At 47.1% G+C, this 57,432-nt stretch carries 45 protein-coding genes and 1 tRNA gene (1 of these 46 cut by a window edge); 15 read left to right on the top strand and 31 right to left on the bottom strand.

The features are described from left to right. Positions 1 to 5,588, bottom strand: a 5,588-nt coding sequence (locus tag Q1A08_RS14365) for a retention module-containing protein (RefSeq protein ID WP_299774095.1), incomplete at its 3' end; no start/stop codon positions are given. A gap of 708 nt (positions 5,589 to 6,296) precedes the next feature. Here Q1A08_RS14365 and Q1A08_RS14360 point away from each other — a divergent pair. After that, positions 6,297 to 7,463, top strand: a complete 1,167-nt coding sequence (locus Q1A08_RS14360; protein ID WP_299774093.1) for a MerR family transcriptional regulator — start codon at positions 6,297 to 6,299, stop codon at positions 7,461 to 7,463. Positions 7,464 to 7,580: 117 nt separating this feature from the next. Here Q1A08_RS14360 and Q1A08_RS14355 read toward each other — a convergent pair. From Q1A08_RS14355 to rlmE, 7 genes are all read right to left on the bottom strand, one after another. Continuing rightward, positions 7,581 to 7,667, bottom strand: a tRNA-Leu gene (locus Q1A08_RS14355). 7 nt (positions 7,668 to 7,674) lie between these two features. Then, positions 7,675 to 8,199: a preprotein translocase subunit SecG gene (secG, locus tag Q1A08_RS14350; protein WP_363323537.1), complete on the bottom strand. Its 525-nt coding sequence runs from the start codon at positions 8,197 to 8,199 to the stop codon at positions 7,675 to 7,677. Between the two features lie 32 nt (positions 8,200 to 8,231). Next, positions 8,232 to 8,969 (bottom strand): triose-phosphate isomerase, encoded by a 738-nt coding sequence (gene tpiA, locus Q1A08_RS14345; RefSeq protein WP_299774092.1) that lies wholly within the window; start codon positions 8,967 to 8,969, stop codon positions 8,232 to 8,234. A gap of 215 nt (positions 8,970 to 9,184) precedes the next feature. Beyond that, positions 9,185 to 10,534: a phosphoglucosamine mutase gene (gene glmM, locus Q1A08_RS14340; RefSeq protein WP_299774090.1), complete on the bottom strand. Its 1,350-nt coding sequence runs from the start codon at positions 10,532 to 10,534 to the stop codon at positions 9,185 to 9,187. Between the two features lie 112 nt (positions 10,535 to 10,646). Next, complete coding sequence (gene folP, locus Q1A08_RS14335; protein ID WP_299774088.1) at positions 10,647 to 11,507, bottom strand: dihydropteroate synthase; 861 nt, start codon at positions 11,505 to 11,507, stop codon at positions 10,647 to 10,649. A 92-nt stretch (positions 11,508 to 11,599) separates the two neighbouring features. Further along, positions 11,600 to 13,519 carry an ATP-dependent zinc metalloprotease FtsH gene (gene ftsH / locus Q1A08_RS14330; RefSeq protein WP_299774101.1) on the bottom strand — a complete coding sequence of 640 codons (1,920 nt, stop codon included), beginning with the start codon at positions 13,517 to 13,519 and terminating at the stop codon, positions 11,600 to 11,602. Positions 13,520 to 13,855: 336 nt separating this feature from the next. Continuing rightward, on the bottom strand, positions 13,856 to 14,488 hold the full coding sequence (gene rlmE, locus Q1A08_RS14325; protein WP_299774086.1) for a 23S rRNA (uridine(2552)-2'-O)-methyltransferase RlmE: 633 nt from the start codon (positions 14,486 to 14,488) through the stop codon (positions 13,856 to 13,858). A 247-nt stretch (positions 14,489 to 14,735) separates the two neighbouring features. Between rlmE and yhbY the strand changes: the two genes are divergently transcribed. Together yhbY and Q1A08_RS14315 are read left to right on the top strand one after the other, a co-directional pair. Beyond that, positions 14,736 to 15,041, top strand: coding sequence for a ribosome assembly RNA-binding protein YhbY (gene yhbY / locus Q1A08_RS14320; protein ID WP_299774084.1), 306 nt, complete (start codon positions 14,736 to 14,738; stop codon positions 15,039 to 15,041). A 385-nt stretch (positions 15,042 to 15,426) separates the two neighbouring features. Beyond that, positions 15,427 to 16,710 carry an MFS transporter gene (locus Q1A08_RS14315; protein ID WP_299774081.1) on the top strand — a complete coding sequence of 428 codons (1,284 nt, stop codon included), beginning with the start codon at positions 15,427 to 15,429 and terminating at the stop codon, positions 16,708 to 16,710. A gap of 60 nt (positions 16,711 to 16,770) precedes the next feature. On the opposite strand, the gene greA is transcribed toward Q1A08_RS14315, so the two are convergent. The 4 genes from greA to Q1A08_RS14295 form a co-directional block, all read right to left on the bottom strand. Further along, a complete protein-coding gene (greA, locus tag Q1A08_RS14310; protein WP_299774079.1) occupies positions 16,771 to 17,250 on the bottom strand; it encodes a transcription elongation factor GreA in 480 nt (159 codons plus the stop codon). 216 nt (positions 17,251 to 17,466) lie between these two features. After that, positions 17,467 to 20,688, bottom strand: a complete 3,222-nt coding sequence (gene carB, locus Q1A08_RS14305; RefSeq protein WP_299774077.1) for a carbamoyl-phosphate synthase large subunit — start codon at positions 20,686 to 20,688, stop codon at positions 17,467 to 17,469. 45 nt (positions 20,689 to 20,733) lie between these two features. Beyond that, positions 20,734 to 21,879 (bottom strand): glutamine-hydrolyzing carbamoyl-phosphate synthase small subunit, encoded by a 1,146-nt coding sequence (gene carA, locus Q1A08_RS14300; protein ID WP_299774075.1) that lies wholly within the window; start codon positions 21,877 to 21,879, stop codon positions 20,734 to 20,736. A gap of 374 nt (positions 21,880 to 22,253) precedes the next feature. Further along, a complete protein-coding gene (locus Q1A08_RS14295; RefSeq protein ID WP_299774073.1) occupies positions 22,254 to 23,804 on the bottom strand; it encodes a methyl-accepting chemotaxis protein in 1,551 nt (516 codons plus the stop codon). Positions 23,805 to 24,149: 345 nt separating this feature from the next. Here Q1A08_RS14295 and Q1A08_RS14290 point away from each other — a divergent pair, with 345 nt between their 5' ends. Both Q1A08_RS14290 and Q1A08_RS14285 read left to right on the top strand, forming a co-directional pair. Then, positions 24,150 to 27,002 (top strand): autotransporter domain-containing protein, encoded by a 2,853-nt coding sequence (locus tag Q1A08_RS14290; protein WP_299774071.1) that lies wholly within the window; start codon positions 24,150 to 24,152, stop codon positions 27,000 to 27,002. Between the two features lie 106 nt (positions 27,003 to 27,108). Continuing rightward, on the top strand, positions 27,109 to 27,684 hold the full coding sequence (locus Q1A08_RS14285) for a Crp/Fnr family transcriptional regulator (RefSeq protein WP_299774069.1): 576 nt from the start codon (positions 27,109 to 27,111) through the stop codon (positions 27,682 to 27,684). Positions 27,685 to 27,846: 162 nt separating this feature from the next. Here the strand turns inward: Q1A08_RS14285 and Q1A08_RS14280 are convergent, their stop codons facing one another. Beyond that, positions 27,847 to 29,565, bottom strand: a complete 1,719-nt coding sequence (locus tag Q1A08_RS14280) for an AMP-binding protein (protein WP_299774067.1) — start codon at positions 29,563 to 29,565, stop codon at positions 27,847 to 27,849. Between the two features lie 191 nt (positions 29,566 to 29,756). Then, positions 29,757 to 30,563 (bottom strand): 4-hydroxy-tetrahydrodipicolinate reductase, encoded by an 807-nt coding sequence (gene dapB / locus Q1A08_RS14275; protein ID WP_299774065.1) that lies wholly within the window; start codon positions 30,561 to 30,563, stop codon positions 29,757 to 29,759. Positions 30,564 to 30,978: 415 nt separating this feature from the next. Here dapB and Q1A08_RS14270 point away from each other — a divergent pair, with 415 nt between their 5' ends. From Q1A08_RS14270 to Q1A08_RS14260, 3 genes are read left to right on the top strand one after another with little or no spacing between them, the layout of a single operon-like run. Next, on the top strand, positions 30,979 to 32,598 hold the full coding sequence (locus Q1A08_RS14270; RefSeq protein ID WP_299774063.1) for a methyl-accepting chemotaxis protein: 1,620 nt from the start codon (positions 30,979 to 30,981) through the stop codon (positions 32,596 to 32,598). A 35-nt stretch (positions 32,599 to 32,633) separates the two neighbouring features. After that, complete coding sequence (locus Q1A08_RS14265) at positions 32,634 to 33,917, top strand: hypothetical protein (protein ID WP_299774061.1); 1,284 nt, start codon at positions 32,634 to 32,636, stop codon at positions 33,915 to 33,917. Between the two features lie 30 nt (positions 33,918 to 33,947). Further along, entirely contained in the window at positions 33,948 to 34,367 is a 420-nt protein-coding gene (locus tag Q1A08_RS14260; RefSeq protein ID WP_299774059.1) for a phosphate ABC transporter substrate-binding protein, read from the top strand. 70 nt (positions 34,368 to 34,437) lie between these two features. Here Q1A08_RS14260 and dnaJ read toward each other — a convergent pair whose 3' ends face one another. From dnaJ to grpE, 3 genes are all read right to left on the bottom strand, one after another. Continuing rightward, positions 34,438 to 35,559: a molecular chaperone DnaJ gene (gene dnaJ, locus Q1A08_RS14255; protein ID WP_299774057.1), complete on the bottom strand. Its 1,122-nt coding sequence runs from the start codon at positions 35,557 to 35,559 to the stop codon at positions 34,438 to 34,440. 148 nt (positions 35,560 to 35,707) lie between these two features. Beyond that, a complete protein-coding gene (dnaK, locus tag Q1A08_RS14250) occupies positions 35,708 to 37,639 on the bottom strand; it encodes a molecular chaperone DnaK (RefSeq protein ID WP_299774055.1) in 1,932 nt (643 codons plus the stop codon). A gap of 168 nt (positions 37,640 to 37,807) precedes the next feature. Beyond that, positions 37,808 to 38,401 carry a nucleotide exchange factor GrpE gene (gene grpE / locus Q1A08_RS14245; RefSeq protein ID WP_299774053.1) on the bottom strand — a complete coding sequence of 198 codons (594 nt, stop codon included), beginning with the start codon at positions 38,399 to 38,401 and terminating at the stop codon, positions 37,808 to 37,810. A 248-nt stretch (positions 38,402 to 38,649) separates the two neighbouring features. On the opposite strand from grpE, the gene recN reads away from it, so the two are divergent. Beyond that, entirely contained in the window at positions 38,650 to 40,317 is a 1,668-nt protein-coding gene (recN, locus tag Q1A08_RS14240; protein WP_299774051.1) for a DNA repair protein RecN, read from the top strand. Between the two features lie 86 nt (positions 40,318 to 40,403). On the opposite strand, the gene Q1A08_RS14235 is transcribed toward recN, so the two are convergent. Both Q1A08_RS14235 and fur read right to left on the bottom strand, forming a co-directional pair. Continuing rightward, positions 40,404 to 40,976, bottom strand: coding sequence for a hypothetical protein (locus Q1A08_RS14235; RefSeq protein ID WP_299774049.1), 573 nt, complete (start codon positions 40,974 to 40,976; stop codon positions 40,404 to 40,406). 125 nt (positions 40,977 to 41,101) lie between these two features. Then, positions 41,102 to 41,509, bottom strand: a complete 408-nt coding sequence (gene fur, locus Q1A08_RS14230; protein WP_299774047.1) for a ferric iron uptake transcriptional regulator — start codon at positions 41,507 to 41,509, stop codon at positions 41,102 to 41,104. A 78-nt stretch (positions 41,510 to 41,587) separates the two neighbouring features. On the opposite strand from fur, the gene bamE reads away from it, so the two are divergent. Further along, positions 41,588 to 41,935, top strand: a complete 348-nt coding sequence (bamE, locus tag Q1A08_RS14225) for an outer membrane protein assembly factor BamE (RefSeq protein ID WP_299774045.1) — start codon at positions 41,588 to 41,590, stop codon at positions 41,933 to 41,935. Positions 41,936 to 42,078: 143 nt separating this feature from the next. Here bamE and Q1A08_RS14220 read toward each other — a convergent pair whose 3' ends face one another. The 3 genes from Q1A08_RS14220 to Q1A08_RS14210 form a co-directional block, all read right to left on the bottom strand. Continuing rightward, a complete protein-coding gene (locus tag Q1A08_RS14220) occupies positions 42,079 to 42,393 on the bottom strand; it encodes an RnfH family protein (protein WP_299774043.1) in 315 nt (104 codons plus the stop codon). 105 nt (positions 42,394 to 42,498) lie between these two features. Beyond that, positions 42,499 to 42,945, bottom strand: coding sequence for a type II toxin-antitoxin system RatA family toxin (locus Q1A08_RS14215; RefSeq protein ID WP_299774041.1), 447 nt, complete (start codon positions 42,943 to 42,945; stop codon positions 42,499 to 42,501). 96 nt (positions 42,946 to 43,041) lie between these two features. After that, on the bottom strand, positions 43,042 to 44,448 hold the full coding sequence (locus tag Q1A08_RS14210) for a sodium-dependent transporter (RefSeq protein WP_299774039.1): 1,407 nt from the start codon (positions 44,446 to 44,448) through the stop codon (positions 43,042 to 43,044). A 92-nt stretch (positions 44,449 to 44,540) separates the two neighbouring features. Between Q1A08_RS14210 and smpB the strand changes: the two genes are divergently transcribed. The 4 genes from smpB (at position 44,541) to Q1A08_RS14190 (ending at position 49,039) form a co-directional block, all read left to right on the top strand. Beyond that, a complete protein-coding gene (gene smpB / locus Q1A08_RS14205; RefSeq protein WP_299774037.1) occupies positions 44,541 to 45,014 on the top strand; it encodes an SsrA-binding protein SmpB in 474 nt (157 codons plus the stop codon). Positions 45,015 to 45,173: 159 nt separating this feature from the next. Further along, positions 45,174 to 46,520, top strand: coding sequence for a sodium-dependent transporter (locus Q1A08_RS14200; protein WP_299774035.1), 1,347 nt, complete (start codon positions 45,174 to 45,176; stop codon positions 46,518 to 46,520). A gap of 57 nt (positions 46,521 to 46,577) precedes the next feature. Beyond that, positions 46,578 to 47,336, top strand: a complete 759-nt coding sequence (locus tag Q1A08_RS14195) for a TatD family hydrolase (RefSeq protein WP_299774033.1) — start codon at positions 46,578 to 46,580, stop codon at positions 47,334 to 47,336. Between the two features lie 68 nt (positions 47,337 to 47,404). Continuing rightward, entirely contained in the window at positions 47,405 to 49,039 is a 1,635-nt protein-coding gene (locus Q1A08_RS14190) for an aminotransferase class V-fold PLP-dependent enzyme (RefSeq protein ID WP_299774031.1), read from the top strand. Between the two features lie 11 nt (positions 49,040 to 49,050). On the opposite strand, the gene tcdA is transcribed toward Q1A08_RS14190, so the two are convergent. Next, a complete protein-coding gene (gene tcdA, locus Q1A08_RS14185; protein WP_299774029.1) occupies positions 49,051 to 49,839 on the bottom strand; it encodes a tRNA cyclic N6-threonylcarbamoyladenosine(37) synthase TcdA in 789 nt (262 codons plus the stop codon). Positions 49,840 to 50,430: 591 nt separating this feature from the next. Between tcdA and Q1A08_RS14180 the strand changes: the two genes are divergently transcribed. Beyond that, positions 50,431 to 50,784 carry a hypothetical protein gene (locus Q1A08_RS14180; protein WP_299774027.1) on the top strand — a complete coding sequence of 118 codons (354 nt, stop codon included), beginning with the start codon at positions 50,431 to 50,433 and terminating at the stop codon, positions 50,782 to 50,784. Between the two features lie 83 nt (positions 50,785 to 50,867). Here the strand turns inward: Q1A08_RS14180 and arsJ are convergent, their stop codons facing one another. The 8 genes from arsJ to rpe all read right to left on the bottom strand — a co-directional run. Then, complete coding sequence (gene arsJ / locus Q1A08_RS14175; protein WP_299774025.1) at positions 50,868 to 52,055, bottom strand: organoarsenical effux MFS transporter ArsJ; 1,188 nt, start codon at positions 52,053 to 52,055, stop codon at positions 50,868 to 50,870. Positions 52,056 to 52,102: 47 nt separating this feature from the next. Continuing rightward, complete coding sequence (locus Q1A08_RS14170) at positions 52,103 to 53,107, bottom strand: ArsJ-associated glyceraldehyde-3-phosphate dehydrogenase (RefSeq protein WP_299774023.1); 1,005 nt, start codon at positions 53,105 to 53,107, stop codon at positions 52,103 to 52,105. A gap of 301 nt (positions 53,108 to 53,408) precedes the next feature. Then, positions 53,409 to 53,708 carry a hypothetical protein gene (locus Q1A08_RS14165; RefSeq protein ID WP_299774021.1) on the bottom strand — a complete coding sequence of 100 codons (300 nt, stop codon included), beginning with the start codon at positions 53,706 to 53,708 and terminating at the stop codon, positions 53,409 to 53,411. Between the two features lie 103 nt (positions 53,709 to 53,811). Then, positions 53,812 to 54,159 carry a DUF6164 family protein gene (locus Q1A08_RS14160; protein ID WP_299774019.1) on the bottom strand — a complete coding sequence of 116 codons (348 nt, stop codon included), beginning with the start codon at positions 54,157 to 54,159 and terminating at the stop codon, positions 53,812 to 53,814. 79 nt (positions 54,160 to 54,238) lie between these two features. Then, complete coding sequence (locus Q1A08_RS14155; RefSeq protein WP_299774017.1) at positions 54,239 to 54,520, bottom strand: DUF3144 domain-containing protein; 282 nt, start codon at positions 54,518 to 54,520, stop codon at positions 54,239 to 54,241. Between the two features lie 75 nt (positions 54,521 to 54,595). Continuing rightward, positions 54,596 to 54,853: a YkgJ family cysteine cluster protein gene (locus Q1A08_RS14150; RefSeq protein ID WP_299774015.1), complete on the bottom strand. Its 258-nt coding sequence runs from the start codon at positions 54,851 to 54,853 to the stop codon at positions 54,596 to 54,598. Positions 54,854 to 54,930: 77 nt separating this feature from the next. Next, entirely contained in the window at positions 54,931 to 56,619 is a 1,689-nt protein-coding gene (gene ggt, locus Q1A08_RS14145; RefSeq protein WP_299774014.1) for a gamma-glutamyltransferase, read from the bottom strand. Positions 56,620 to 56,885: 266 nt separating this feature from the next. After that, positions 56,886 to 57,432, bottom strand: partial view of a ribulose-phosphate 3-epimerase gene (gene rpe, locus Q1A08_RS14140; RefSeq protein ID WP_299774012.1) — the 3' portion only. It continues 134 nt past the right edge of the window; the window shows 547 of its 681 coding nt (coding positions 135–681); its start codon lies beyond the right edge, outside the window; its stop codon occupies positions 56,886 to 56,888.

Here is a 57,432-nt window from a genome sequence, read left to right as displayed (position 1 = left end):
TCAACAGTCACATCACCTGTGCCGATATTCGGTTGCCCTACATTTACCGTCGGCTCATTGGTGTCGTTAATAGTGCCCGTAGCGTTATCACTAACATCCGTGCCGTTGCTATTTAAATCTGCAGTGAGCGTAAAGGTTTCGGAATTCTCATCTAGATCATCAACAAGCGTATTAGTACGAACATCAAGAGTTTGATTACCACCATTGGTTAACGTGATTTCACCATTAGCCGGAACATCAATCCAAGTAGTCGTACCCGCTTCACGATATTGGAAATCACCACTGTTGTAATCCAGCGGGCTGTTCGCGCTGCCATCGGCAAGTGAAAGCGTTAAAGTCGAACCTGCAGCGGCATTACCAACTACCACACCAAAGACAGTATCTTGGCCTTCGTCAACAGTCACATCACCAGTGCCGATATTCGGCTGCCCTACATTTACCGTCGGCTCATTGGTATCGTTAATCGTGCCGGTAGCCGTATCGCTAACATCCGTGCCGTTACTGTTTAAATCTGCTGTAAGGGTAAAGGTTTCGGAATTCTCGTCGAGATCATCAACAAGTGTGTTAGTGCGAACATCGAGTGTTTGATTCCCACCATTGGTTAACGTGATCCCGCCATTAGCCGGAACATCAATCCAAGTAGTCGAGCCCGCTTCACGATATTGGAAATCACCACTGTTGTAATCCAGCGGACTGTTCGCACTGCCATCGGTAAGTGAAAGCGTTAAGGTCGCACCTGCCGCGGCATTCCCAACTACCACACCAAAGACCGTATCTTGGCCTTCATCAACAGTCACATCACCTGTGCCGATATTCGGCTGCCCTACATTTACCGTCGGCTCATTGGTATCGTTAATCGTGCCGGTAGCCGTATCGCTAACATCCGTGCCGTTACTGTATAAATCGGCTGTAAGGGTAAAGGTTTCGAAATTCTCGTCGAGATCATCAACAAGTGTGTTAGTGCGAACATCGAGTGTTTGATTCCCACCGTTGGTTAAAGTGATCTCGCCATTGGCGGGAACATCAATCCAAGTGGTAGATCCTGCTTCACGATACTGGAAGTCACCACTGTTGTAATCCAGCGGACTGTTCGCACTGCCATCGGTAAGTGAAAGCGTTAAAGTCGAACCTGCCGCGGCATTCCCAACTACCACACCAAAGACCGTATCTTGGCCTTCATCAACAGTCACATCACCTGTGCCGATATTCGGCTGCCCTACATTTACCGTCGGCTCATTGGTGTCGTTAATAGTGCCGGTAGCGTTATCACTAACATCAGTACCGTTACTATTCAGATCCGCAGTTAAGGTAAATGTCTCGGAGTTTTCATCAAGATCATCGACCAATGTATTCGTGCGAACATCTAAGGTTTGATTACCACCATTGGTTAACGTGATTTCACCATTAGCCGGAACATCAATCCAAGTAGTCGTACCCGCTTCACGATATTGGAAATCACCACTGTTGTAATCCAGCGGGCTGTTCGCGCTGCCATCGGCAAGTGAAAGCGTTAAAGTCGAACCTGCAGCGGCATTACCAACTACCACACCAAAGACAGTATCTTGGCCTTCGTCAACAGTCACATCACCAGTGCCGGTATTGGGCTGGCCGACATTAACCGAAGGTGCGTTAGTATCGCGAATAAATCCGTTTCCAGCATCGCTAACATCGGTGCCGTTACTATTTAAGTCAGCGTTTAAAATAAATTGCTCTGTAGGCTCATCAAAAGTGTCCGTTAAAGTATTGGTGCGAACATCAAGAGTTTGATTACCTCCATTGCTCAAGGTGATCTCACCGTTAGCTGGGACGTCTATCCAAGTCGTAGTTCCTGCTTCGCGATATTGGAAATCACCACTATTGTAATCCAGCGGACTGTTCGCGCTACCATCTATAAGAGATAAGGTCAGCGTAGAGCCTGCTGCAGCATTGCCAACCACGACACCGAAAACCGCATCTTGCCCTTCATCAACGGTAACATCCCCCGTACCCGTATTGGGTTGCCCTACATTTACGGTCGGCTCATTTTGATCAAGGATAAAACCATTACCACTATCACTGACATTACTTGTATTACTGCTGAGATCAGCAGTCAGCGTAAACTGCTCTGTAACTTCATCCAAAGAATCGGCCACAGTATTAGTACGAACATCTAAAGTTTGATTACCGCCGTTGCTTAAAGTGATCAGACCGTTGGCCGGAACGTCAATCCAAGTTGTAGTGCCCGCCTCACGATATTGAAAATCACCTGTGTTGTAATCCAAAGGACTGTTTGCACTACCATCGCTGAGACTTAGCGTAACCGTTGCACCGATAGCCGCATTCCCAATAAGCACACCAAAGATCGCATCCTCACCCTCGTTTACAGTGACGTCACCTGTGCCAGTATTGATTTGGCCGACATTAATTGTCGGCGTATTGGTATCAACAATAAACCCCTGCGCTGAGTCATTGCTCAGGGCTCCATTGCTATTGAGCTCAGCCGAAAAACTGAGATTTTCTAAATTTTCGTCGAGGCTATCAACTACCGTATTGGTTTGAACAAATACAGTTTGGTTGCCGCCAGCAGCCAAGGTAATCACGCCATTTGCAGGAACATCTTGCCAAGGATCACTTATAGATAAGCGATACTGATACAAGCCAGTATTAAAATCGATACCTTGCACAGCGGCATCAGGGCCACTGCCATCGCTCAACTGCAAAGTTACGCTGCTATTGACCGCTGAATTTTGCACATTGACTTGAAACTGTAGGTTAGTTCCTTCGTTTACGGTTTGCCCTGAAACTGCAATATTAGCCTGATCGCCATCAAGAATAGTTGCCTGCGCGCTACGATCAACAACATCACCGCCGCTGCTTAAGCTCACATTTAAATCAAACAGCTCGTTGTTTTCATCTAGATTGTCTATGACCGTATCAGTGCGCAACAAAATGAGTGGACTACCACCGGAGGGCAGATCAACATCACCACTTGCCGGTAACGCCGTCCAGTTAAGTCCGTTATCTAAACTGTACTCAATCAATCCAGCTTGATAATCAAAAGGGGCGTTTGCTCCATCCGGACCAGCTCCATCTTGCAAGCCTAAGTTGATAACACTGCCGGGTTCAGCATTACTTACCTGAATAGAAAATACCGCATCATCGCCTTCATTGACGAAAATATCCTCAACAGTAACGTTAACTTGATAATTCACACTGACTTGAGCACTGGCTGACAAGCCATCATCATCATTTACCGTATAAGTAATTGGATCTGGGTTATCGATGAACCCTACTTCTGGTGTAAAGCTTATTTCTCCAGCTGGAGTTACTTGCCAAGTACCTTGACCGGTCACACCCAGAGTTTTCCCATCACCCGGCGCACCATTAATCACTACCGTAGAAGGAATTAAAGTTCCATCAGGGTCGCTGTCATTTGATAAAACCGACACCACAACAGTACTACCCGGCACGGCACTGCTGACGATATCTGAATTTGCAATAGGAGGTACAAGAGGGTCAATTACCGTGAGATTTAAAGTCGAGTCGACTTCATTTAAACCGTCACTCACGGTATAACTAATAGGTGGAACGGCTCCGTCAAATGTTGGTACGGGCGTAAATATATAAGCGCCATCTGCGGCTATCGTAATGGCGCCAATTCCCGCGATGGTAGCCGTGTCGCCCGCGGCATATTCTGTGGTATCACCTGGAATAGTAAAGCCTTGCACGATCGCATCTTCTGGGCCATCAGGGTTTGCACTATTATCTAAAACATTGCCTGCTATGGTTGCACCCTGCAGACCACTCACGGTTTCATCAGCGTCAGCCAAAGTATTCGCCGCATCAACATTGATCGTTAGCGTCGCGCTATTGGCGCTGCCATCAGCATCACTCAACAGGTAAGTAAAGACATCCTCACCAAAAACTCCTGGGTTTGCCGTATAAGTGTAACTCCCGTCGGCCTGTAAAATCAGAGTGCCTTTATCACTAACTAAGGGTACGGCTACCCCGCCGCTTTCGACTGCTTGATCACCGACAGCCACTGACTGAATAAAACCCGGATCATCAGCACCAACAATATCAGCCACACCATCAGTATCGTTGGCATCCCCTGCAGGGATATCAACAGCACTTAGAACATTACCTGTTGCTTGCAAGGTTTCATCAATACTGTCTTCTTGAGAATTTGCGATTGGTTCATCGTCAATAATTCGAATGATTAAATCATCCGTGACATCATCAAGAGCGTTACCATCAGCATCGCTTACAACAACAGAAAACACTTCCGAAACCGGACCTGCGCTGTGATCTACGGCATCACTTAAAGTGTAGCTGTAATTAATTTCTGTACTGCTAACACTGTTAATTTGCAGCACACCAAAACTACCAGTAATTGTGGTGGCCTGTTGCACACCATCAAGCGCCACAGCTACACCAGCGATAGTAACCGTAGCTTGGCCGTCACCTTCAAAATAGCTGATGACACCACTGGCCTGCTCACGCCCATCGCTATTATTTGTGCCGTCGCCATCAGCTAACTCACCGGTACCATCGCTTAGGCCAGCTTCAAAAACTGCTGTGCCTTGCGCATTTGCCAACGCGTTACCTTCTGGGGTATCTGGATTATCGGAGGGCGGAAGTTGCAAATCTGGAGTAGCATCGATTTGGATGGTCAAGGTGGCACTGGAAAGATCATCATCATTATCGACGATTGTATAAGTGAATACGTCTTCACCTGTTGCGGTGCGATTAGGCGTGTAACTATAACTGCCGTCACTATTTAATAGCAGAACACCTTTATCGGAGCTGACACTGACACCAACACCAAAGCCACCACTTAGATCCGTTTGCGTATCACCGCTTGCAACACCGACAACAATAATGTCGGCAAAGCCATTTGCACCAGAATCATCGATGACACCGTCAAGCGTATTCGCATCACCGCCTGTATCTATTCCGGTAACGACATTACCCGTTGCGATAGTTAAGCTACTAACTTGATCTATATCGTCCTGCGCTTCAGGTGCGGTATCCGTAATATCATTTTCGGGCTGCTGGTTATCAAGTCCATTTCCAAAGGTACCCGTTTCAAAACCTGCATTGGGAAGAGTCTCGTCACCGGTTAAGGTAAAACGCACACCGGTTCCCGCCGAGCTACCATTTCCGCCTCCACCGGCGCCTGGAGCACCACCTGCAGCTGTAGCTGGTAGAAGCTCCTCTAGATTAAGGCCTTGCTCTAAGCCTTCTTCCAGTTTTGCAAAATCTATATCTTCTTCTGTTTCTTCCGCGACTTGCTGTACATTATCGCTTTGCAGCATTCGTAGCATTGCCGCATCGATTTTGGCACTCTGCTCATGCCCAAGCGTCAATAAGGAACCGTTTGCGAAGCGAATAACAACCGCGGCATCCATACCGGTTTGAATGCTGTCACCGAGAGAAATGGCATCGCCATTATTGAGTAGCGCCGATGGCCCTTCTCCACCTCGCTGAATAGAAACTTCACCTTTTACACCTATAACTACGGCATCTTCAGATGCAGTGTAATTGCTGTCGGTGCTATTGGTAGACGCACCCCAAAGGTTTGTGTTGTTACTATCATTACCAGCCATGTCCAAGTCCTGTAGTCCTGGGAGCAATATCCATCGCTCAAGTCATAATTCGCCAAAGCGTTTAATCGCCTTGGATGAATAAACTCATGGTCTCTAAGCAGGGTTTCCCTGCCGTGTTGGGATACAACAAGCACCTATTCAATATTCGATATCCATGGCCACTCAAAATGAAAGGCTAAAACAGACTCAAATAACGCATTGATATATCTACGGGCTGATTCTCAACATTCCCCTTAATATTTTTATTAATTAATTATTTAGTTAGATCTTTCTATTGATTTTAGGCCAAAAGATGCAACCCTTCTCATTCTTTGTTTTGAGAATAATCTCACAAGGAATACCACTATTTTGATAACGGCATCACAAAATTTATTTGACGCCAATACCTTTGATATGGAAGCAAGTTTTAAATATTTATTGGCTAATCACCTAAATTTTTTAAAAACACCTTTAAAATCAACATAGCCATGAGTTATATGGCGTCCTAAATATCGCAGCAATAGAGCTTTAAGCGACTTTAATTGACAAGTCCTCTATCGATAAAGCAAAGGCAAATGTGAAGTGGTTTCCCGTAAAAAGGTGATCAGGGCTTTGAAACAAAGCGACGAATGGTATGACACCAAACCTATGAGATCTTCAATTGCGCGACTTGACCTGTCTATAGCTATACAGTTTAAGATGGTTTCTTTTCTTATTAGGGGCATGGGAATGCATCAAATATCCGATGTTGCAAAACGCCTTGGAGTCTCTCGAAGCACTCTACTCTATTACGAAAAAATAGGGCTTATTAGCGCCAAGCGGCTCGACAATAATTACCGAAGCTATAGCGAACACGATATAGAAAAGCTCATCTTTATACTGCAATTGAAAAATTCGGGATTATCACTACAAGAGTCGCTAGATACATTTGAACAAAAGCTGAGACCTGATCTATTGCAAGAAAAACTCGATCAACTGGATGAAGACATTGCTAAAAAACAGCAGGCGCGAGAGCTACTCGCAGCGTTAATCGGCCAACAAAGCTTACGGGATTTTCACATCCAATCTGAAACCAAATCCCCAAGGGCACACCAAGAATGGCTGCAATCACAGGGTTTAAACAGCAAAGACAGCCAAAGGCTGCGCTGGTTATCGAAAGACATAAATCAACATGAGAGCTATATGAGCGAATTTAATGACATTTTTAACTCACTAGAACGCTGGGCCCCGGGTTCAAAAAATGAAACCTTAGCCGCATTAAAATTAGTTTCAGACAATATTAAATCCATATTGGAAATAGGCTGCGGCCACGGTGTTGCCACACTTCCATTGGCCCAACATAGTAACGCCTCCATTACCGCCATCGACAATGAAGCAAGTGCGCTAGACTATTTAGCATCAAAAATTGCCGATAAAAAACAGCAAGACAAAATTCAACTTCTAAATGCCGATATGTCGGAGCTACCATTTAAGGAAGAACGCTTCGATCTTATCTGGTCCGAAGGAAGCGCTTATATCATGGGTTTCGAGAACGCCCTTCGTTACTGGAAAGGTTTTTTAAATCCAGGAGCATTTATTGTAATTAGCGAATTAATTTGGAGCACAGACACAGCCTCAGACAAAGCGAGAGAATACTGGGGCTGCAATTATCCAGACATGCAGGATAGAGCCTCAAGACTAGTGCAAGCCGACAAATTAGGACTAAAACTTATCGACGATTTTTCTTTAAGCGATCAAGCTTGGGATAATTATTATAAGCCATTAAAAGCGGCTATCGATAAAAGCCGAAGCAAGCTTGGTCAATCTGAAGTTTTAAATGATATTGACGATGAGATCGCTATTGCAGAAATGCGTGATAGCGAATTTGATTATCAGTTTTTTATTTTTCAGCTGTAAGAACTGTAACGATAAAGCGACCTCAGTTTCTTTACTCAGGCGACAAAAAGCAGGCACAAAAAAGCCCCGACTAGCGGGGCTTTTTTATTAAGTTCGCGAGGATATCGAACTTTGATTTGGTGCCTAAGGCGGGACTTGAACCCGCACGAGCGTTAGCTCACCACCCCCTCAAGATGGCGTGTCTACCAATTCCACCACTTAGGCTAAAAACTTATTGAGGCTTGTTTTCCTCAACTTTTTGCTCAGCAGCTTCTACAGCCTCCGCAGCATTCTCTTGTAAGTCTTGAGCGGCGGCTTCGGCAGATTCAGCAGCTTGATCTAATACAGCATTTGCGGCATCGCTAATGTCGTTGGCTGCAGCTTCAGTAGTAGCGGCAGCCTCATCAGCAACATCTTGCAAGCTAGGCAAATCGGAATCAGAGATTTCGTCGCTAGCGGCTGCAGGAACATCAGACTCTGGCTCAATCTGTAAAGTAGGAATACCTTCATCAACGCTTACACCAGCATTTTGCTTAGCAACAATAGCCAAACCAAAGCTGGTTACGAAAAATACAGTAGCCAAAATAGCCGTGGCGCGGGTAAAGAAGTTACCGCCACCAGAACTACCAAATACGGTTTGTGAAGCACCGCCACCAAAGGAAGCACCAGCTTCAGCACCTTTACCTTGCTGCAGCAAGATAAGGCCAATAATGCCTAGTGCTGTCAGCATGTGTACGATCAGAATAATCTTATCCATATTACGCTCTTGCGTTTCTTGTTTGTGAGTTTCTAGCGAACTGCTGCTTTAGCAATCGCTAAAAAGTCGTCAGCCTTGAGTGAGGCACCGCCTACCAAAGCACCGTCGATATCGGGCTTGGTAAATAATTCGCCGGCATTATCGGGTTTGACACTGCCGCCGTATAAAATCTGTACTGTCTGCGCCACATCGCCCAACTGAGAGCGAATAAAGGCGTGAACTTCTTGCGCTTGCTCTGGGCTAGCACTTAAACCGGTACCAATCGCCCAAACGGGCTCATAGGCCACTACGGTATTGCTCATAGCCTCTAGGCCTAAATGGTTTATCACGGTCGTTAATTGACGTTCGATAACCGCTAGAGTTTCGCCAGCCTCACGCTCTGCCTGGCTTTCGCCAATGCACAATACCGGCACTAGGCCAGCCTTTAAGGCGGCAGCACATTTACGCGCTACAAGCTCATCGCTTTCGGTATGATATTGGCGACGTTCAGAGTGTCCCAAAATCACATATTGGCAACCTAGCTCACGCAACATTGCAGGAGCAATCTCGCCGGTGTAGGCACCACTTTCATGTTCACTCATATCTTGGCCACCCCAAGCGACATCACTACCGTTTAGCACCACTTGGCACTGGGGTAGGTAAATAGCGGGAGGGCAAACACCTAAAGAGACTTTACTGGCATCCCAGTTGCGCAAACCTTTCAGCAATTCGGCATTGGCGGGAATTGACCCGTTCATTTTCCAATTACCTAGCACTAGGGGTTTTGCCATAGCGTCTTCTTAGCCTGATTCCATGATTAAAAGTGATCGATTTTATGCAGCGAAAGCCATAGCTTTGCCATGCTGCCCAAAAGCGGGCGCCAATGGTATATGAGTGCAGCGAAACTTGCAAACAAAACAAGGGCTTAATGGTATTATTTGAGCAGCCTCCAGGAGGCTGCCAAATGACAGTACGAAGCCTTGTATTAAGGCTTAAAAAGCCGGGCTTAGGCGACTTCTTTTTCTACCACCTGAGCTAATTCTTGCGCCAATTCAGAAACCAACTGGCTATCTTCACCTTCAGCCATCACCCGAATCACAGGCTCAGTGCCCGAAGGGCGCAATAAAACACGGCCACGGCCATCCATTGCAGTCTCAGCGGCGGCAATAGCTTTTTGAATCGGTTGGTTTTCGGCCAAATCAATCTGGCGGTTACGGCGCACATTGATCATGGTTTGCGGAAGCTTTTTCATGCCGTTTTTAAGTTCATGCAAGGTTTTACCCTGCTCCACCACGGCAAGTAAAACTTGCAAGGCCGCTACAATACCGTCACCGGTTGTGGTGACATCACTGCATACGATATGACCGGAGGACTCTCCGCCAAGCAGCCATTGATTCTTCTTCATGGCTTCGATCACATAGCGATCACCCACCTTGGCACGCACAAAGGGAACGCCCATATCTTTTAGGGCCAGCTCAAAACCAAAGTTACTCATCAAGGTGCCTACAACACCATTGCAACCGTGCTCACCGGCCGCACGGTGGGCCGCAATAATATAAAGCAGCTCATCGCCATCAATAACATCACCATGGCCATCAACAAACAGTACCCGATCACCATCACCATCAAAGGCAATGCCCAAATCTGCACCGGTCTCGACTACTTTATCGCGTAGCATTTCAGGGTGAGTAGAACCGCAACCACGGTTAATGTTTAAACCATCAGGTTCAACGGCAATGCTAATGACTTTTGCGCCGAGCTCTTGGAATACTGCTGGCGCAACATGGTAGGTAGCTCCATTGGCGCAATCCAATACGATGGTCATGCCCTGCAAGCTAAAGCCCCAAGGCATAGTGCCTTTACAGAATTCCACATAGCGACCGGCCGCATCTGAAATACGTATTGCCTTGCCCAGTTTGCCATCGGTGGTCACCATAGGCTTATCAATTTCAGCCTCAATCGCTAGCTCAATTTCATCACTAAGCTTAGTGCCCTGACGGCTGAAAAACTTAATGCCGTTATCATAGTAAGGGTTATGAGAAGCACTGATCACAATACCTGCAGTGGCCTGAAAAGTACGGGTTAGATAAGCAATGGCCGGCGTCGGCATTGGTCCCAACAAACCCACATCGATACCCGCGTTAATCAGACCAGCCTCTAAGGCTGATTCAAACATATAGCCAGAGATACGGGTGTCTTTACCAATTAAGATTTGATTACGTCCGCCAGAAGCCTTGATGCTTTCCGCCAAGGCGCGTCCAGCCGCCCAACCTAATTTTAAAACAAAGTCTGGAGTGATTGGCTGCTCACCAACCTTGCCACGAATACCATCGGTACCAAAATACTGTCTACTCATAATTCACCCCCATCCTGGTTTTTATTTTCCCTGTTCTCTTTGAACGCTAATTGAATTTATAAAAGTCTTGTTAACTTACAAAATCTAATCATCTAGAAAGCCACATCTCGGCCTATTGCATATGGCCGGCATCAATCTGCCAATACAGTTCCAAGATATCTCGACTAGCTGCCACATCGTGCACCCGTAAAATAGCCGCCCCCTGCTGCAAGGCCAGCATGGCGACACCAAGGCTTCCCGCCAGACGCTGACCAACAGAGCGACCCAATAAACCCTGCAACATAGACTTGCGTGACAGCCCAGCCAACACTGGGTGGCCCATCGCCTTAAATGCCGACATCTGGCGCAATAGCTCTACATTATGCTCTAGGGTCTTACCAAAGCCAAAGCCTGGATCGAGAATGATTTGAGCTCTATCAACACCCGCTGCAACACAGGCATCGATGCGCGCAGATAAAAAGGCTTTTACTTCGCTAAGTACATTGTCATATTGCGGCTTATCTTGCATAGAATCGGGCTGCCCCTGCATATGCATTAAACACACAGGTAATTTTAACTCCGCCGCCATCTCGGCTGCGCCCTCGCGCTTTAAAGCGCGAACATCGTTGATCAAACCTGCGCCTACGGCCGCAGCTTCTTTCATTAAAGCTGCACTACTGCTATCGACAGAAATAATGACATCGAGCTCTTTAGCGATGCGCTCAACAACGGGCACAACACGATCCATTTCTTCTTGCGCACTCACCTTGGCCGCACCAGGGCGGGTCGACTCTCCACCCACATCGATAATGCTAGCGCCGTCTTTTTGCATTTGTCCTGCACGCTGCAAGGCTAGATCCAAATCGAGGTTGCCCTGCTGATAGCTATTGCCACCATCAGAAAAGGAATCAGGAGTGGTATTTAAAATACCCATGATTTTAGGTTTTTGCAGATCCAGCAATTTGCCGGCGCAGTTAAGGACAGGGTGAGACATGGCAGAGTCACTCAAATGTGATGAGCTTTAAAACAAAAATGGCCGCAGTGTCAGACAACTCTGTCACTGCGGCCATAAATACTACAAAACGATTAGCTTTCGTTTGCTGGACCACCAATCGGGCCGGCTGGCTTATCGTCTTTTTCGTCGCTAGCTTTCGAATCAGAGTCGTCTGATTTGATATGACTATTAAAATCGCTATCATCCCAATCACGAGGCGGGCGTACTTTGCGACGATTCATCAGGTCTTCTACCTGCTCGGAATCAATGGTCTCGTATTCCATCAAGGCATCTTTCATAGCCTCTAGAATATCGCGATTATCATCCAGTAGTTCTTCAGCTACCTTATAACGATCGTCAATAATGCTACGCACTTCTTCGTCGATCACTTTTGAGGTGGCGCCAGAATAGTTCGGTGCTGACATACCAGGGTACTGACCTTCGTCTTCTCCATAAGCTAGCGGCCCCAGCTTTTCAGACAAACCCCACTTCATCACCATACCGCGAGCAATCTTGGTTGCACGATCGATATCACTAGAAGCACCTGTGGAAACCGCATCCGCACCACCGGTCATTTCTTCAGCAATACGACCACCGTACAAGGTGGAAATCTGACCCAATAAATAACGACGGCTGTGACTGTACTTATCATCTTCTGGCAAGAACTGGGTAACACCCAGGGCGCCACCACGAGGAATAATCGTCACCTTATGCACAGGGTCGTGCTCTGGCATTAAGTAACCGACAATCGCGTGACCCGCTTCGTGATAAGCTGTCATAATCTTATCGTCTTCGCTCATCACCATGGACTTACGCTCAGCGCCCATCATGATTTTATCGCGCGCTTTTTCAAAATCTTCCATGCTCACCGTACGCTTATTCGCACGAGCAGCAAACAATGCGGCTTCGTTGACCAAGTTCATCAAGTCAGCACCGGAAAAGCCAGGAGTACCACGGGCAATCACCGAAGCTTTTACCGCATCGTCCATAGGCACTTTACGCATATGCACTTTAAGGATTTGCTCACGACCACGAATATCTGGCAAACCAACGTGTACCTGACGGTCGAAACGACCAGGACGCATTAAGGCTTTATCCAACACATCGGCTCGGTTGGTAGCGGCCATAACGATCACGCCTTCATTACCTTCGAAGCCGTCCATCTCAACCAACAACTGGTTTAGAGTTTGCTCGCGCTCATCGTGACCACCGCCATGACCGCCGCCACGATGACGACCTACCGCATCAATCTCATCAATAAAGATAATGCATGGCGCCTGCTTCTTAGCCTGATCGAACATATCACGGACACGGCTAGCACCCACACCGACAAACATTTCTACGAAGTCGGAACCAGAGATGGAAAAGAATGGCACCTTGGCTTCACCGGCAATGGCTTTCGCCAATAGGGTTTTACCTGTACCTGGAGGGCCCGCCATCAAAACACCGCGAGGGATTTGACCACCTAAGCGCTGGAATTTAGAAGGATCGCGTAGATACTCAACCAGCTCTTGTACTTCTTCTTTAGCTTCATCAACACCTGCAACATCGGCGAAGGTGGTTTTAACCTGATCTTCACCCAGTAGGCGCGCCTTGCTCTTACCGAAGCTCATTGGGCCACCACGGCCACCAGCGCCACCTTGCATCTGGCGCATAAAGAACATGAAGATCACGAGAATAATAAGAATCGGGAAGCTGGCAACCAGCAGCTGCTGCCAAATACTTGGCTTTTCAGGCAGCTTGCCTTCAACCTGTACCTTATGATTGTACAGATCATCCATTAACTTGCCGTCTTGAACTTGCGGACGAACCACTTGGAAGGTAGAGCCATCTCGGCGCTCACCCATAATGATAAGGCCGTCGACCACAACTTTTTGAACCTGTCCCGAGCGAACCTCGGCAATAAAGTCAGAGTAAACCAGTGGCTTTTGCTTGGTCTGACCATTGATGTTTTGGAACACGGCAAACAACACTGCTGCTATGACCAACCACAATACTAGGTTTTTCGACATATCGTTCAAAGCGATTTCCTCTTGGCGCCAGCTGATCTAAAAGCCGGCCTACTACGTTGACCTGAATAGGGTAAAACCTAGCCCATATACAGGTTGGGTGAGCCATTGTAGCCCTATTTTTGCCTTACAGCGCACATAGATAGCACGCTTTAGCGGTTCTTTACAGTCTAATTAGACAAGGCTGCGCAATTTTCAGACGCCTTGTTTGCAACGCCTTATCTATTGCCATCAAACCATAATATGTATGACAACAGTTTCGCCTATTTTGTTTAAAGGGTGATATCTTTGCCTAGGTCTGCGCATTCAAACAAACAATAGCAAAGCGACCTATTAAATTTAGCCCTTAAACTGCTTTGCGACCAGATAAACTTCTCTTGAGCGCGCTCTAGAGGCATCTGGCTTTCGGGTCAGAACCTTCTTAAAGCTACTGCGACTATCGGCCAGCAGCTCGTCAAAACCTTCCCCTTGAAATACCTTAGCGACAAATACCCCGCCTGGCTTTAATACTTGGCGGGCCATGTCCAACGCCAACTCCACTAAATACATGGATCTGGGCTGATCTACGTCGGCCATACCAGACATATTGGGGGCCATATCTGAAATTACAAGGTCTGCTTGGGCGCCGCCCATAAGATCCATCAACTCGTTGAATACCGATTCTTCGGTAAAGTCGCCTTGTATGAATTCGACACCCGCCATGCCATCCATCGGCAAGATATCTGATGCAAATACCCTTCCCTTGCTATCGCCACTGGCATTTACGCGTTCTGCGGCCACCTGACTCCACCCACCAGGAGCTGCCCCCAGATCGACAACCGTCATTCCTGTGCGAAACAATTTATCCTTTTCATCCAACTCAATCAGCTTATAGCTAGCGCGCGAACGATAGCCATCCTGCTGAGATTGCTTAACATATTGATCGTTAAAGTGTTCTTGCAGCCAGCGGCCACTACTTTTGGAACGAGCCAAGGGAATTACCTCAGTGTTGGCCTATCGCCAGATATCGACAGAGCCCTAAAATTAAAGACATCAGCGCGCATGGCGGGTAGAATACGCCACCTTTTTAAGGCTTTGGCGAATTATTAACCAAGGCTGATGTGTAACAAGCACCCTATTTGCGTAAGCCCAAATCTTTGGGCCCATACTCATTTTACGCCGCTTTTTGACCCTATTAGCCAAGCGGATCACGCAAAGGGAAAAACCTAGAGACTATTGTATGACGTTAAGTGCAGATCGCAAAAAACAATATCGCAGTTTAGGCCATAGTCTAAAGCCTGTAGTGACCGTTGCCGGTAACGGCCTCAGTGAAAACGTAATGATGGAGCTGGACCGCGCATTGGAAGATCACGAATTGATCAAGGTAAAACTGGTTGTGGCCGATCGTGACCTACGTAAGCAAGTGATCGAAGAAGTATGCCAGCAATCGCGCAGCGAGCTAGTTCAAGAGATTGGTAAAGTGGCGCTAATTTATCGCGCTGCAAAGAAGCCTAATGCCAAGCTGTCTAATATTTCTCGCGTGTAAACCTGTACAAACTGGGTCAGAGCCCTATCGGCTCTGACCCACTCGAAGTCGTGAGCTTTAATTCCTAGTTAAGATATCGGGGCACAAATAAGCAAACGCCTGCGTAGCACCCGCCCCCAAACTTCTTTAGGTTTATTGCCGACTTAAACATCTCGGCTTCGAGAGGGGTCAGAACCCTTGGGTTCTGACCCCGGCTTTCGCCAGCTCTACAAATACTCCATTCACCGCATCTATAAACCAGCATCACCTATTAAAAGTGTAAAGCCGTTTCAAATATGCGGGATAACCCTTACACTCGATGAAAATATAATAACGAGTGGCACAGAACTGAGTACTTTTCCAAGCTAACTCAGCGAATCTTTGCTGCGGTGACCAAGGTATATTTATGTCGAACCCTACTGCGTCCAACCCCGCTGCGAGCTCTGGCCGCTGGCCCCACTACACTTTAGTACTACTCAGTATTGTCTACGTTTTTAACTTTATCGATCGACAGATCTTGGTGATTTTGCAAGAATCGATTAAGGCCGACATGGGCTTGTCGGATTCCCAGCTGGGTTTAATGACTGGCTTCACCTTTGCCATCTTCTATGTATCTGCAGGCATCCCCATCGCTCGCTGGGCTGATCGCTCCAACCGCCGCAATATTGTTTCTTGGGCGATTGCCATATGGAGCGGCATGACCGCACTTTCTGGTTTAGCGCAAAACTTCTGGCAAATGCTGCTCGCCAGAATTGGCGTAGGTATCGGCGAAGCGGGTGGCAGTCCCCCGGCACATTCAATGATTTCCGATATTTATCCTGCTCATCAACGTGGTACAGCGTTAGCATTTTATACTGCAGCAATCTATGTTGGGATCATGGTGGGTTATTTGGTAGGCGGCTGGGTCGATCAAAACTACGGCTGGCGTATAGCCTTCTTTGTCGTAGGAATTCCTGGAATATTCGTTGCCCTATTGGTTCGCTATAGCATCAAAGAGCCGCCACGCGGGCAACACGACAATGCGCCAGTGGGTGATAGCGTTAGTCTTAAAGAAACGCTGAAGACGCTCAAATCCATGCGTTCTTTTGTTTTTCTTGCCGTTGGCTCAGGACTAGCCTCCTTCTCAAGTTACGGCTCAGGCAACTTTATGCCAAGCTTTCTATTCCGCTCACACGGCATGGAGCCAGCCGACATCGGCATACTGCTAGCATTCGGTGCAGGCATCGGTGGTGGTATCGGTGCATTTTTCGCCGGCTGGTTCGCCGACAGAATCGGCAAAGAAAATAAACGTTGGTATGCCTGGATCGCCTGCATCGGTCAGATTTTTGCGATACCGCTGGGCCTACTTGCGCTGTACTCGGACAACATGACCCTTATTGCTCTTGGCATTGGCGGCTCAACATTCTTCGGCATCTGGTATCTCGGGCCTGTATTAGCGATGGCTCAAACCCTAGTTGCACCCAATATGCGCGCCATGACTTCGGCCATTTTGTTTTTTATTTTGAACCTGATTGGCCTAGGTGGCGGACCATTAGTTGCCGGCATTATGAGTGATATGCTCGCTAGCACGTATGGCACAGAATCACTGCGCTACTCTTTAACGGTCATGGCCTTTAGTAGTGTCTTCGCAGCTCTCTTCTTTTGGATGGGGGCTAAGTATTTGATGGAAGATCTGAAAAAGCAAAGCTAAAAATTAGCAACAAAAAAGCCGGCAATTATGCCGGCTTTTTTGTTGCTAACGCAGAATCGATTAAATGTGTTTCACCACATCAATTTCAAACTCTATTTCACCGCCAGGTGTTTGGACGACAACCTCATCGCCTTCTGACTTACCAACCAACGCTCTAGCAATTGGTGAGTTAACAGAGATTTTATTGGCTTTGACATCTGACTCATCATCACCAACGATTTGATAAGTCACGGTATCGTCGGTATCAAGATTAATCAGATCAACTGTCGTGCCAAAAATAACCTTGCCAGAATGAGGAATCTTCGTTACGTCGATAATTTGTGCGTTAGAAAGCTTGCCTTCGATATCCTGAATACGCCCTTCACAAAAACCCTGCTGCTCTCGTGCGGCATGATATTCTGCGTTTTCCTTCAAGTCACCATGCTCTCGTGCTTCAGCGATGGCCTGGACAATACGTGGGCGATCTACCTTTTTAAGGCGCTCCAACTCATCACGCAGTGCATCGGCGCCAGCTTGGGTCATAGGTACTTTATCTAACATAGTAAAATCCATTCTCTCGCGATAATCTTGCGAGGCCTTTTGTCTTTTTTCTAATTCCCTTGGCAACCCCAAAGTAGTCACCAAGACTTTCTCAAATAACGGCCTAAAATATTTATGAGGCCTAAAACGAAAAATGTAAGATTAAGCTGCAAGGCCACTAGCCTCGCAACTTACATCTTACATTATTCAAGGGTGTTGCCTTAAAAAGAGTCCGTATTAACCAGTAATTCGAGCATGCAGTTCTTGTACAGAACGCACTTTGTGCTCATCGGCGAATTCAAGCGCTACCGCCACCGCTTCGGCTGAAGCCAAAGTAGTAGTGTAGTACACGCCGTGCTGCTCAGCACTACGGCGAATCGAAGCTGAATCCTTAATCGCCTGCTTGCCTTCAGTAGTATTCACTACCATGGCAATTTCATCGTTCTTAATAGCATCAACGATGTGCGGACGACCTTCCTCAACTTTATTCACTAATTCAACGCTGATACCAGCATCTTCCAGTACTTTCGCTGTGCCACGAGTCGCAACCAATTCGAAGCCTAGCTTCTGCAGATCACGACCAACAGATACCACACCACCTTTATCGAAATCGCGTACACTGATAAACACCTTTCCAGAAGTCGGGATGGCATCACCAGCGCCCATTTGAGACTTACTATAAGCCTCGGCAAAGGTATCAGCAACACCCATGACTTCGCCGGTAGACTTCATCTCTGGGCCTAGAATCGGATCAACCGTAGGGAATTTGTTAAATGGGAATACCGCTTCTTTCACACTGTAGTAATCTGGAACGATTTCTTCGGTGAAACCCTGCTCCTCTAGGGTCATGCCTGCCTGACAGCGAGCAGCAACTTTGGCCAAAGAAGTACCAATACACTTAGAAACAAATGGCACAGTTCGTGACGCGCGAGGGTTAACCTCGATCACATAGATTTTGCCATCTTGGTAGGCCAGCTGAGTATTCATCAATCCGATAACACCCAATTCCAAGGCCATTTTCTTAACTTGCTCGCGCATGAGATCTTGTACATCTGCTGGCAAATTATACGGCGGCAATGAACAAGCCGAGTCACCAGAGTGAACACCACACTGTTCGATGTGCTGCATGATTGCACCGATGACTACTTGCTTACCATCACTCACAGCATCGATATCAACTTCGATAGCGGAGTTTAAGAAGTGATCTAGCAATACAGGTGCATCTTCAGAAACCTGTACGGCCTCACGCATATAAGTGCGCAATTCATTTTCGTTATAAACGATTTCCATAGCGCGACCACCCAATACATAAGATGGACGAACAACTAGCGGATAACCAACATTTTCGGCTTCACGTACTGCTTCTTCAGTAGAGCGAACAATGGCGTTAGAAGGCTGCAATAAGCCCAAGCGCTCGATCATTTGCTGGAAGCGCTCACGGTCTTCAGCACGGTCAATCGCTTCTGGGGCGGTACCAATAATTGGCACGCCGGCCGACTCTAGAGCGCGTGCTAATTTCAACGGCGTCTGCCCACCGAACTGAACAATCACACCTTCAGGCTGCTCTTTATGAACAATTTCTAATACATCTTCTAAAGTTACCGGCTCAAAATACAAGCGATCAGAAGTATCGTAATCGGTGGATACAGTTTCAGGGTTACAATTCACCATAATGGTTTCGTAGCCATCTTCGCGCATAGCTAAGGCGGCATGCACACAACAGTAATCGAACTCAATACCTTGACCAATACGGTTCGGACCACCGCCCAACACCATTATTTTACGCTTATCGCTTGGCTGAGACTCACACTCTTCTTCATAAGTAGAGTACATATAAGCGGTAGAAGTAGAAAATTCTGCAGCGCAGGTATCAACACGCTTGTAAACTGGGTGGATACCTAAGCTGTGGCGATGCGCTCTAACTTTACGCTGACTCACACCGAGCAAGTCAGATAAACGCAAATCGGAGAAGCCTTTGCGCTTTAAGCGGAACATTAAATCAGCATCGATATCGGAAAAGGGCATCGACTGTAAGGCTATTTCGGTATCGATAATGTCTTTAATCTGTACCAAGAACCACGGATCAATCGCTGATACTTCATAAACTTCATCCACGGACATACCTGCACGGAAAGCATCACCCACAAACCAAATGCGCTCAGCGCCTGGTGTAGATAGATCACGGCGAATTTTGCTCATGGCATCTTCCGCACTTAGATCAACTTTCGCTTCAAAACCTGCAGAATCTACTTCTAAGCCACGCAGTGCTTTTTGCATGGACTCCTGAAAAGTACGACCAATTGCCATCACCTCACCCACCGATTTCATCTGGGTGGTTAGGCGCGCATCGGCATCACCGAACTTTTCAAAAGTGAAGCGAGGTATTTTAGTAACTACATAATCAATCGATGGCTCGAAAGATGCTGGCGTTGCACCACCGGTAATATCGTTTTGCAGCTCATCTAGGGTGTAGCCAACCGCTAATTTAGCGGCCACTTTCGCAATTGGGAAACCAGTGGCTTTTGAAGCCAAGGCAGAAGAGCGAGATACACGCGGGTTCATTTCGATAACCACTAAACGGCCATCTTCGGGGTTTACCGCAAACTGTACGTTAGAACCGCCGGTTTCAACACCAATCTCGCGCAATACCGCAACCGATGCATTACGCATGATTTGCAGTTCTTTATCGGTTAGGGTCTGAGCCGGAGCAACAGTAATGGAGTCACCCGTGTGAACACCCATTGGATCGAAGTTTTCGATGGAGCAAATGATAATACAGTTATCATTTTTATCGCGTACCACTTCCATCTCATACTCTTTCCAGCCGAGTAGAGACTCGTCGATCAACAACTCATTGGTTGGTGAAAGATCTAAGCCGCGCGCACAAATTTCTTCGAACTCTTCCCAGTTGTAAGCAATACCACCACCGGAGCCACCCATCGTAAATGACGGGCGAATAATCACGGGGAATCCAAACATCTCTGGAACTTTTTTGGCTTCATCCATTGAGTGAACAATTTCAGCGCGCGCACATTCAAGGCCGATTTTTTTCATCGCCTTGTCGAAAAGGTCGCGATCTTCAGCTTTATGAATGGCCTCTTGCTTCGCGCCGATTAACTCAACGCCGTATTTTTCCAATACGCCATTATCGTGCAGCGCTAGAGCACAGTTCAGTGCGGTCTGACCACCCATGGTGGGCAGTACTGCATCGGGGCGCTCTTTCTCAATAATTTTGGCAACCGTTTCCCAAGTAATTGGCTCGATATAGGTGGCATCAGCCATAGCCGGATCGGTCATAATGGTAGCCGGGTTCGAGTTTACCAAGATAACTCGATAACCCTCTTCACGCAGGGCTTTACAAGCCTGGGCGCCAGAGTAGTCAAATTCACAGGCCTGACCAATAACGATGGGGCCAGCACCAATAATCAGAATACTTTCAATGTCGGTTCTTTTTGGCATCTTTCTTCTTACCTAAGTAATAGCGTTCTAGCTTAAGCAGACCCTTTATTGGGCGGCTTCCATCAATTCAATAAAGTGGTCAAACAATGGCGCTGCATCGTGCGGGCCAGGGCTCGCCTCAGGGTGACCCTGGAAGCTGAATGCCGGCTTATCGGTGCGGTGAATGCCCTGTAAGGTGCCATCAAACAATGATTTGTGAGTCGCACGAAGATTTGCAGGCAAGCTGTCTTCGTCAACGGCGAAACCGTGGTTTTGACTGGTAATTAATACCGTCTGATCATCGATGTTTTGTACAGGGTGGTTACCGCCGTGATGGCCATGGCCCATTTTCACCGTCTTAGCACCAGAGGCCAAAGCCAGTAGCTGATGACCTAAGCAGATGCCAAATACTGGAACTTCAGTCTGTAGAATTTCCTGGATGGCTTCGATGGCATAATCACATGGCTCTGGATCACCTGGGCCATTAGAAAGGAACACACCATCTGGATTCATCGCCAAAACGTCGCTAGCTGGCGTTTTAGCCGGTACCACGGTTAGATCACAACCGCGATCAGCCAGCATACGGAGAATATTGCGTTTCACACCGTAATCATAAGCCACAACTTTAAAGCGCTTCTCAGTCTGCTCAACATGGCCTTTACCCAACTGCCAGCTGCCTTCATTCCAAGCATAGCTTTCAACTGTGGTCACCTCTTTGGCGAGATCCAAGCCCTTCAAACCAGAGAAGTCTTTGGCGGCGGCTAAGGCAGCTTCTTCATTAAGCTCGCCCGCCATAATGCAGCCTTTCAAGGAACCCTTGTCGCGCAACAAGCGAGTCAAGCGACGAGTATCGATATCGGCAATACCTAGAATATTGTGGCGTTCAAGGTAAGCATCCAAATCTTCTTCTTTACGGAAATTAGAGGCCAGCAAAGGTAGGTCGCGAATCACTAGGCCAGTCGCCCAAATTTTGTCGCACTCTTCGTCTTCTTTAGTTACACCTACACTACCAATATGAGGGTAAGTTAAAGTAACGATTTGCTTAGCGTAGGAAGGATCGGTAAGGATCTCTTGGTAGCCCGTGATAGCAGTGTTAAACACCACCTCACCGACTGCTTGTCCATCAGCGCCAATGGCACTGCCGCGAAAGATACTGCCATCTTCTAAAACAAGAATGGCGGGCCGAGAATTATTGCGCAATAAAGGGCTCATTAAACAGGCAGCCTCCAGTAGGGGGTAATCACATAGCTCAGCAATCAACCAAGAGCGCAGCAACCTTCACTGAGTACCACTAATCGCCAATTTGTTAGTAATCACTAGACCGAGGGCTAGCGCTGCGCATCCTTGGGTGCACAGTGAGTGGCGCGAGCCACTGTCTTACAAACATGACGTGAAATGTGGTTTTTTGCCTGGCGTAAGTCGCAAAAAAGCGAGATGAAACAGTTGGTCTCATCTCGCTTTTTATTAAAATTCGCCATCGCTTTTCCAGCGGGTTGTGGGCCAATGGCCTATTGCAATCTAACTGCGCATTCTACGGCAAAGCCCCCCTATTTGTCCATCCCATTAACAGCGAATTAACAAGCTTTTTAGATTTTAAACTGTCCGAGCGTAGACTTCATGGCAGCCGCCATATCAGCCAGCTCATCAATACTGGATGAGATAGCCGCTGAGCCCGAGGCCGCCTGTCTAGAGACCACGGCAATATTCTCCATATTACGTTCGATCTCGTTATTGGCGGCACCCTGCTCTTCTGTGGCGCTCGCGATCTGATCGGTTTTGGAGCGGATAGAGGCTACGCCACCGGTGATCGATACCAGAGACTCGCTGGCCGCTTCTGAATGCTTAACAGCTTCTGCAGCCTGCTTTCGCCCCTGCTCCATCCGCTGTACCGCTTCACGCGCACCACCTTGCAGCCGCTCAATCATATCTTGAATTTCTTCAGTAGATGACTGGGTTCTGGAGGCCAAAGTACGAACCTCATCAGCAACTACAGCAAATCCACGACCTTGCTCGCCAGCTCGCGCTGCCTCAATGGCCGCATTTAGCGCCAACAGATTGGTTTGCTCAGCAATACCACGAATCACATCCAATACCGTACCGATGTCTTCCGTGCCTTGACGCAGCTGGTCAATAACCTCAGCCGCACCATGAATATCTTGAGCTAAGCGCTCAATTTGGACTCTAGTATCGCCAACGACTTCACGACCGCTAGTCGACTCTTGGTCTGCTGAATGGGCATTCTCGGCAGCCTCGGTAACATTACGAGCCACATCGTCTACTACAGAGGACATTTCTCGCACCGCGTCAACCACCTGATTGATATCCGATTGCTGATTGGCAACACCCCGTTCAGTCTCTCGAGCCAACTGAGATACCTGATTCGCATGGCGATCCAGCTCCATGGCGTTATTTGAGAATCCCGAAATGGTGCCATGCAAGCGCTCAATAAAGGTATTGAAGTTAGTACAAAGAGTGGCGATCTCATCACGCCCATCATCAGGTAGACGCAACGTCAAGTCGCCATTACCTTCTGCCATATCTTGCAGCGCATCTGAAACACCTACTACAGGGCGTACAATGGCCCTTGATATAAACAGGGAAACGATTGCCGCTAAAACCGAGATTATTAGCACAGAAAACCCTGCGCTTTGCACGGCCTCATCTTTGGCGATCGTCACCTCATCGCGACTAACGGCAATATAGATATAGCCAAGCTTTTCACCGTCCGCCTCGATCGGTTCAGCCATGCGAAACTCATGGGCCGTCTCGTGATCGACAAAGGACGTATTCAAAGATGTCGGCGCCCCACTGGGAATAGCCTTACCTTTACTGCCTTTGCCCTTTTCAAACCAAGCAAATGGCATCCCATTGCCACCATAAATTACTGAGGAGTTGATCCGGTCACTCTTGCTGAGATTATCCAAAATCTCACGGGTGGTGGCCTTATCATCAAATGCCAGGGCACCTGAGGCACTGCCCCCCACCACCATCTCAATCGTCTCTGCAAAACGTTCTAATTCTTCTTCAATATGAGCAATCTGAGTGATCACCGACACAGCACTCACCACAATCACTGCAGCCATGCTGGTTAATGTCACACCCAGAAGTACCTTCCATTTGAGCGATAAACTTTTCATTCTAGACTCCATCAATAGGCTCAGGCCCACCTGGCTACCCTCAGGTATCACCGATTACGCATAAGCAACTGCTTACTTAACTACGCCTAAGCCATAAATTGCCAAGGCAAATTTTGCGTGTGCAAGTATTAATATCTACAGACCGAAGGAAAACTTTAGTAGTAATTAGCAATTGAGGGCTAAATCTGCCCAATGGCTATCAAAGAACGAAAAGATGAATGAGGCGCAATAACTAGATTTTCTTCTTAGCATTTATATCGTACACACGGCATAATATTAGCGCCACATGCAGCAGCTAGTAGCTTAGCTGATACTAATAAATCAACCTCGATGGCCTGATCTCAGATGAAGTTATACCAAGTTGTAACAGCATTCCTATTGCTTATATTAGGGTCCTTTTCTCACGCTCAAGTTGTTATTAATTCTGCGACCCTCTCTAATCCGATAGTAGCCGGTCAGCCTGTGCAGCTAACCGTAATACTTGAGAATGAAGATCTCAGTCAGCATCCCGCGGAAGTCGGCTTTATTCACCTCAGCGGCCCCAGCGTCCCAGATTGGCAAACAAGCGACCCTAGCTGTACATTCATCCCCTTCGAAGAGGGGCAACCGGGAGAGGATTTTGGGGATGAACAACCACCTGGAACCCCAACAGGTAGCTATGACTGCGGCTCGCTTGATGGCAATACCGGCTCACCACTAAAAAAACGTGGTAGCTCAAAAAGAAATAGCCCTGGTATCGACTTCACGGCATCTCAAGCTTCCGTTCCCGGTGGCAGCAGTAATCAATCACAATTTGTGTTTAGCTTCATCCCCGAGGCGGGTAGCTATGAAATGGTGGTAAGTTCGGTGTTCTGCCTCAGCTCACCAAATTGTGATGTCATACTGAACTTTACCGCTGATCAACTAGACCCTGAAATCAACGCCAACCTACAAACTTCCGTAGATGAAAACGCCGGTCAAGCTACCCTGAGCTTTTCATTAAGCCAGCCAGGCAATAGTGACATTGCACTTGAGGTAAACACACTAGACGGCAGCGCCAAATCAGGCGAAGACTATCAAGCCGTAAGCCAAACTGTACTTTGGCCAGCGGGTGACAGCAGCCAAAAGACTGTCATTATTCCTATTATTGACGATCAGAAATTTGAAGGCGATGAAACTTTCCAAGTTGAACTCACTCAACTTGATGTCGACATCCCTGTAAACTCACCCCTGAGCTTTCAAATCACTATTAACGAAGATGACCCAGAGCCCCCGGGAACTATTCAATGGACACAATCTCAACTTGACCTCAACGAGGATAGCGGAACCATTACCCTAACCGCCCAACGCATTGAAGGGGCAGCTGGAAACATCAGTGTCAGCTATCAAACTGTAGCGGATACCGCAACGGCAGACTTGGACTTTCAGACTAGCCAAGGCAGCTTAAGCTGGAGCGATGGTGACAGTGCGGATAAAACCGTTTCCATCACTATCAATAAAGACCTGCTGCAAGAAGAAGTCGAATCTTTCATTGTAGAGCTCAACAACCCTACTGGAGGCGCACTAATAGGCAACCCTAAATCAGTTGAACTTAAAATTGCTGATGTGCGAGACCCTCAAGCACCAAATGTTGACGTTGGTGCGGATATTGAAGTCACCGACTTTGATGGCGATGGCAATGTTGAAGTTAATCTTGATGCCTCTAATTCCAGTTCTTTGAACAGCGAGATAGACAAAGTTGAATGGATCTTTGAAGGCAAGGTGATTGCCAACGGCATCAAAGCAACCGCCCTACTGCCAGTAGGCAAGAATCAAGTGACTGCGCGAATCACCAATAAAGCAGGCTTGATTTCAGAAAAAATCTTAAATGTTTTAGTCAAAGAACAACAAAGCTCTAGGCAAGATAAGTTAGCCAGCACCCCAGGCATTGATCGTAATGAACGAAGCTTAGCAGAAAGCCTCGACAATCTTTGCCCCCGACTAGCTGAAGTCGATCAATTAAACCCTCTTTCTGGAGCCCAGAAAAACTTGCTCACTCGCTGTAATGGGTTACTGGACCCAGATCTGAGCGATGAAGATCAGGCTGCGGCATTGCAAGCCATTGCCGGCGAAGAAGTTGCCGCACTACTGTCTACAGCGACTGATTTTGCCAGCGTACAGCAAAGCAATATCCGTACTCGCTTAACGCAGTTGCGCCGCGGCGGCGGTGGCATCGACCTGAGCGGTTTAAATATTCAAACCGACAGCGGCACATTGAATGGCAATCTACTCGCCAGCGCTCTAAGCAGCAAACTCGGTGGCGCAGCAAGTGGCGATGAAGACACTTATCTATTAGAGAGCTCACGCTGGGGTGTTTTCTTAAATGGTAATATTCTTTATGGCGACAAAGACAAAACCGATGCTCAAAACGGCTATGACCTAGATGTAAAAGGCTTAACTATGGGGCTTGATTATCGAATTACCGATAATACTGTTGCCGGGCTCGCTATTGGTTTTGCCGATACCGATTTAGACTACAAACAAAATGGCGGCACCATGGATGCCGAAAGCCAATTTGTGACCGCTTATGGCTCTTATTATGATGATAAGAACTACTATATCGATGTCAGTGTTACTCGCGGCAACAGCGATTACGATATGCTGCGCCGCGTTGAATACAAAGATATGTTTGGCCAGGTTAATGCCCAAATCGATTCCAGCACCAGCGGTCGCCAGTTATTGGCTACCTTCGATGCAGGCTACGATTTTATAAAAGGCCCATTCATTATTGGTCCAAATCTTGGTGTTTCATACAACAAAACCAATATCGATCAGTTTAATGAGCGTGGTAACAGCGGTTTAGAATTGGCCTACGGCAGTCAAGAAGCCAGCATGCAAAGCGCCAGTTTAGGCTGGCATAGCTCATACACTATGCTGCGCGACTGGGGTGTTTTAACTGCGCAATTTAATGGCAATTATTATCGTGATATTAAAAACGATGAAGACCAAGTCATCGCCTCATTTGTTCACGATCCTTTTGGCGATAGCAATAGTCCGCTTGCCCCTATGGTTGTCAGGACCGATGCGATCGATAAAAGCTACATGACCTTTAACTTGGCCTTAGCCGCTCAATTCCAGCACGGCCTTTCAGGTTTTGTAGATTACCGCTATCTAGCAGGTGCCAGCAATATTAGCTCCGCCGAGCTGAGTTTTGGCATGCGTTACGAGTTAAAGTTTTAAGGTCAATTTGTTAGAACTTTATAAGCCGCCCAATGGGCGGCTTTTTTATTGTTCGCTTTAGCAGTCTGATTTAAACTGCCACTCCCAATCGATTAGCAGTGAAATCATGAGTACGGAATTATTATCTCGCTATAGACTAAGCCCTGCGCTCTCTAGCCCTACTCTGTGGCCTTTGCTGGAAGATATCGGGCAAGAGAGAAACGTCAGCGCCGGCACTCAACTGTTAGCCGCCAATAGTAAACCCCAGTTCTGCTACATCATTCTAAAAGGACTCTTGAGACAATATTATCCAAGCGCTCAAGGGCGCGAGAGAAATAAGAACTTTTTTAGGGAAGGACAACTGGCTGGATCTCTAAGCGCATGGCTAAATCAAGGTGAATGCCCCTATGAGATCCAAGCCCTTGAAGATAGCCTGCTCTGGGAAATGCCTGTCAGCGCTCTACGCAAAATTGAGAGTAATCCTAGCATTCAAGAAATGCTCGACCACACGACTCGTGAATTATTTTTGCGTAACGAACAACGCGAAGCTGTGTTGCTAACAAAGTCTGGCGAAGAACGCTATCAATGGCTACTAAGCAACGAATCATGGATTACCGAACGCCTCGCGCAATACCATATCGCCAGCTACCTTGGCATGGACGCGGTTAGCTTGTCGCGAATAAAGGCGAAACTAAAAAGCTAGCAGCAACCTTCTTTTTAATGTCCCTATTAAGATCCCTGCAAAAGTCTTTTTAAAAGTTTTGCAAAGTCTCGGCTAGTTTTTGAGGCAGAAAAGGCAATTCTTGAATGCCCTTTGTGTACGCCTTGCTACAAAGGCTATACACAAAAGGCTCTCAAAGTTCTATTACAGCTTTATATTTAATTCATTGGCCAGTTTTGACGCCGATGTTTGCTGCTCATCCGATAAGCTTTCAACAAAGGTCAACTTCACTTCGCCACTATCTAAAATAAGGGCCTTGGCAGCTGGTAACTCCGGCAGTAATTCAGCCACTGTTCGCTCGATCGCAGCTGCACGCAGGCTCGGTTTATGCACCTTACCGACAGCAGTTACCGGTAAGGCTTCTAGAATCTCAATAAACTTAGGGCAAGCTGGGCGCTCGGCAATATGCTCCATGGCAAACTCCATCAGCTCTTTTTCGCTAACGTCATGACCATCATAAAGCTGCACATAAGCTACCGGTAATTCACCTGCATAGGCATCCGGGCGACCTACCGCCGCGGCTAAAGATACAGCAGGGTGTTGCTCCAAACAATTTTCAATCAATGCAGGATCGATGTTATGGCCACTGCGAATAATCAAATCTTTTGCGCGGCCTGTAATAAACAAATAGCCATCTTCGTCAATATGGCCGAGGTCACCAGTGTGCAACCAGCCCTGATCTAGCGGATCTTCATCCCGGCCCAAATAACCCGAAAATACCACCTCGCCACGAACCAACAGCTCACCACTGTCACCAGCTTTTAGGGCACCATTGATTTTTAAATCAATAAGCTCACTAACATAACCGGCACTTCCAGGCACAGTAGGCTTATCAACTTTCGGCATGGCGATAGCACCGGCACACTCAGTCATGCCATAAATTTGATAGAGCTCTAACTCGAGTTTATTTTTGACATCATGGCAAAGCGCCGCAGGAACTGGAGAACCACCCGAGATCAGATATTTTAAGGAGCTGATATCAGCATCTACCGGTACATTCACCATAGAAGCGACTGAGGTGGGAATGCCACCACTGACACTAACCTGATATTTTTCAACCATGCGCCAATGTGCTTGAACCACATTTGGATCACGAAACCCGGCTATGGTAGGCAAGATAATCTCGATACCTGCACACAAGCAAGACAGGCCATTAATCATCGAGCCTGCAACGTGAAACAGCGGCAAGCCGCTCATCACCACATCACCTGGCTGCAAGTCCATACTCTCATGATGCAGGGCTACACAGGCGAGCTGATTACGCTGAGAGTTTTGGGCCAATTTGGGCGTGCCAGTGGTACCGCCAGTGTGAAAGTAAGAGGCGATATCATCTAAGCATGGCCATTCCTCTTCACTTAGCTCAGCTGAATCATATTGCGTTAGCTGTTGCTCGAACAACTCGTACGATTCGGCAGGAAACAGCACTGGTATTAGCTTGACTGGCTTAGACAGGCGCTTAGCGACGGATTCGGCCTTTTGCCAGATATCACTCACTGGGTTTGGCCCCAAGGCGATTAAAACATCGGTTTGCGCTGCCTCCATTAGCTGCAATAAGGCATCTTCATTAAGTAGGGGGTTAAGCGGGTTGGCCACACCAACGCTTTCAGCCCCCCACATGATGGCATGAGCTTGGGGTATATTCGGCAACAAAAAGGAGCAGACTGGACGCTGAGCTTGGCTATTCGCCTTTAGCAATCTAGCAACCCGGCGCATATTATCCAGCAGCTCTTGGTAACTCCATGACATATCTTGAAAACCGTCATTAAGGTCTGTCACCAAACGTAAGGCCGTTGCCTCAGGTCGCTGCTGAGCCACCGCATTTAGATAGTGGTAAATAGAGGAGTGGGGGAATTCTATAGCCATACATCACCGCATCATTTTTGTTTTTAATGGTGCGAGATTTTGGCGCAGGCATCAATTAAGCTGCAATAGCATTTGTTAATAGATACCCTACAAAAGCATCAGATTGCCATCTAATGAACACATTAAAAGGGCTTTTGAGAAGCCATTTTAGGGCCTGGGGACCCTAAAATGCTTTGGATATGAGCGTAAACTTAGTTGAGCCCCAATACATCTCTCATATCATAAAAACCAGCTTGCTGACCGGCCATCCAAGCCGCGGCGCGAACGGCCCCGCGAGCGAAAGCCATACGGCTCGACGCCTTGTGACTTATTTCTATGCGCTCACCATCAGCCATAAACATCACAGTATGGTCACCCACAACATCTCCACCGCGAACCGTAGCGAAACCAATGGTTTCCTTATCTCTTGCTCCGGTCTGCCCTTCGCGTCCGTAAACGGCAACCTTTTCAAGATCGCGCCCTAGACTATCAGCGACCGCTTCGCCCATTGCCAATGCGGTTCCCGATGGGGCATCGACTTTATGGCGATGATGAGCCTCATAGATCTCAACATCATATTCATCACCAAGTATTGCCGCCGCCTGCTCAAGAAGCTTTAAACAAACATTTACACCGGTACTGTAGTTAGCTGCGATACATAGAGCCAATTTATCTTGCATAGCTTGCAGCTCGGCTTTTTGCTGGGTATCAAAGCCAGTTGTGCCCACAACCAAGGCCTTAGAATATTGCGCACATAAGGCGGCGTTTGCCAAGGTAGCCTCCGGAGCCGTGAAATCGATTACGGTGTCAACCTGCTCAAGAACCTTGCTTAGATCATCAACAATAATAACGCCGTTTTTACCTAAACCAGCGAGCTCTCCAGCATCACTGCCAATCATACTGCTGCTGTGGTGCTCTACCGCCGCAGTCAGTACCGCCTGATCACTTTGACTAATCGCTTCTATCAGCATTCGGCCCATACGCCCTGCTGCACCGGTTACGGCAATTCTTGCACTCATATTCGATCCTGCTATGGATTTAGTTTATTTATATAAAGGACGAGAATTATATAGATTTAGCCCTAGATGGCCAGTGACTAAGTCTTTTATGATCTTTTGGCGACCCGCCATTTATTACCATCCTGCAAGCAAGAAATAAGCACTTTTTAACTAATTAAATAATCGATTAATTCAATCTTTATAGGTATTCCAAATACCCAGCTTAAACCTTTAGTTTGCGCACAAAAATTCAAGCAGAAATTCTATACCTGCAATTTTTAAACTTATAAATCAAACACTTAGGGCTCCCCACCCTTGATATACAAAAAAACATTCTCTTCAAAAGCTAAACCTTCAGCGACCTAGCCGACAGCAAAGACACAGCAACATTGCCTTGGCAACTGCTGAAATCTCTCTCATGCCAGTGGTTAGAAACATGAATGGTTTAAATTTTCTATCAATTAAAATGAAGCTGATGCTCCCTCCCATCATCGCATTGATTGGGCTAAGTGCGGTATTGAGCTATCAATACACAGTTTCCAATAACAACATTGACCGGCTTAACACCCTGCGCGATCAACAGCTTCCTGCAATGCTGATTGCCAGCAGCCAACAAAGTCAGCTAGAACGATTGCAAGATATCTACAACTCAGCCGTCACCATGGCCGACCAAGATATCCTGATCAATGCTGACAATTTGCATAAATCCATGCAAATGGGCTTGGCACAGCAAGCCCAATTGCAAGCGCAAAACAGCAAAGCCATTACTCAACAGCAGGAGCAACTGCGGTTATTTGTGAACGCCAATAACAATCTTGCCCAAGCGCTGATCGGTGGTGATTTCGACCCGCAAAATATACCAGCTTTAGTGAGCAACAAAGAGAAGCTCTACAAAGAGTTAAACAGCGCCTTCCAAAGTGGACAAAAAGAAGCCCTGAGCAATTTCAACCAACAGATTAGTCAGGCCAATAGCAATGCCGAATCTTCTTCCCAAGTCGGCGTTCTCGCCGGCATAGCCCTGGTGATTTTTTTAAGTTTGGTCACAGGCTTTAGCACTTGGACGATCACCTCACAAATCAACAATGTTTCAAACTCTTTAAAAGAAATTGCTGAGGGTGATGGCGACTTAACCTTGCGCTTAACCCAACAAGGCAATGACGAAATTGGACAGCTGGTGAATTGGTTTAATGTTTTTATCGCCAAGCTACACAGCACAGTCGGCGATATGCTAAAACTCGACGAGCCCATGAACCAGCTTGCCGATCGCCTCAAGCAGTTAGCAGGCACCTCTCTGAACGACTGCCAGCAGCAACAAGATGCATCATGCGAGCTGGTTCACGCCATGGATGAACTTATCCAAAGCACCGAGAACATCGCAGGGTCAGCAGCCTCAGCGGCCGAAGCGACTTCCGAAGCTGACCAAGATGCCAAGGCAGAAACCGAGAACATCAGTAAAACCAGCTTATCAATTCGCAATTTGTCCAGTGATATTACAGCAGCTGCGAATGTGATTAGCTCATTACAGCAGGATGTTGAAAACGTCAGCGGTATTCTTGATGTTATTAAGGTGATCGCCGAACAAACCAATCTACTCGCACTTAATGCCGCGATTGAGGCTGCACGCGCTGGTGAACAAGGTCGAGGCTTTGCCGTTGTTGCTGATGAGGTAAGAACACTTGCCTCAAAAACTCAGGATTCTACGCAAGAAATCCAACAGCTTATCGAAAAGTTAGAGCTGGCCTCTAACGAAGCCGTAAGTGTTATGTCGAGCAGCCAACAACAAGTTGGACTCAATGCCGACCAAGTACAAGAAACCGGCGTAACCCTGCAAACCATCTCCGGAAGTGTTGCTTCTATTGCCAGCATGAATCACCAGATTGCTGCCGCAACCGAGCAGCAAGATAGCAGCGGCCGCGCCATTCAAAGTAATGTTTCCGCTCTAACTGAAGCCACTCAACGCGTAGCCCAAAGCGCTGAAAATCTCTCAGGTATGAGCAAAGACTTGAGCCAGTTCTCAGATCAACTCAGCGCCGTATCGGCGCAATTTAAAGTATAAAACCTCGATTTAGATTAGATGTACACAGGTGCCCCATGAAAAAGAAACTTATCACCTTAGCCATTTTAAGCAGCCTGCCTTGGCAAGCTGCCACGGCGGATCAGAATGACATTTTGCAGAGACTGGAACAACTTGAACGTAAGAGCGCTCAAGATCAAAAAACCATTTCTGAATTAACGTCAAAGCTAAACGCATTGAGTCAACAAAGCTCAGGCAGCGACTCAGTTAAACTAGAACAACGACTGGTTAAGCTGGAAAAGAAAACTCAAAGACAAGCAAAATCCTTAAAGCGAAAAATTGAGTCTCAGAAAGATCGCTTAAGCATTAAAGGATTTGCATCTGTTTACGCCACCAAGGCCAATGTTAAAGGGGTGACACTAGAAGCTGGTGTCGATACCCATTGGGATTTTTCGCCCGACACCATTGCAGGCTTACAGTTTGACTATAAAGTAAGTGATAGCATCGACGCGGTTATTCAGCTAACCGCCAAAGGTAAAAACGACTTTGATATGGACGCTGAATGGGCCTTTTTACGCTTCAATGTTAGCGATAACCTAGCCTTACGTGGCGGCAGAATGCGCCTGCCATGGTATATGTACTCTGAATCCATTGAAGTTGGCTATGCCTACCCTTGGGTCAGGCCACCCGCGGAAGTTTATGTCACTAGCTTCACCACCTATGAAGGTGTCGATGCGACTTACAGCCACCCGATTGGCAGCTGGATTACAGATACTCAAATCTATTACGGCACAGCTGGCACCAATGTTGCTGATGCCGAAGCGGTTAGCGGTATAGCCTTTACTGCCGAAAAAGAGTCGCTAACCCTACGAGCCTCTTACAACCAGATAGACACTATTTCTATCACAGGATTCCCCTTATCCGACGACATCGATTATTACTCAGCCAGCGCCCGTTACGATAACGGTAAATGGTTCGCCATGCTGGAAGGTGCCGAAGCTGACATCGGCAAAAAGCTACCATTTCTAGGCAATATTGCTATGTCAGGCACCTTGGGTTATCAATTCGAAAAGTGGATGCCCTATATGAGCTTATCCAAAACCTATTCGGATGCCTCCCATGAAAGTAATGCCGTATCGCCTGTACAAAAAGTCTCAATGGAATCCATCACCCTAGGCATGCGTTACAACCTTAACAATCAAGTGAGCTTAAAGGCAGAGATTGCAGACTACGATAACTTTGATGGTACCTTGGGTAATACTGTCATCGGTACCGAATTGGCGCTGAACCCGAATCTTGTCAATGAGCTCGATAAAGACGGCGTTCATGTTTTATCGGTGGGCTTTGATGCCGTTTTTTAAGGCGCTAGCAATTTTCAATATAGGTGTAATATGTTTAAGAAACTCTCATTAATAACCACCACTATTGCTGCATTATCAAGCTCCGCTTGCTTTGCCGATCTTGCGGTAATTACTCATCCGAGCGCCAGCATCAGTGCATCCAAAGCGGAAGTGTCAGCTTTGTTTTTAGGAAAAAGCAAAAGCCTGGGAGGGCAAAAGCTCACCCCAGTTGATCAAGAGGAAGGCAGCCCTAGCCGCGATCAGTTTTATCAGCTACTTAGCAATAAGAACCCTAGCCAGCTAAATGCTTACTGGGCGCGTATTGTTTTCACAGGGAAAGGCCAACCACCCAAGGCACTAATGGATGACAGTGAAGTGAAAGAGTTTGTTGCCAGTAATGCTGACTCCATCGCTTATATCGACAGCAGTGAAGTCGATGACAGCGTCAAAGTTATTATGACGGTAAAGTAGTTTTGTTGTTCTGCTGAGCACAAAAAAGCCCGCTACGGCGGGCTTCCTTTTTCCAGTTTTGCAAACTTACTTAGTTAAAGAAGTTTTTCATCCCTTCAAACCAAGAGCTTTGCTTAGGCGAATTTTTATCACCCTTCATACTGGCTTGCAGCTCGCGCAGCAAATCTTTCTGCTTATTGGAAAGATTAACTGGTGTTTCCAAGACAACACGGCACAGCAAATCACCTGCCGAACCACCGCGAACAGGAACCACACCCTTACCACGTAGACGGAACAATTTACCCGTTTGTGTTTCAGAAGGAACCTTAAGCTTTACTCGGCCATCTAGCGTAGGCACTTCAAGCTCACCGCCCAATGCAGCATCAACAATGCTGATAGGTACTTCGCAATACAAGTTTTTGCCTTCGCGCTGGAAGATCTCATGCTCTTTTACAGAGACCTGTACATACAAGTCACCAGGAGGACCGCCGGCCTCACCAGCTTCACCTTCACCACTTAAGCGAATTCGATCACCGGTATCAACACCTGCTGGCACTTTAACGGAAAGCGTTTTGGTTTCTTCTACACGCCCCTGGCCACCACAATCATTACATGGGTCGGAGATGATCTGGCCTTTACCGTGACAATTTGGACAGGTTTGCTGAACCGAGAAGAAGCCCTGGGTCATTCGAACCTGCCCCATACCACCACAGGTGCCACAGGTGACTGGCTTGCTGCCTTCTTTTGCACCCGAACCATCGCAAGTTCCACAGTGAACCAAGGTGGGCACTTTGATTTTTACCGAGGTGCCTTGTACGGCTTTTTCCAAGTCAAGCTCTAAGGTGTAACGTAAATCCGCACCGCGAGCTGGGCCGCCACGACCTCGACCGCCGCCACCAGCGCCTCCGAAGATATCACCAAAGACATCACCAAAAATATCGCTGAAATTACCAAAACCCTGGCCACCGCCCATGCCACCTTGGCTAGGGTCTACGCCTGCGTGACCGTATTGATCATAAGCCGCACGCTTTTGCGCATCCGATAAAATTTCATAGGCCTCACTAGCCTCTTTAAATTTTTCTTCGGCTTCTTTGTCATCTGGATTACGGTCTGGGTGAAATTTCATCGCCACACGACGGTAAGCTTTTTTCAGATCTTTTTCTGAAATGCCGCGGTCAACGCCCAGCACTTCATAATAATCACGTTTTGACATAGTGACTCTTCATATTGAATAAAACGTTAGATGTGAAGTGTAAAAATCATTCACAACTCACAGTTAACGTCTCGTACTCTAATTCATTAAAGCTGCGGCAAGACTAAAACGGGAGGCAAGCCTCCCGTTTTAACAAAACGACTCAGAATTACTTCTTATCGTCTTTCACTTCTTCAAACTCAGCCTCAACAACACCGTCGTCTTCTGGCTGGGCTTGCGCACCCGCTTCAGGGTCAGCACCGGCCGCTTCAGCTTGCGCGGCTTGCTCGGCGTATAATTTCTGCGCTAGCGAACTTGAAGCTTCAGTTAGCTTGTTGGTTGCAGCTTCCATGGCCTCTTTGTCGTCGCCTTTAACAGCTTCTTCGGCTTCCGCAACCGCAGCTTCAATAGCCGCCTTCTCTTCGTCAGTGGCCTTATCGCCAGCTTCTTCAACAGTTTTCTTGCTTGCATGAATCAAACCTTCCAAAGTGTTGCGTGCGGTGACCAACTCTTCGAACTGCTTATCTGCTTCAGCATTCGCCTCTGCATCATTCACCATTTGATCGATTTCTTCATCGCTCAAACCAGAAGAAGCTTTAATGACGATGGACTGCTCTTTACCAGTTGCTTTGTCTTTAGCACTTACATTCAAGATACCGTTGGCATCGATATCAAAGGTTACCTCAATTTGTGGCATACCACGCTGCGCAGGTGGAATGTCAGCTAAGTCAAAGCGGCCCAGAGATTTGTTCTGAGAAGCTTGCTTACGCTCACCCTGTACTACGTGAATGGTAACCGCAGTTTGGTTGTCTTCAGCGGTAGAGAACACCTGAGACTTTTTCGTCGGGATAGTAGTGTTCTTCTCGATAAGTGGAGTTGCCACACCACCCATGGTTTCAATACCTAGAGTTAGCGGAGATACGTCCAACAACAATACGTCTTTAACGTCACCAGCCAATACCGCACCTTGAATCGCAGCGCCCATGGCAACCGCTTCATCAGGGTTTACATCTTTACGAGGTTCTTTACCGAAGAACTCAGCAACCTTTTCTTGTACCAATGGCATACGGGTTTGACCGCCCACCAAGATAACATCGTCGATTTCGCCAACTGATAAATCGGCATCATCCAAAGCCGTCTTCACTGGCTTCAAAGAGTTAACCACTAGTTCTTCTACCAAAGACTCCAACTTGGCACGAGTCATTTTCACAACCAAGTGCTTAGGCCCCGTTGCATCAGCAGTGATGTACGGCAGGTTTACTTCGGTCTGCTGAGAAGAAGACAGCTCGATTTTAGCTTTTTCAGCCGCTTCTTTTAAGCGCTGTAGAGCCAGTGGATCATTGTGCAAGTCGATACCGTTTTCTTTCTTAAACTCATCGGCCAAGTACTCGATCAAACGTAAATCGAAATCTTCACCACCCAAGAAGGTGTCACCATTGGTGGCCAATACTTCAAACTGGTGCTCGCCGTCTACATCGGCAATTTCAATAATAGAGATATCGAAAGTACCACCACCCAAGTCGTATACCGCAATGGTGCGATCGCCTTCGGCTTTATCCATACCGTAGGCCAAAGCCGCTGCGGTTGGCTCATTGATGATACGCTTAACATCTAGACCCGCGATCTTACCGGCATCTTTGGTCGCCTGACGCTGGGAATCGTTGAAGTAAGCAGGAACCGTAACAACCGCTTCGGTTACGCTTTCGCCCAAATAATCTTCGGCGGTTTTCTTCATTTTCTTCAAAACTTCAGCAGAAATCTGCGGTGGCGCCTTCGCATCACCTTTGGCTTCTACCCAAGCATCGCCATTGTCGGCGGCGACGATTTTGTAAGGCACCATAGAGATGTCTTTCTGTACAACATCATCTTTAAATTTACGGCCGATCAAACGCTTAACCGCAAACAAAGTATTCGTTGGGTTGGTCACCGATTGGCGTTTAGCGCTCTGGCCAACCAGTACTTCACCATCGTCAGTAAACGCTACGATGGATGGGGTGGTGCGATCGCCTTCGGCATTCTCGATAACCTTAGACTTGTCACCTTCTAGTACGGATACACAAGAGTTGGTAGTACCCAAGTCAATTCCGATAATTTTTCCCATGGAATTTCTCCAATATCTTTGGCGGCAGCCCGCCTTAATCAATTCAAATGTTCTGGTGAGAGCTCTGGGCTCTGCTTCATTGGCCTTGCTAGCTATATGGGTTCATATTTTGCCAGTTCAAGGCCTTTTGCTTAATTTTGCTCAGCTTTTCATCGACAAAGTCATGAATTAAGGGGCTTTAGCAACCACTACCATTGCTGGGCGAACCAAGCGGCCGTGTAGGGTGTAACCCTTTTGAAATACATCCATCACCGTATTCGGCTCAAGATCTGGATTTGGCACCATAGTCATTGCCTGATGAAACTCTGGATCAAAAGGCTCACCCGCCGGATCAACCGCCTCTACATCATGGCGTTTGAGACCATCCTGCATGGATTTTAAGGTCAGCTCGATACCTTCACGAGCCGCTTTCAAAGCTTCATCTTCGGCATCCATAGAAGCCAAAGCACGCTCCAAGTTATCGATAACAGTCAGCATATCACCGACAAATTTCTCAACACCGAACTTATGGGCCTTCTCGACATCTTGCTCAGCGCGGCGGCGTACATTGTGCATTTCCGCCTGAGTGCGCAGCTCTTGGTCTTTTAACTTGCCAATCTCGGCCTGTAAGCCTTCGATTTGCAGTACAAGCTCCGCCGGATTCACATCCTCAACTCGTTCTTCTGCTCCCTCTTGGGCCCCCGGGGCCATCTCAGGGGCTTCACTGGTAGCTTCGGCATCTACATTTGGGTTTTGCTCTTCAGAGGACACAGCTATCTCCATCTATTACTGGCTAGCCGGGCTAGACCTAATGGCTCAACCTCAGCTTTGATTTCGTTCTGAATGCTTATATGGGGTCACTTTTGGCGGCTTCAACAGCTCCATAGAGTCAATTTATGCACTATTTTCACTGAGATTATTGGCAGGCTGGAAAAACTACTGTATAAAAGCACAGTAAAACATAAGACAGTTTTAATAGTAACGACAGTAGTTACATAAGTTGGCCACATTCACGCCAGGAGGAGCGGGATATGCTCACCCAGCTCAGTATTAACAACATCACCCTCGTTGATCAGCTAATCCTAGAGTTAGATACGGGACTGACAGCGATCACAGGCGAGACCGGAGCCGGCAAATCCATACTGCTCAATGCTTTAGGCCTAGCTATTGGTGAACGTGCCGACGCCGACAAGGTGCGTAAAGGAGCAGCCAAAGCGGATGTTTATGCCAGCTTCGATATTGCCGACATTCCCGCAGCGCAGAAGTGGCTACAACAGCAAGAGCTGGAAAATGGTGATGAAGAATGCCTGCTGCGCAGGGTTCTATCCGCTGAAGGGCGCAGTCGAGCTTTTATAAATGGCAAGCCAGTAACTTTGCAGCAACTCAAAAGTTTGGGCGAATTACTGATAGATATTCACGGCCAGCACGAGCATCAATCCCTACTCAAAAAAGAACAGCACCGCCGCCTTCTGGATAACTTTGGTGCTTTAAAACCACTTTTGGAAAAGCTAAAGCAAGCCTTTAAAGATTATCGCCAAGCCCAACAGCGCTTTATTAAAAGACGTGATAATGCCGAAGAAATTAGCGCCCGCCATCAACTATTACGCTACCAGGTATCGGAGCTCGATGAACTGGATTTACAAGAAGGTGAGCTAGAAAAGATTGAACAGGAGCAGCAGCAGCTGGCCAGTGCCGAAGACACTTTGCATAAATGCCAGCAAGTTGCTGATTTATGTGAAGGTGAAAGCGAATATAGCCTGCGCCAAGGCTTAAACCAGTGCTTGCATTTACTCGGCGAGATTCAAAGCAAAAGTTCATCTCTCAACGAAGCGGAATCCATGTTAAGCCAAGCATTGATTCAACTGGAAGAAGCCAATGGGGAAATCCAGCGCCACGTCGATAGCTTCGAGGCAGACCCAGAACGCTTATATGAATTAGAAAATCGCCTGAGCCGTGTTTATGACATTGCACGCAAGCATCGTATCGACCCAACTGAATTATGCCAACTGCATCAGCAGCTGAGTCTAGAACTGGCCGAGCTAGGCAATGTCGATGAAGATTTAGACCACTTGCAACAGCAAGCTGAAGCCGCCCTTTCACACTATCAAGTATTGGCCGGAAAGTTAAAACAAAAACGCCAAACTGCTGCCAAAAAGTTGCAACAAGACGTTAACAAACAACTGCAAAATTTGGCGATGAGCAACGCCAATTTTGAGGTCGCACTTATCGCCCTAGAAGAACCCAGCAGTAAAGGCAGCGAAGAAATAGAATTTTTAATTGCCACCAACCCAGGTCAAGAACCTAAGCCACTGGGCAAAATTGCCTCTGGTGGTGAATTATCTAGAATCAGCTTAGCGATTCAAGTTGTAACGGCCCAAACCAGCGCGGCTTCAAGCTTAGTCTTTGACGAAGTTGATGTCGGCATCGGCGGCGCTACCGCCAATGTGGTTGGGCAGATGCTACGCCAGCTAGGAGAACGCTGCCAGGTACTATGCGTTACCCATTTGCCACAGGTGGCCAGCAAGGCCCATCAGCATTTACAAGTTGTAAAAACCACCGATAAAGCCGGTGCGGCTTCTTCCTTAAGCAAACTCGCCGAGGATGAAAGAGTTTCCGAGATTGCTCGAATGCTAGGAGGAGAAGCGGGAAGTGAGCAAGCTGTAGCTCACGCCAAAGAAATGCTATCCGTTGTGCACTAATAATCTTACAACACGATCGACAGTCACAAAAAAGCCCGGTATTAACCGGGCTTTTTTGTGACTGATTTGTACTGAATCAATTTCGATTAAGAATTCGCTTCAGTCTCACCATCAGCGGCTTGCATATCACGAATCTCAGCATACTGATTTGGATCTAAATACATGAGTTTTACAGCAATGCCCAATTTACGCTCACGTTCTTTTACCGGTTCTACCGCCATCACCATCACGTTATAACGACCATCTTGCTCAGTCACACCTGGCAAATGAATCAAAGCACTGCCCGTGCCCTCTTCCGTTAAAATATTTAGGTCGTCTTTGGCATCTAAAGTTTGGCCAATCAAACTGATCGTGGCTCGTACAGAAGCTTCGAACGAAGGGAAGTTAAATGGGCCACGAAACTCACTGTAATCCAACTTTATCTTCATTGGCAGATCAAGTTTTTCTTCAACACCTGTATCTTTATGGGTAACCGTTAAAGTCAGGGTTCCCACATTCAAGCCCTTACCTGACTTTAGATCTTTAAGTGCCATCTTGGCCTTATCTTTAGCTTGCACCACAAATGTTTGATACAAAATCCGGCAAGCCAGGTCACTTATTTGAACCAAGTTCAGTTGAAAATTGCGAGCCGGGGCCGCTGATTTTTGTTCTTCTGCCATAACAATCTGCTCTAATTCACTTCTTTGCTAGGTTTTACTCAGCTGCCTTCAGCTACCTTAAGTAAAGCCATAAAACCAAAAATGGGGCCTCAATCGCCCCATTTTTCTCAAACCAAGGCCTTCAATTAATCCTTTGGTTTAACATACAACACTAAGCTGTGGCCAACAATCTCATAGCCATGCTCTTCAGCAATTATATCTTGAAGGCGCTCAATCTCTTCGTTGTGGAACTCTATCACTGTGCCGGTGTCCGTACAAACCATGTGGTCATGATGATCACCACGAGCCAATTCAAACACTGAGTGACCGCCATCAAAATTATGACGAACTACCAAACCTGCGCCCTCAAACTGAGTGAGAACTCGGTATACAGTGGCCAAGCCAACGTCTTCTCCCGCTTCCATAAGCGACTTATAGACGTCTTCAGCGCTCATGTGATGCTGTTCCGAGGATTCAAGAATTTGCAGGATTTTAACCCTAGGCAAGGTTACTTTTAGTCCAGCCTTGCGTAATTCCTGGTTTTCAACAGCCATTTTTCCCCCAAGAGTCTTCTCAGTATTGAATAAGTTCAGGTATTATCTCCTATTAGTCTAACGAAGTGGAAGCCCTTCATGCAAAAAGCAGTAAAGCTCAGTTTCGCAGCCGCCTGTCTGGTCTTAGTCAGCGCCTGTTCATACCTTAAATTTCCTGGGGTTTATAGCCTCGATATCCAGCAGGGTAATATCATTACTCAGGATATGGTTGATCAGTTAAAACCCGGCATGACCAAGCGCCAAGTACGCTTTGTTCTAGGTACCCCATTGATTGCCGATACCTTTACACCAGACCGTTGGGACTACTACTACAGCTTAAAAGACGCTAAAGGTAAGGTGACTAAGGAACGACTCACTGTATTCTTTGAAGAAGATAAGTTGGCACGCTTCTCTGGTGATTTCCGCGCGGATGGTGCTGGAAGCTAGGCAGTACTGAGAATTAGTCGCACTGGGAATTAATGACACTCTCAGTTTAGCTGACAAACTGACGGGCGAAGCAAATCTCATTTTTGAGAGGCGCTTCGCAAAGTTGCTTCCTAAATCAAGCCGCCTCTCATTAAGTCGCTAAATTATTCAGCTGCTTTTGCCGCTCGTCGTCTACGAACCTCTTTAGGGTCTGCAATAAGCGGGCGGTAAATCTCTACCCTATCCCCTTCCTTAAGTTGATGCTCATGGGCTTTTAACAAACCTTTTGTGCCCAAGCTTTGGCCAAATATGCCCATCTTAGCGCTATCGGGGTCAATCTCTGGAAAGATCTCACTGATGCCAGACTTCTTCACGGCCTGCAAAGCGGTCGTGCCGGGTTCCACCAATAGAGATACAATCTTTTGTTTATCCGCTAAGGCATAAGCCACTTCAACGGAAATAGTTTCAATATCACTCATCGTTACATCTAACTCTTTCTTTTTGAGTCACTTGAGCCACATGACTGGCTCGCAATAGTTACGTCACAACATAAATTGCAAACTAATAGCTCGCAAACTATAAGCTTATAGTTTACTCGGTCCATACACTTGCTCGGCCCTTTGACATAGAGCCGCCACCTGTTGATTGGCTGATTTTTCAAATAGCTTTCCAGCGGCTAATTTTAGCACGGCATTATCAAAGCCAAATCGTAAACTCAGTTCCACTTTGCATGCATTTTCTGCCAGCGGAATAAATCGCCACTCACCCGACAACTCAGAAAACGGGCCCGCTACTAAACTCATTAACATCTTGCCCGGTCGCTCTAAAACATTGCGAGTAGTAAACTGCTGCTTAATACCTGCCTGGGAAAGATACAAACTGGCCTCTACAAAATCTTCACCCTGCTGATGAATTTCTGCCGCCACACAGCCAGGCATAAATTGCGGGTAGGATTCGATATCCCCAACTAGCTCAAACATTTGCTCTTGGGAATAAGCCACTAGGGCACTACGCTCAATTTCAGTGGCCATTTATACGTCCATTAACTAAATACACTAGGCTGCTACTTATCGATTAAAAAGAACTTATTAAAAATGGAGAATCCTTAGCGACCACTATTTTGACAATCAATTCAGCCAACCCTGCAACATAGGCATAATAAAAATCGCATAGATCAATAGAGGCGCGCCGTATTTTAACAAGAACAACCATGCTTGGAAGCGCCATTTTGAATCCTGCTGAAAGGCTTCGCGAGCTTTCTCGATTGGCAGCAACCAACCAACAATAACCGCCATAATCATTCCCACAATTGGCATCAGGGCATTTGCCGTCACATAATCCAATAGCTGCGAAAAGTTCATGCCATCTAAGAGCTCGACTTGCTGCCATTGATTGAATGACATTACGACACCCAGGCCAATGGTCCAGCAAACCGTACCTGCAAAAATAGCGCCTTGATAGCGTGGCCAACCACGATCAACCATATGAGCCACCAATGGCTCCATTAGCGGCACCATAGAACTTAAAGCAACGGCAACAACGACGATATAAAACCAATTTGCTAATGAGAAACCGCCTTCCAAGGAGCCAAATACTGCAGGCAAAGACACAAACAAAGACTCCGGCCCCGCTGCTGGTGCCTGCTCAGGTATCGACATCAACAAAGGCAAAGCAACTAGACCTGCCAAAACAGCAATAAGCAGATCTAGGGCACTAATACGCAGCACTAAACGCCCCATCTGGCTATTCTTTGGTAAATAGCCGCTGTAGGTCATCATAACGCCCAGGCCCACCCCCAAAGTGAGGAAGCCATGACCTAGTGCTAATAGAAGTGAATTCCAACTGAAGTCTTCTGGCCTAAAGGAGAACATCCAAGCGAGGGCATAACTAAAATCATCCAATGAGGACAACTGCATCACCAAGAGCAGCATAATGATAAACATGCCCGGCACCAGTATCTTCAGAACCCATGCCAAAACCCTTATACCTGCCGCGACCAAAAGTACGGCCGCCAGCATCAAGGCCGAATGCCAAGCCAGCATCGATGTCTGATCGAGCAAAAATCGGTCAAATTCAGCTTTACTGGTTGCAAAGCTAATTCCTTCAAAGCGATGCTCTAGGCTCATGTTTAGGTATTCCAGCCCCCAGCCACCCATTACGCTGTATATCGGTAAAATCAAAAGGCTCGCCGCAATAACCAGATAACCGACTAATCGCCACATACTCGATATGCCCGACAAGCGACTGACATTGGCCACCGCCAATACTGGGTTGCCACGCCCCAAGCGGCCGATCAAGACCTCAGCCAGCATAATAGGCACGGCTAGGACGATGACACAGAGCAGGTAAACCAATAGGAACAGGCCGCCGCCGTGCTCTCCCACCAAATAAGGGAAACGCCAGAGATTAATTAAGCTTACCGCTGCACCTGTCGCCCCCCAAACAAAGGGCCAATAGCCTAGCCAGCGAGTCTCCGTTTCAGCGGGAACCTCAGTGGGGTGATGCGCAACTGTATTTTCATGAACCTTATCCATAGTCGAAATGCTACCACTAGCCTCGAGATCCAGCTATAAGCGTGACGCATAATCCTAGGTTTTCCGAACACTTACCTTTATAATCCGCCGCCATGGCAAAGAAGCAAAAGAAAACCAGTCCCAATACCATCGCTCAAAATAAACGCGCCCGATTCGACTATCACATCAGTGATACAGTTGAGGCTGGCCTAGAGCTTATGGGCTGGGAAGTTAAAAGTCTGCGCGAAGGCAAAGGCCAACTCACCGACAGCTATGTGTTTTTCAAAAACGGCGAAGCATTTTTATTAAATGCCCAGATTCAGCCACTGATCAGCGCATCAACTCACTTTGTAACCGAGCCCACCCGCTCTAGAAGATTGCTGCTGCACAAAAAAGAGATCGCCAAATTGCGCCAAGCCGCCGAGCAGCAGGGTTATAGTGTGATCGCACTTTCTCTTTACTGGAAAAACCACCTGGTGAAATGCCAGATCGGATTAGGCAAAGGTAAGCAGCAACACGATAAGCGTGAAACGGAAAAACAGCGCGATTGGAACCGTCAAAAGCAACGTTTGATGCAGACCAAATAGCATCCCATTAGAAATATTGCCAATTTCCGGCTTTTTAGCCAATTTCTCGCATCATTCTTCAAATTACGGCAAAATCAGCTTGTACCGAGTATGATTTGCCGTCTTTCAAGAACAAGAACGCGGCAGCGTCTACCCAACTAGAATAATGAGACGTAGATTATGAGCAGCCCTAGGGGACAATTCTCTTCCAAAACTGGATTTATCATGGCCGCCGCCGGCTCCGCCGTAGGCCTAGGTAATATCTGGGGTTTTCCAACCCAAACCGCAAGCAATGGTGGCGCCGCCTTTGTATTAGCTTACTTAGTGCTGGCATTCTGCTTGGCCTACCCTGCCTTAATGGCCGAGCTAACATTAGGCCGACACTCACGTTCCAACACTGTTGATGGCCTGGCTTCTGTAGCAGCTAACCCTATAAGCAAATTCTTTGGTCGCTTTGTAGGCTGGTATGGCATTGTAGTGGCCAGCCTAATTTTAAGCTTCTATACCATTATTGCCGGTTGGATGGTGGCCTACCTCTTCGCCCCAGTTACCGATATGCTGAGCATGGAGGCCGCGACCAGCTGGCTTAGCGAACAGAGCAACAGTCGCAACCTAATCTTCGGCGGCTTATTTGCCGGCCTTACGATGGCGATTATCGCCAGCGGCGTTGAATCAGGTATTGAACGCTGGTCTAGCCGCTTAATGCCCGCACTGATTATCTTGCTGATCCTGCTGATCGTTTATGTACTGATGCAAGAAGGCGCTGCCGAGGGTTTAAAACTCTATTTATTACCAGACCTTAGTCAGCTATCTGATCCGCAACTGATCGTTAACGCTATGGGGCAGGCTTTCTTCTCGCTCTCTTTAGGTGTTGGCACTATGATGATCTACGGCTCTTATCTGAGCAAAGATGACAGCCTGCCTCGCCTAGGCGCTATTGTGACTACCGTGGATGTGGGTATCGCCTTTACTGCTGGTTTACTGATTATTCCCGCCATGTTTGTTGCGCAACACCATGGCGCTACTATCTACAGTGAAAGCGGCGAGCTACTGGCAGGCCCTGACTTGATTTTCCAGGTGCTACCAGTGCTATTTGATTCCATGGGAGCTGCTGGCCCTTGGGTAGCTATCGCCTTCTTCGGCCTGATGACTATTGCCTCGCTTACCTCATCCATCTCAATGCTTGAAGTTCCTGTAGCCAGAGCGGTGGAGCGAAGTAATGCTTCTCGCCCAGTGGTCACAATGATTATTGGTGGAATTATTTTTGCGGTTAGCGCCGTGATTATTTTGAATTTTGCTAGCCTATTTGGCCTAGTCGTGGATTTCACCACCAAGTACAGCCAGCCAATTCTTGGCATTTTACTGTGTATTTTTGCTGGCTGGATTATGCATCGCGACCGCTTGCTAGCCGAACTCAAAGAAGGTCATGAAGATATTGAAGATAGCCTGTTCTGGAAGATATGGCCGATCTATGTACGTTTCTTCTGCCCAGCGCTAATTTTACTAAGCTTCTGGCAGAGCCTATAGGCCTGCCATCTCATGCTACTAGCCACTTAAAGCTACCATCTATATAAAGCGACTATCATGGAGCTGATCGACAGTCATTGCCACCTGGACTTTCCTGAGTTCAGTAATGTCGATCAGCTCTGGCAGCAATGCCAAGAACACCATATTTCCCAGCTCATCATCCCTGCCACCGAGCCTAGGCAATGGCCCAAAATCCAAGCCTTGTGTAATAAATTCGATGGCTGTTATTGGGCAGCCGGTTTACATCCTTGGTGGGTCGATGAGGAAAACTTCCACACGCTGAAAAAAGAGCTTGAGCAAGCCTTGCAAGATCCGAACTGTATCGCGATTGGTGAGTGCGGCTTAGATGGCAGCAAAGGTATCACACCACTGCATATCGAAGCTCTGCAGTGGCAGCTACAGCAGGCCAGGGAGCGCAACTTACCCGTTATTCTGCATGCCCACAAAGCACAACAAGAACTGCTCCCACTTCTCAAACAGCAGCAACCTCTGTGTGGAGTTGTGCATGGCTTCAGCGGCAGTATTGAGCTTGCCCAAAACTACATCGACCAAGGCATGTTGATTGGAATTGGCGGCAGCATCAGCTATCCACGGGCACAAAAGACTCGCCGTATGGCTAGCAAGCTGCAGCTATCTAAAATTGTACTGGAAACCGACGCCCCCTCTATGCCCTTATTTGGCAAGCAAGGTCAGAGTAATAGCCCACTACATCTATTGGAAATAGCCCAGTGCCTAGCCGATCTGCGCCAGCAAGATATTCATCATATTGCTGAGCAAAGCAGCGCTAACAGCCGTGCATTGTTTGGCCTTAAATAATCCAGCGAATCTGTGAGACAATTGCGCTTTAACTCAAGCCAAGCGCGAGAATAAGACCTGCAGCAGCTATGAAGACAAGAGATTTTGACCCGCAAACTTTTAAAAGCCACTTCCCTGCCCTTCGCGATGAATCCATTCATTACTTAGATAATGCTGCAACCACCCAAAAGCCCAGCTCGGTTATTGAGGCAATCTCCGCCTATTATTCATCTACCATTGGCAATGCCCATCGCGGCAGTCACCGTTTTAGTCGAGTCGCGACAGAGACCATAGAAAGCTGTCGTCACCATTGTGCAGAATTTATTAACGCTGAAAATGCTAACAATATCGTCTTCACCCAAAGTTGCACAGCCGCACTAAACACTTTGGCCAAAGGCTTGGCAGCAAAGTTGCAAGCGGGCGATGAAATTGTTCTCTCCTTGCTAGAACATCATGCCAATTTAATTCCATGGCAGGAGATAGCCCTGCAAAAACAACTGACGCTAAAATTCCTACCTATTAAAAATGGTCAGCTGGATTGGCAAGCGGCAAAGCAGCTGATTAGCGAAAAAACTCGCATTGTCAGCGTCACCGCCTGTTCGAATACCATGGGCTGCAGTAGCCAACTTGGCGAATTGAAAAAACTTCTGCCCGAACATTGCACCTTTATTGTAGATGCGGCGCAGGCCATTGCACATCAACAGATTGATGTACAAGAATTAGAATGTGACTTCCTCTGTTTTTCTGCCCATAAAATGTTTGGCCCCGAAGGACTGGGGATTCTCTATGGCAAACAAGAAAGGCTTAATGAACTCCCCCCTTTGCTCAGCGGTGGTGGAATGATTCAGCAAGTCAGCCTGCAAAATAGCAGCTATTTAAATGCCCCCCATCGTTTTGAAGCTGGCAGCCCAGCAACTGCCAATGTCGCTGCGTTTGATGCTGCGCTGCAGTTCTTTCAGCAGTGGCCGCTTGTACACATGCAACAACACATTAAGGCTCTATGCGAGCAAGCCCATCAAAAATTATCTGATTTCTCAGAGCTTACGCTTTTTAGTCAGCCAGATAATCCGGCGGCGATCATTTGCTTTAGCCTGCAGCAACAAGAACTTAATATTGAGCTGGCTGATTATCTCGACCAACATGGCATTGCTGTACGTCATGGGCATCATTGCACCCAACCATTGCTTCAAGAGCTAGGGCAAAGCAGCTTATTGCGCGCCTCGATCGCCCCTTACAACAAGCTTAACGACATCGAAGCTTTAGTAAATGCCTGCGCTGAATTTTTTAGTGCTCAAGAACAAATTAAAAACGAAGACAAGCCTAGCTCGAATGAACTCGACGCTAAGCGTGCGGCAGAAATCAAACAGGCAAAAAGCTGGCAGCAGCGACAGAAGCAGTTAATCCTCTGGGGTAAACAGGTAAGCACTAAAAAAGATATTCAACAAACCCACTTATTAATTCCTGGCTGCGAATCAGCCTTGTGGCTAGAAGCAAAGCAACATAATGGGCGTTGGCATTTTCGTCACGACAGTGATGCCCGCCTGATCAGAGGGATTAGCGCCCTTATATTAAGTTGGGTAGAAGGCGCCAGTAGCCAAGAAATTGCTGACTTTGATTTCACTAAAGCGATCGATGAGCTACAGCTTAAAAATTATCTCAGCCCATCTCGTAGCAACGGCGTTTACAGTTTAGTTGAGCATCTTCAAAAATTAGCAAATAGCTAAAACTTCTAACATTATTGGACACGCTCTAGGTAGCGCTCAATTGCTCGGGTGGCCGCATGCATGGCAAAAACCGAAGTCACCATGGTAATAGAGCCAAATCCACCACTGCAATCCAAGCCCTGCCCGGCATCTTGCTTCGGCTTTTGCTCGGTAAAACCTCCCTCACCATCCGGGTATCGCATCTGCTCGGGTGAATATACCGCCTCGACAGAGAAAACCCGCTTGGGGTTGCGCGGGAAACCGTATTGCTGGCGGAGTATTTTTCTAACTCTGGCAAGCAGCGGATCTTTGATGGTTTTGCTTAAATCCCCGCTGATTACTCGTGCAGGGTTGACCTTGCCACCCGCACTGCCCAAAGTGATCACCTGTTGCTTATGGGAACGGCAATGCGCAATCAGGGCAGCTTTTACCTTACCCGAATCGATTGCATCTATAACGACATCAATATCTTGGCCAACAAGCTCAGTAATATTATCTTGATCTAAAAAGTCATCGATGCAGTTTACGCGGATATCGGGGTTAATATCTTTTAGCCGAGCCGACATTAAATCAATTTTGCTTTGACCAATCGTACTCTGCAAAGCATGCACCTGGCGATTGATATTGCTGACACAAACTTCATCCATATCAACAAGGCTAATTTCACCCACCCCGCTGCGCGCCAAAGCCTCTGCCAGCCAACTTCCCACACCGCCAATGCCTATGACCATCATATGGGCGGAAGCCAGCTGAATCAGGCTATTATCGCCATATAAACGAGCGATGCCGGAAAAGCGTTGGCGGTAGGATTCACTGAGCATAAGATTTCCAATTGAAGGGCCGCTAAAACGGCGCAAGTTTACTCAATTAATGCCTTCAGCTCTAGACGAATTCAGAAGGATTAACAGCTATCTTCCTAGCTTCTCCGCCCGCGTGAACAAGTAAGCCAAGCACAACTTTTGTCGCAAATTAGCTCCAAGCTTCTATATGCCAACATTCAAAGTCGAATTAGCTGCAGAGCGCGCCAAAATTTTGGCTATACAAAATGTTAGCTGGTTCACAAAGGGCAACAGTTCCGTGACCAGTTGTCGCCCAGTCAATAAAAAATAAATCTACTTTTTGGGCTATATTATTTTTAATATCAAAGACTTATATACACACTCAACATTCAACTATAGAGTGATTGAAACTTGACGCTTCCGCGGAGATGAGTGAAGCTATAGGTGTTTTTTGACGCCAATATCCTTATTTTTACAGGGGTTTGAAGGGAAAATCCGATATTTGGCAGCAAAAGTTAAATTTAAGCCTGCGGATTTGTCAGCCAATAAAGAGAGCCTATTGAAGGGCCTGGCTAACAAATAAATTTATCGGTCAGCGGGATGCTGACTTAACGAGCTAAAGAAGCAATGACTATGCGACTTAACTATCTAAAGCTACCTCAAATAGGGACATCTGTGGTTTTGCTAGCGGCATCAGGGAAACGCATCGAGCTACACATTAAACCTGTAGAAGATGGCCTGTACTCCTTAATAGCCTTAGGGGGCATCAGCGATGAGCAGCCACATAAAGTAAAAAGCCAAGGCCCTTATCACCGCTGCCAACAAGCTTTAGGGGCAGCCAATGCCATTATTAATGCGCTAATAAGCCGCGGATACTGCGTATCTGAAACCGTTGCACAATGGCAAATCCCAGCTCAACGACAGCTCCGTAAAATTCGTGACAAGCGCCGCCAAAATGCAGTGAGCTATACCGTAGAGCCGGTTTAAGCCTAACTGCAATAGAAAACAAAAAAGCTCGCTGATTTCGCGAGCTTTTTTATGGGTTCTGGTTTTTCAACAAGCGTAAACTGCTATTCGCTACTAGGCAGCCCTCTGGCCAATAACCCTGCGGCTAGCAACATGGCAGCAGAGGCCAATAAGCAAGCCGCTAAGCCAAAGCTGGCAAAGATCCACCCCGACAGGATCGTCCCAAGCAACCTACCCAGCGCATTCGACATATAATAAAAACCTACATCTAAAGACGCACCGTCAGCACGCGCATAGGCAACCACTAAATAACTATGGTAAGCCGAATTAATCGCAAAAATTCCGGCAAAGGCAAGCAAGCCCAACAACAGTAACATCTGCGACAGTGCAATATTATCCGCCGCTAAAAATAATAATGGCAATGCGATAGCAAAGCTTAGAGTAGCCAATAGCACAGCCCAAAAACACAGTTTGGAAGCCGCATCTTGCTGTTTTAGTAACTGCGGCACAAAACCTTGAACCGCACCATAAATGATAATCCAAGCGGCTAAAAACGCACCGACCGCCGAATGCTCCCAGCCAAAATATTGGGCAAGCGAAACCGGTAGAGCCACAACAAACCAAACATCCCTAGCAGCAAACAAAAATAATCTGGCGGCAGAAAGCTGATTTAGGGCAGAGCTATTTGAGAAGAGCTCTGTAAATTTCGCCTTATACTTGCTGCGACCTAGCTGCTTGTCGAGCAACAGTAAGCTTGCCACTAAAGCGATTAACAACAATCCCATTAGCAACAACAAAGCTTGCTGGAAGCCCCAATATTGATAGAGCGCAGCCCCCACAAAAAAACCAAGTCCTTTCAAACTGTTTTTAGAACCAGTTAGCCGTGCCACCCACCGGAATAATTGATCTTGGGGTACCAAGTTTTTAATGGCGCTCTTTGCGCTCATCTTGTTTAAATCTTTGGCAATACCAGAGCCAGCTTGAGCCATCATTACCCAAGCCACACTCAGCATATCTGCTGGCACCAGCAATAAACCCAGCGCACAAATTTGCAATAGCAAACCCAAATTCATGGTTTGATTTAAACCGATTCGCGCACCTAGCCAGCCACCAAATAAATTGGTGAACACACCGCAAAGCTCATATAACACAAATAAACTGGCAATCGCTAGAGCACCAAAACCCTGCTGATGAAAGTACCAAAGCACTAACATTCGCAATGCACCATCAGTGATGGTAAAAGCCCAGTAGTTCGCACAGATCAGAGCATATTGGCGGATGCCGCTATTCATCTTTCTAGCCTCGAAAAGTCCCAGTAAAGCAACGCAAAAACAATTGATTAGCAGTGCTGGGCAAGCATCTTAGCAAGCTCGGCACTACGATTCGCATAACCCCACTCATTGTCATACCAAGCGTAGATTTTCACATGTCGAGAATTAATGACTCGAGTACTTAAGGCATCGATAATGCTGGAACGCGGGTCGGTTTTAAAATCCACCGACACCAATGGTCGTGTTTCGTAGCCCAAAACGCCGCTTAGATGGGTTTGGCTGGCAAGCTTTAATTGCTCATTAACTTCTTCCGCCGTTGTATCTTTAGCCAGCTCAAAGACACAATCCGTTAAGGAGGCGTTGGCCAAAGGCACTCTCACTGCGTGGCCATCTAAGCGCCCTTTTAATTCAGGAAAGATTTCCATAATAGCTGTTGCTGAGCCTGTACTGGTAGGAATCAAACTCTGTCCACAGGCGCGAGCCCGGCGCAGATCTTTATGCGCCTGATCTAAAATACTTTGAGTGTTGGTAATATCATGGATGGTGGTAAAGCTGCCATGCACAATTCCGAAAGATTCATTAATAACTTTTACGACCGGCGCCAGGCAATTGGTGGTACAAGAAGCCGCAGTGACAATGCGGTGCTTAGCTGGATCAAATAAATGATCATTTACACCCAATACGGTATCTAGTACCCCTGGCTCCTTAACCGGCGCCGTAACCAAAACCCGCTTCACCCCTTGATCAAAGTAAGCTTGTAGGCTGGCCTGGCTCTTAAATTTTCCAGAGGCTTCAATAACGAGATCACAAGACGACCAATCAACGGCCTCAATTGACTTCTGACGAGTAAAGACCACCTGATGCTGGCCTAACAACAAGGATTGTTCTTGGGCCACACAGTTACCATCAAAGCTTCCGTGGACAGAATCAAAATTCATCAAGTGCGCAAAACATTCTGCATCACCGGCAGGATCATTAATCTGTACGAACTCAAACTCTGGCCATTGCCAGGCAGCGCGCAACACTAGCCGCCCCATACGCCCAAAGCCGTTGATTCCCACTTTAACTGCCATCACTCATCCTCCGAAGCTAGATACATATGGGGCGCATTATATACGCCAAAACATATATTTAAAGCCCTAGATATGACAATTTGATGAATTTGCTACTAGGGCACCTCTGAACAATGCAGATTTGCTCAGGCTTCACGTCAATATCGTAATCGAGGCGCTGCTTTGAAGGCAGACTGGTCGCCTGTCGAAAAGGAGCAACGAAGAGTACGACATTGGCGTGAAGCGCGTCTAGTAGCTAAGCGCTTCCGAGCTCCGCTGAGCAAAACCTGCATTATTCAGAAGTGCCCTAGCCACCCATTGGCTAGCGGTAGGCCTCCCAACGCTTGCGGCGTAGGCAGTAATCTCTAGGGCTTTCAGTGCCTCGAATGAGGCCTCTTTCTATATCGCCAATGACGAACAAAGCCATCTTGGCATCTTCACGCTTAGCAGGCTCGTTAAGCTCTTCACGTAGCATTTTTTTTAGAGTCAGAAAGGGCAGCACACCTGGCTCGGTTAACTTGCCATGAAGATATTGATATTTCGAGCAGAAATGCTCATGGCCTGACTCACCACAGGACTGCAGCCCTAAAACGATCAGCAGCAAAATAACAGCGCGCGCCATAGCAAACTCCTGTTTACTTAATAGAAGGCCTTCAGCTCAGCTATCAATCACGAGCCAATGTCAACGATGCTGTAAGCATAGCAGTTAATCAATATTCTGCTGACTATGCAGAGGTCATCATGGCAACGAAAGGCGCTAATAGGAGATAAAACAAAGCTGCGATTAAAGCTGAAAAGGCCAAGACCTTGATTGGGCGGCGACGGGCATGTGACCACCAGCTTTCAACGGGTTGCTGACGTGCAGCCTCCGCGCGATAACGGTGATACTTTTCGAGATGTTCCTTAGCTTCTTCCAGTTGACTGTCGTCATGTAACCATATAGCCGCTAGAGAAATCCCCCAGTTGCCGCCACTGGTTTCATAATATTCAATACCTGCATCATCGAGCAATTGGCGTATTTCAATGATTTCATCTTCAGGCAGTTGATTTAGACGATAAAGCAGATGCGCCACGATAGTACTCGCAAAGAAGGCTGGGTTAACCCATGTAAGAAGGTGAGCAATGGCCAGCTATGCAGCTGGCCAATCTGTATTAGCTATTGGCCTGAGCGTCTTCGGCCTGAGCTTTCTTTAGATTCTGAATAAAGGTCAGGTTATTTTTGTAAACCTGAGTCACTTTTTCAATGCCAGACTCATGCAAATAGCCTTCATTGCCAGAAGTTGTATAAGTCGCATATACACCAGAAGCGCTCATCAGCGCTGCTGAGATGATCTGAACATCACCACCGTCATCTTTCAGTTTATTGGCCAACTCAATAAATTGAGAGGTGTAATTTGCATGAATTTCGCGTTGTTCATCAGGCAACTTCGCCATAGTTTTCTTCCCAAGTTTACGATCACACCGCTCAACAGCGGCTTGTTATTGATAATTACTTTCGCAGCAGGCCTACTATGCACTAGTCTGCACTTCAAGCAAGCTTAAGATCTGCATGGCTTGATCTCGATTTTCACCGCAGAAATCCACATCTGGCTGAAAGCCTCGACAGAAATCTGGGTAACCTTGCTGCCCCCAAATACGGCACTGCAAGCTCTCTGGATCTAAATTAGCACACAGCTCACCAGCAGCCTTGCCTGTAGGCATATTTGGCATGGCCTGCTTTATTGACGGAGCAATACAGCAAGCGCCACAAGATTCTCGACACTCCATAAACTGATTCTAGCACCTTTCGTGAAGCTTCCACACAAACTCTGCTAAATCCACTTATAGTGCCATTCGACTGCGACTTAGTAGCCCGCCGCCTGCCCGTCTTTACGGGTTTCAGAGGCGCCATAATACACGCCGCTTTCTAGGTCACGTAAAATGGCTTGATAGCCACCAAACGCCCCTAAGCTGTCGCGCAAAACATGGCCTCGCTTGGCCAACTCTCTGCGCACCGCTTGCCCGGTGCCTGATTCGAGGCTGACAAAGCCGCCATCCAGCATTATTTCACCGGTAGGCTGGCTCGAACCCGTATGCAAGATCCGCGGGGCATCACCTGCCTCTTGTAAGTTCATACCAAAATCCACTAGGTTCATGACAATCTGTGCGTGCATTTGAGGCTGAGTGGCCCCACCCATCACCCCAAAGCTCAACCATGGCTTGCCATCTTTGGTCACAAACGCTGGAATAATTGTGTGAAAGGGGCGCTTAGCAGGCGCATACTGATTAGGGTGACCATCAATAAAGTTAAAAAGCTCACCGCGATTTTGCAGTACAAAGCCTAGTTTTTCAGGGGTCATGCCAGAGCCCATACCACGAAAATTACTCTGAATAAGCGATACCATATTGCCAGCCTTATCGGCGGTGGTCATATAAATCGTATCGCCATCTACGGGACCTGCGTGATCACGCTTTGCCGCTTTTGCCATATTAATTGAAGGGCGCTGTTGATCGGCATAGTTTTTAGAAATAATTTTAGCAACAGGAATATCACTAAAATCTGGGTCGGCATAGAACTTTGCTCTATCAGCGAACGCTATCTTTTTAGCCTCAACAAAGGCATGAATATAATCCACCGAGCCAAAGCCCATGGCCTTTACATCAAAGCCTTCCATCAGGTTTAAAATATGTAGGGCGGCGATACCTTGACCATTTGGCGGCAACTCCCAAACATCATAACCACGATAATTACTGCTCACGGGCTCAATCCAGTCACTGCGATGATCGGCCAAATCTTGGTAGCTTAAAAAGCCGCCATTGGCTTTCATATAGCGATCAATCTCGCGGGCAATATCACCTTTATAGAAAGCGTCGCGACCTTCATTAGCAATTTTCTCTAAGGTATTGGCCAGTGCCGAATTGCGAAATATTTCACCTTTAAGCGGCATACGCCCATTGGGCATGTACACTTCTTTGAAGCCTGGGTACTTGGCTCGTGCTGAAATACTTCTATCTAAGTAATAAGCAATTAACTCTGATACTGGAAATCCATTTCGCGCATAATCGATAGTAGGTTGCAACAAGTTTGCCATGGGTAACTTGCCAAACTTCTGGTGCATTTCAAACCAACCATCTACCGCCCCAGGAACTGAAACAGGTAATGGCCCATAAGCTGGAATCTTATCGCCCTGTGATTTTAAGTAATCCAAGCTCAATGATTGCGGGGAGCGACCTGAGGCATTTAAACCATATAACTTTTGAGTCTTCGCATCCCAGATAATGGCAAATAAATCGCCTCCTATGCCATTCCCGGTTGGCTCAACTAGACCTAAAACCGCATTAGCTGCAATGGCGGCATCTACAGCATTCCCACCGGCCTTCAATATATCCAAAGCTACCTGTGTTGCTAAAGGCTGAGATGTTGCCGCCATACCATTTTGGGCGATTACTTCTGAGCGCGAAGCGAACTCTGAACCGGTAATACGATCGTAAGCCTGTACGAATGAAGCGGAAGAACACAACAAAGTCGTAAGGCAAAGGAACAGCTTTTTCATGGCACACCTTTATTTATTATGGAATGTTTTTAACTAGGGGTACTTCTGGTATAGGGCTGGGAACCCACTTTGCAAAGCAAGGGCCTGTAAAACAAGGGCCAGCCATTCGCAGCCAGAGAGACGTAAAGCGTGGTCTAAGATTTTAGACCCAGAATCAAGATTCTCTCTCTTGCAGCCAAACTGAAACGATAAGGAGCGCAGTAACCGTAATAAAAACCACCGCGCCCTATCGCAAAAAAATCTCTGCTTAACGGATATAGGCCGTTTTAAACCTTGGCCAATTCTTTGCGCATATTATCAATAGCAACGCGATAGTCTTCTTTGCCAAAAATAGCAGAACCTGCAACAAAGGTATCAGCGCCAGCTTTGGCGATCTCGTAGATATTATCAGCTGTTACGCCACCATCAATTTCAAGGCGAATCGAAGCCCCACTATTAGCTTCGATCTCATCAATCATACGACGAGCTTCGCGCAATTTATCCAAGGTATAGGGAATAAACTTCTGGCCACCGTAGCCGGGGTTTACTGACATCAACAACAACATATCCAATTGCGGTAATACATGGCGGACAGCATCAATGGGGGTAGCAGGGTTCAACACCAAGCCCGCTTTACAGCCCTTTTGCTTAATAAGCTGTATGGAGCGATCCACATGGCGTGACGCTTCCGGGTGAAAGGTAATGTAATCGGCGCCTGCATCAGCAAACATGGAGATCATGTCATCTACCGGCTCCACCATTAAATGTACATCGATTGGGGCACTAATGCCGTACTTTCGCAATGCCTGACACACCATTGGGCCAATGGTCAGG

Source organism: uncultured Pseudoteredinibacter sp. (assembly GCF_947500695.1).
In the GTDB taxonomy this organism is placed as follows: Bacteria; Pseudomonadota; Gammaproteobacteria; order Pseudomonadales; family Cellvibrionaceae; genus Pseudoteredinibacter.
The sequence above is the reverse complement of the archived record's forward strand: the minus strand, read 5'-3'. Positions and strand labels throughout refer to the sequence as shown.

What these genes read in the sequence shown, in the direction of transcription:
- Q1A08_RS14235 (WP_299774049.1), bottom strand. Translation starts at nt 40,976, where the DNA reads ATGGCAGAAGAACAAAAATCAGCGGCCCCGGCTCGCAATTTTCAACTG.
- dnaK (WP_299774055.1), bottom strand. Translation starts at nt 37,639, where the DNA reads ATGGGAAAAATTATCGGAATTGACTTGGGTACTACCAACTCTTGTGTA.
- greA (WP_299774079.1), bottom strand. Translation starts at nt 17,250, where the DNA reads ATGTTAGATAAAGTACCTATGACCCAAGCTGGCGCCGATGCACTGCGT.
- Q1A08_RS14195 (WP_299774033.1), top strand. Translation starts at nt 46,578, where the DNA reads ATGGAGCTGATCGACAGTCATTGCCACCTGGACTTTCCTGAGTTCAGT.
- glmM (WP_299774090.1), bottom strand. Translation starts at nt 10,534, where the DNA reads ATGAGTAGACAGTATTTTGGTACCGATGGTATTCGTGGCAAGGTTGGT.
- carA (WP_299774075.1), bottom strand. Translation starts at nt 21,879, where the DNA reads ATGAGCCCTTTATTGCGCAATAATTCTCGGCCCGCCATTCTTGTTTTA.
- Q1A08_RS14260 (WP_299774059.1), top strand. Translation starts at nt 33,948, where the DNA reads ATGTTTAAGAAACTCTCATTAATAACCACCACTATTGCTGCATTATCA.
- Q1A08_RS14315 (WP_299774081.1), top strand. Translation starts at nt 15,427, where the DNA reads ATGTCGAACCCTACTGCGTCCAACCCCGCTGCGAGCTCTGGCCGCTGG.
- arsJ (WP_299774025.1), bottom strand. Translation starts at nt 52,055, where the DNA reads ATGAATAGCGGCATCCGCCAATATGCTCTGATCTGTGCGAACTACTGG.
- Q1A08_RS14200 (WP_299774035.1), top strand. Translation starts at nt 45,174, where the DNA reads ATGAGCAGCCCTAGGGGACAATTCTCTTCCAAAACTGGATTTATCATG.
- ftsH (WP_299774101.1), bottom strand. Translation starts at nt 13,519, where the DNA reads ATGTCGAAAAACCTAGTATTGTGGTTGGTCATAGCAGCAGTGTTGTTT.
- Q1A08_RS14190 (WP_299774031.1), top strand. Translation starts at nt 47,405, where the DNA reads ATGAAGACAAGAGATTTTGACCCGCAAACTTTTAAAAGCCACTTCCCT.
- Q1A08_RS14170 (WP_299774023.1), bottom strand. Translation starts at nt 53,107, where the DNA reads ATGGCAGTTAAAGTGGGAATCAACGGCTTTGGGCGTATGGGGCGGCTA.
- Q1A08_RS14215 (WP_299774041.1), bottom strand. Translation starts at nt 42,945, where the DNA reads ATGGCCACTGAAATTGAGCGTAGTGCCCTAGTGGCTTATTCCCAAGAG.
- Q1A08_RS14285 (WP_299774069.1), top strand. Translation starts at nt 27,109, where the DNA reads ATGAGTACGGAATTATTATCTCGCTATAGACTAAGCCCTGCGCTCTCT.
- Q1A08_RS14180 (WP_299774027.1), top strand. Translation starts at nt 50,431, where the DNA reads ATGCGACTTAACTATCTAAAGCTACCTCAAATAGGGACATCTGTGGTT.
- tpiA (WP_299774092.1), bottom strand. Translation starts at nt 8,969, where the DNA reads ATGGCAAAACCCCTAGTGCTAGGTAATTGGAAAATGAACGGGTCAATT.
- folP (WP_299774088.1), bottom strand. Translation starts at nt 11,507, where the DNA reads ATGTCTCACCCTGTCCTTAACTGCGCCGGCAAATTGCTGGATCTGCAA.
- recN (WP_299774051.1), top strand. Translation starts at nt 38,650, where the DNA reads ATGCTCACCCAGCTCAGTATTAACAACATCACCCTCGTTGATCAGCTA.
- Q1A08_RS14150 (WP_299774015.1), bottom strand. Translation starts at nt 54,853, where the DNA reads ATGGAGTGTCGAGAATCTTGTGGCGCTTGCTGTATTGCTCCGTCAATA.
- Q1A08_RS14270 (WP_299774063.1), top strand. Translation starts at nt 30,979, where the DNA reads ATGAATGGTTTAAATTTTCTATCAATTAAAATGAAGCTGATGCTCCCT.
- Q1A08_RS14280 (WP_299774067.1), bottom strand. Translation starts at nt 29,565, where the DNA reads ATGGCTATAGAATTCCCCCACTCCTCTATTTACCACTATCTAAATGCG.
- dapB (WP_299774065.1), bottom strand. Translation starts at nt 30,563, where the DNA reads ATGAGTGCAAGAATTGCCGTAACCGGTGCAGCAGGGCGTATGGGCCGA.
- Q1A08_RS14290 (WP_299774071.1), top strand. Translation starts at nt 24,150, where the DNA reads ATGAAGTTATACCAAGTTGTAACAGCATTCCTATTGCTTATATTAGGG.
- tcdA (WP_299774029.1), bottom strand. Translation starts at nt 49,839, where the DNA reads ATGCTCAGTGAATCCTACCGCCAACGCTTTTCCGGCATCGCTCGTTTA.
- Q1A08_RS14265 (WP_299774061.1), top strand. Translation starts at nt 32,634, where the DNA reads ATGAAAAAGAAACTTATCACCTTAGCCATTTTAAGCAGCCTGCCTTGG.
- carB (WP_299774077.1), bottom strand. Translation starts at nt 20,688, where the DNA reads ATGCCAAAAAGAACCGACATTGAAAGTATTCTGATTATTGGTGCTGGC.
- yhbY (WP_299774084.1), top strand. Translation starts at nt 14,736, where the DNA reads ATGACGTTAAGTGCAGATCGCAAAAAACAATATCGCAGTTTAGGCCAT.
- Q1A08_RS14360 (WP_299774093.1), top strand. Translation starts at nt 6,297, where the DNA reads ATGCATCAAATATCCGATGTTGCAAAACGCCTTGGAGTCTCTCGAAGC.
- smpB (WP_299774037.1), top strand. Translation starts at nt 44,541, where the DNA reads ATGGCAAAGAAGCAAAAGAAAACCAGTCCCAATACCATCGCTCAAAAT.
- Q1A08_RS14220 (WP_299774043.1), bottom strand. Translation starts at nt 42,393, where the DNA reads ATGAGTGATATTGAAACTATTTCCGTTGAAGTGGCTTATGCCTTAGCG.
- bamE (WP_299774045.1), top strand. Translation starts at nt 41,588, where the DNA reads ATGCAAAAAGCAGTAAAGCTCAGTTTCGCAGCCGCCTGTCTGGTCTTA.
- secG (WP_363323537.1), bottom strand. Translation starts at nt 8,199, where the DNA reads ATGGATAAGATTATTCTGATCGTACACATGCTGACAGCACTAGGCATT.
- fur (WP_299774047.1), bottom strand. Translation starts at nt 41,509, where the DNA reads ATGGCTGTTGAAAACCAGGAATTACGCAAGGCTGGACTAAAAGTAACC.
- Q1A08_RS14155 (WP_299774017.1), bottom strand. Translation starts at nt 54,520, where the DNA reads ATGGCGAAGTTGCCTGATGAACAACGCGAAATTCATGCAAATTACACC.
- ggt (WP_299774014.1), bottom strand. Translation starts at nt 56,619, where the DNA reads ATGAAAAAGCTGTTCCTTTGCCTTACGACTTTGTTGTGTTCTTCCGCT.
- Q1A08_RS14165 (WP_299774021.1), bottom strand. Translation starts at nt 53,708, where the DNA reads ATGGCGCGCGCTGTTATTTTGCTGCTGATCGTTTTAGGGCTGCAGTCC.
- grpE (WP_299774053.1), bottom strand. Translation starts at nt 38,401, where the DNA reads ATGGAGATAGCTGTGTCCTCTGAAGAGCAAAACCCAAATGTAGATGCC.
- Q1A08_RS14295 (WP_299774073.1), bottom strand. Translation starts at nt 23,804, where the DNA reads ATGAAAAGTTTATCGCTCAAATGGAAGGTACTTCTGGGTGTGACATTA.
- dnaJ (WP_299774057.1), bottom strand. Translation starts at nt 35,559, where the DNA reads ATGTCAAAACGTGATTATTATGAAGTGCTGGGCGTTGACCGCGGCATT.
- Q1A08_RS14210 (WP_299774039.1), bottom strand. Translation starts at nt 44,448, where the DNA reads ATGGATAAGGTTCATGAAAATACAGTTGCGCATCACCCCACTGAGGTT.